The organism is Paraburkholderia atlantica (genome assembly GCF_000092885.1).
GTDB classification, from domain to species: domain Bacteria; phylum Pseudomonadota; class Gammaproteobacteria; order Burkholderiales; family Burkholderiaceae; genus Paraburkholderia; species Paraburkholderia atlantica.
Map to the genome: position 1 here is coordinate 747443 of NC_014117.1, position 55792 is coordinate 803234.

Below are 55792 nucleotides of genomic sequence, written 5' to 3' on the forward strand. Positions count from 1 at the left end.
CTTCAACGCGCTGCCTTCGCGCCAAACCTCAATAAGTCGGAACCGACGGATCGACCTGACGCGACCATGCGTCGATCCCACCTTGCAGATTGAACACGTTGGCATGTCCGCGCGATTCGAGGAACATCGCGACCTGCACGATGCGCTGCTCGCGAGCCTGACTAGTCGCAGCTAATCTTCTTGACGACTCCATCCGGGCCATAAACAAGCTGGCATTCTTTATAGGAAGCGGGTAGTTGCCTTGTAAGCACGATGCCAGTGCCCTCATATCGACACCCGAGCCAGACCGGGATACCGCTTGATCGAAAGCGCCACCGGGCTATTCGGTCGTGGCCCGTCAAGGCTGTGTCGCTAGTAGGGACGATGCTTGCGTTCTTTTTAGGATCATCATCGAAGAATGTTATCCCCTGCAAAAAGCGAGGTGACGTGTCCACTTGGGGAGTCCATTCTTGGGATATCGGTTGACTCAATGACTCATTGACTGAAATCGATGGCAAGCACGTCAATTCCGTTGCGCAAGCCTGATTCGTGAGAGCGGCGCCAAGTGACGCGATCACCGCTACCGCAAAAAGATTTGATTTCACCATTCGATCACCGAGAAAGCATTCGCATCGTTGCTCAAGCCACCGGAGTGCGGGTGCCAATAAATGGTTCGCCGGCGTACCTGATTCTGACTGTTCCACTGATCCATGACCTGAATACCACTAGCGTCCTGTCCGAGATAGATAGCAGCGTGCTTGCCCGTACTTCCGTGTTGCGGATACCGGCCGCCCACAAACGTTGCAATAGCGGTTCCCGGCGGGACCGGATCTGTTTGACCAGGCGCCACCTTCACGATTTTCATGCCCTCGCGCCACACCGCTGTATTGGGTGCGTTCAAAGTTTGCCGGATGAACTCAACGCACTCGGTATGACCTTTTGCATTGGGAAAGCGCTTTCTGCTGTAGGTCGTCGCGTTGGCTAATATGTGACGCATATCGATTGTCTCGTCGTGACTATAAAGCCTCGAAGGCTACGCGCGAAACTCCACCGTACATATGGGCATACTCCTAAAAGATATGGCTGCATAACGCGTCAGCAAAAACAAAGACCCCGCAAGCCAAAACCTTGGCTTGCGGAGTCTTTGCCCCCATTCAGGCGCAGCACAAAAGAAAAACGGCGCAAGGACCATCAGCCCTTGCGCCGCTTCAACGCGCTACCTTCGCGCCAAACCTCAATAAGTCGGAACCGACGGATCGACCTGACGCGACCACGCGTCGATGCCGCCTTGCAGATTGAACACGTTGGTATGTCCGCGCGATTCGAGGAACATCGCGACCTGCGCACTGCGCGCGCCGTGATGGCAAATGCAGACGATCTGCGCGTCGTCATCGAGCTCTTCGCTGCGCGCGGGAATCTCGCGCATCGGAATCGACACGATGCCGGCCATCGACGCGGTTTGCAGTTCCCACGGCTCGCGCACGTCGAGCAGCACGGGTGCGGGACGCGAGGTATCGGCGAGCCATTCGGCGAGTGCGGGAGCGGTCAGATTTTGCATCAGCGTGACATCCAGTTCGTGGGACGGCGGCTTGCTCGCCGCCCGTCCAGATCAACAATACAACTCGCAGCGCAGCGAAAATCGCCGCTCAGAACCTGAACCGCGCCGGCTGCACTGCATTGGCGAGCGGCTCGACATAGGTTTCGAACACGTCGGAGATCCGGTATTGCTTCTCGTCGATGCGCGTGATGATTTGCGCCTTCATCACCGGCGCGCTGCCGACGAACGCCGCGAGACGGCCGCCGACCTTCAGCTGTTCGAGGATTTCCTGCGGCAGCACCGGCAGACCGCCCGACACGCAGATCACGTCGTACGGTGCCGCGCCGGTCCAGCCGCGCGAAGCGTCGCCGGTCGCGACTTCGACGTTCAGCACGCCGTTGGCGATCAGGTTGCTCTTCGCGAGTTCGGCCAGTTCCGGTTCGATGTCGACGGTCAGCACGTGTTGCGCGCGATGCGCGAGCAGCGCCGCCATGTAACCCGAGCCCGCGCCGATTTCGAGCACGCTTTCGTGCTTCTTCACCGCCAGCTCCTGCAGCACGCGCGCCTCGACGCGCGGCGCCAGCATGTGCTGGCCGGCCGGCAGCGGCACTTCGAAGTCGGCGAAAGCGAGGTCGCGGTAAGCGGCGGGAACGAAATTCTCACGTTTGACGATCGACAGCAGATTCAGCACGTCCTGGTCGAGCACTTCCCAGGGGCGGATCTGCTGTTCGATCATGTTGAAACGCGCTTGCTCGATGTTCATGGTGGATTCGGCGGTTTTGGTTTGGCGAGCGGGCGACGATTGCCGCTGACTTTTGTCCTGACCCGGCCACGGCGGATTGCCGGCGGCCGCGGCCTCCGAAAGGCGTTCGCTTGCAAGCCGCGTCAGGGGAACTGCGGGATTGTACCAAATGGCGGACTCGCGCCGGACGCTCACGGGCAAGCGCCAGGCCGGTCCGCCCCCGTGTTAATCCCTAGCGATCCGTCCTTGCGATTCGCATCGCCATCGCCACAAAATGTAATCGATTACATTTGTGCTGCGAGGTCGTGTGTCCCGAACGCCGTCCCGATCGTCGCCGACCGCGTCGTCCGGCGCGACCAGTCAACCGCTACGTCAGCCGCAGAGGCGCTGGCCGCGCACGGCCGATGGGCCGTCGATCGCGGGCGTGGCCGAGCAGGCGGGCGTGTCGGTCGCGACGGTGTCGCGCGTGCTGAACGGCCACGACAACGTGCGGCCCGCCACGCGCGACAAGGTGCTCGCCGCGATCGACGCGAGCGGCTACCGCGTCAACGAACTCGCGCGCAATCTGCGCACCGCCGAGAGCCGCCTGCTGCTGACGATGGTGCCCGACTTCGGCAATCCGTTTTACGCGGAGATCGTGCGCGGCATCGACAGCGTTGCGCGTCAGCACGGCTACTTCATGCTGCTATGCGACACCGGCGCGGACCCGGGGCGCGAGCGCAGCTACTTCGACATGCTGCGGCGCCGCCGCGCGGACGGCGCGATCTGCCTCGATCCGGCGACGATCCAGCAGGCGCTCGGCGAGGCGTCGCAGGCGCTGCCGTGGGTCGCGTGCTGCGAGTTCGATCCGGAGATGGGCGTGCCGTACGTCGGCATCGACAACTACCGCGCGGCCGGCGACGCGGTGCGCCATCTGCTCGCGCGCGGTCACCGGCGCATCGGTCTGATCAATTCCGACGTCAACTATCTGTATGCGCGCCAGCGTCAGCAGGGCTACCTCGACGCGTTGAGCGACGCGGGCATAGCGCCCGACCCGCGCTGGCGCATGAATCTGAACAGCCTCGACTACGAGGCGGGCGCGTCGGCCGCGGCCGGGCTGATGCAGGAGCCGGACGCGCCGAGCGCGATCTTCGCGGTGTCGGACACGCTCGCGATCGGTGTGATCCACGGCTTGCGCAGCGTCGGCAAGCGCGTGCCCGACGACGTCGCGGTGGCCGGCTTCGACGACATCTCTGTGGCCGCGCAGATCGATCCGCCGCTGACGACGATCGCGCAGCCGATGCGCGAACTCGGCGAGACCGCCGCGCGTCTGCTGCTGCAACGCCTCGCGAATCCGCAGGCCAACGTGCCGGGCGTGCTGCTGCCGCATCGTCTCGTGATCCGTGGGAGTGCGTGAGCCATGAGCCTTGCGATCCGCTTCGACGACATCCGCAAGGACTTCGGCCCGGTGCGCGTGCTGCACGGCGTGAGCTTCGAGCTCGCGCCCGGCCGCATCTACGGTCTGCTCGGCGAGAACGGCGCGGGCAAGTCGACGCTGATGAAAATCCTCGCCGGTTATGAAACGGCAACCTCGGGCAACGTGCTGGTCGATGGCCACGCACAGCGCTTCGCCGGTTCGCGCGACGCCGAGGCGCAGGGCATCGTGCTGATCCACCAGGAGTTCAACCTCGCCGAGCATCTGACGATCGCGCAGAACATGTACCTCGGCCATGAGAAGCGCCGCGGCTGGTTCGTCGACGACGCCGCGATGCGCAGCGACGCCGCGCGCTATCTCGCCCAGGTCGGGCTCGAGCGCGCGCCGGACACTAAGGTGCGCGAGCTGATCGTCGCGGAAAAGCAGATGGTCGAGATCGCGAAGGCGCTGTCGCGCCGCGCACGTCTGTTGATCATGGACGAGCCGACCGCGACGCTGACGCCCGCCGAAACCGAACGGCTGTTCGCGCTGATGCTGAAGCTGAAGGCCGATGGGGTGACGATCGTCTACATCTCGCACAAGCTCGATGAAGTGGAGCGCATCACCGACGAAGTGATCGTGATGCGCGACGGCCGCTTCGTCGCGCGCGGTGAAACCGCGGGGCTCGCGCGCCAGCAGATGGCGAACCTGATGGTCGGGCGCGACGTGTCCGACATGTTCCCCGACAAGCAGACGGTGCCCGCCGACACGCCGGTCGCGTTGCGTGTGAACGGCCTGACGGTACCCGACTGGGTCGAGGATCTGAGCTTCGACGTGCGCGCGGGCGAAGTGCTCGGCTTCGCCGGTCTCGTCGGCGCGGGCCGCACCGAGGCGTTCGAAGCGATCATCGGCTTGCGCAAGCGCGCGGGCGGCACGATCGAAATCGCCGGCCGGGCAGTCGATCTGAAAAACCCACGCGACGCGATGCGCCACGGTCTCACGTATCTGAGCGAGGACCGCAAGGGCAAAGGCCTGCACGTCAACATGAGCCTGCAGGACAACGTCACGCTGATGACGCTCGAACGCTACGCGCATCCGCTGCTCGACCTGAAAGCGGGGCGCGCGGCGTTGCAGAAGGCCGTCGGCGAATTCGGCATCCGTACCGGCGACCTGTCGAGCCGCGCGCGCATGCTGTCTGGCGGCAACCAGCAGAAGCTCGCGCTCGCGAAGTTCCTGCAGCCGGACCCGAACGTGATCGTGCTCGATGAACCGACACGCGGTGTCGACGTCGGCGCGAAACGTGACATCTACTTCCTGATTCATCGTCTCGCCGCGCAGGGCCGCGCGGTGATCGTCATTTCATCCGAACTGATCGAGCTGATCGGCTTGTGCCATCGCGTCGCCGTGATGCGCGCGGGACACCTGCAAGCGACGCTGACGCTCGAGCATCTGACCGAAGAGGAGTTGATCGCTCATGCGACCGGCACCCACTGAAGCCGTGCAATCACGGCGCGCGCTGCGCGTCGCGCAGCGGCTCTACACGCTCGGGCCGCTCGCCGGGCTGATCGTGCTGTGCATCGTCGGCACGCTGCTCAATCGCGACTTCGCGACGCTCGACAACCTGATGAACGTGCTCACGCGCACGTCGTTCATCGGCATCATCGCGGTCGGCATGACCTTCGTGATCATCTCGGGCGGCATCGATCTGTCGGTCGGCTCGATGGCCGCGTTGATCGCCGGCATCATGATCTGGCTGATGAACGGGCTCGCGGCCGGTGCTACCGGTCATGCGCTGCCGCCGTTGCTGATCGTGACGATCGGCATCGTCGCGGCCTTCGTGCTCGGCGCGCTGTTCGGCTGCGCGCATGGGCTGCTGATCACCAAAGGGCGCATCGAGCCGTTCATCGTCACGCTCGGCACGCTGGGGATTTTTCGCGCGGTGCTCACATGGCTCGCCGATGGCGGCGCGCTGACGCTCAATGATTCTCTCTCCAATCTGTATGGTCCCGTCTATTACGCGAGCCTGTTCGGTGTGCCGGTGCCGATCTGGGTATTTCTCGTGGTCGCGGCGGGCGGCGCGCTGATCCTGAATCGCACCGCGTTCGGCCGGCACGTGCAGGCGATCGGTTCGAACGAACAGGTCGCGCGTTATGCGGCGATTCGCGTCGATACGGTCAAGATCGTTACGTATGTGTTGCTCGGGATCTGCGTGGGCGTGGCTACCGTGCTTTACGTGCCGCGCCTCGGCTCCGCCACGCCGACCACGGGCCTGTTGTGGGAACTCGAAGCGATTGCGTCGGTGGTGGTCGGCGGCACCGCGCTGAAGGGCGGCGAGGGACGCGTGATCGGCACCGTGATCGGCGCGATCCTGTTGTCGGTGATCGCGAATATCCTGAACCTGACCAGCATCATCAGCGTGTATCTGAACGCGGCGGTGCAGGGCGTCGTGATTATCTTCGTCGCGTTCGTGCAGCGTGGGCGGCGGTAGACGTGCGTTTCAAGCAGGCGTAGCAAGGCAGGCGCGGTAAACCAACGGCAGGTCCGAAAAATCGGGGCGAGCGAACGCCTCATGATTGGAGACACACACCATGAAGCAAGTCATTCGAGCGATCGGCGCCGGCGTGCTGGCGTTGGGGATGCTGGGCACGAGCGGCGCGGCGCGCGCCGACGACAAGGTCACGCTGGGCGTCGCGATTCCGACGGCCGATCACGGCTTTACCGGCGGCATCGTCTGGTGGGCGAACAAGGCGAAGGAGGATCTCGAGAAGGCGCATCCCGATCTGAAAGTGATCGTGAAAACGGCGGCCAACGCGCCCGAGCAGGCGAACCAGTTGCAGGATCTGGTGACGGTCAACAAGATCAACGCGCTCGTGATCTTCCCGTACGAATCGGCGACGCTGACACAGCCGGTCGAGCAGGTGAAGCGTAAAGGCGTGTACGTGACGGTGGTCGATCGCGGCCTGACGAACACCAGTGCGCAGGATGCCTACGTGGCCGGCGACAACACCGCGTTCGGCAAGATTCCGGCCGAGTATCTGGCGAAGGCGCTCGACGGCAAGGGCAACGTCGTCGCGCTGCGCGGCATTCCGACCACGCTCGACAACGAGCGCTGGACCGCCTTCACCGGCGTGATGAAAAACTATCCGGACATCAAGATTCTCGACGCGAAGTACGCGAACTGGAATCGCGACGACGCGTTCAAGGTGATGCAGGACTACCTGACGCGCTTCAAGCACATCGACGCCGTGTGGGCCGCCGACGACGACATGGCGGTCGGCGTGCTGAAGGCGATCGATCAGGCCAAGCGCAACGACATCAAGATCGTGTTCGGCGGCGCGGGCTCGAAGGGCATGGTGAAGAACGTGATGGACGGCGCGCCGATGATCAAGGCCGATGTGTCGTACTCGCCGAAATTCATCTACGACGCGATCAAGCTGACGGCCGAAGCGCGGCTCAAGGGCGACAAGCTGCCGCCGACGACGATCATTCCGTCGGTGCTGATCACGAAGGAAAACGCCCAGCAGTTCTATTTCCCCGACTCGCCGTTCTGAGCGGCGCTCCGAGCATCGTCTAACGCGCGCGGGCCCGGCCCGCGCGCAACGTTCGAGGAACCGTACGATGAAAACCATCAAAGGGCCAGCGATTTTTCTCGCGCAATTCATGGGCGACGACGTGCCGTTCGACAACCTCGCGCATCTCGCCGAATGGGCCGCGGGTCTGGGCTTCAAGGGCATCCAGGTGCCGTGCGACGCGCGCCTGATCGATCTTGAGAAAGCCGCCGCGAGCGACGCGTACTGCGACGAACTGCGCGAGACCGTGGACAACGCGGGCGTCGCGATCACCGAACTATCGACGCATCTGCAGGGCCAACTGGTCGCCGTGCATCCGGCTTACGACACGCTGTTCGACGGCTTCGCCGCGCCGCACGTGCGCGGCAAGCCGGCGGCGCGCACCGAGTGGGCGATCGCGCAGATGAAGCTCGCGGCGCAGGCGTCGCGTCGCTTGGGCCTGAGTACGCACGTGTCGTTTTCGGGCGCGCTCGCGTGGCCGTATATCTACCCGTGGCCGCAGCGGCCGGCCGGTCTCGTCGAAACTGCGTTCGACGAACTCGCGCGCCGGTGGACGCCGATTCTCGATGCGTTCGACGCGGCCGGGGTCGACGTCTGCTACGAACTTCATCCGGGCGAAGACCTGCACGACGGCGTGACGTTCGAGCGCTTTCTCGCGACGGTCAAACAGCATCCGCGCGCGAACATCCTGTACGACCCGAGCCATTTCGTGCTGCAGCAACTCGACTATCTCGCGTTCATCGATATCTACCACGAGCGCATCAAGGCGTTTCATGTGAAGGACGCGGAGTTCCGTCCCACCGGCAAGCAGGGCGTGTACGGCGGGTATAGCGGCTGGGTCGAACGCGCGGGGCGCTTTCGTTCGCTCGGCGATGGGCAGATCGACTTCGGCGCGATCTTCTCGAAGATGGCGCAGTTCGATTTTCCGGGCTGGGCCGTGCTCGAATGGGAATGCGCGTTGAAGCATCCGCATGACGGCGCGCGCGAAGGCGCGGAGTTCATTCGCCGGCACATCATCCGCGTGGCCGAGCGTGCATTCGATGACTTCGCGGGCAGCGGTGTCGATACCGCGCAGTTGAAGAGCGTGCTGGGCATCTGACATGGGAGCGCAAACGATGCAGCGAAGAAGACTCAGGCTGGGCATGGTCGGCGGCGGGCAGGGCGCATTCATCGGCGCCGTGCATCGGATCGCCGCGCGGCTCGACGATCGTTTCGAACTGGTGGCGGGCGCGCTGTCGTCCGATCCCGAGCGCGCGCGGGCGAGCGCCGTCGAAGCGGGTATCGCGCGCAGCTACGCGGACTGGCGCGAGATGGCGCGCGCCGAGGCCGCGCGCGACGACGGCATCGACGCGGTCGCGATCGTTACGCCGAATCATCTGCATGCGCCGGTCGCGACGGCGTTTCTCGAAGCGGGCATTCACGTGATCTGCGATAAGCCGCTGGCGGTTTCGCTCGCCGAAGGCGAAGCGCTCGCGAAGCTCGCGCAGTCCACAAAGCGCCTCTTTGCGGTGACCCATACCTATTCGGGCTACCCGCTGGTGCGGCATGCACGCGAGCTGGTCGAAGGTGGCGAGCTGGGCGAGATACGCGTCGTGCAGGTCGAGTATGCACAGGACTGGCTCGCCGAGCCGCTCGAAACGGGCGGCGCGAACAAGCAGGCGGGCTGGCGCACCGATCCGGCGTTGGCGGGGCCGGCCGGGTGCCTCGGCGATATCGGCACGCACGCCTATCAGCTGGCCGCCTTCGTGACGGGGACGATGCCGCGCGCGCTATCGGCCGAGCTGCACACGTTCGTGCCGGGGCGTCGTATCGACGATCACGTGCAGGCGATGCTGCGTTATGCGAACGGCGCGCGCGGCATGTTGTGGGCGAGCCAGGTGGCGAGCGGCGCGGAAAACGCGCTGCGCTTGCGCGTGTATGGCACGAAGGCGGGACTCGCGTTCGATCAGGAGGAGCCGAACGCGTTGTGGTTCACGCCACTGGGCGGCGCTGCCGAACGATTGACGCGCGCGCGAGTGAAAAGCCCGGTTGCCGCGCATGCGACGCGCGTGCCGGCCGGGCATCCGGAAGGCTATCTGGAAGCGTTCGCGCAGTTGTACAAGGATGCGGCGTTGCAGATCGATGCACTGAACGAAGGTCGCGCACCGCCGGCGGAAAGCCTGTTGTTGACGACGGTCGATGATGGCGTCGACGGTTTGCGGTTTATCGACGCGGTGCTGAAAAGCAGTGCGGCGGATGGACGGTGGGTGGAGATCGAAGGGGCGTAGAGCGTTGCAACGAAGCGCAAGGTCGGCGATGCCGCAGCGTCAACCGCCCTTGCTTTTCTTGATCTGCGCTTCGAATGCGATATCGAGCTTGCTGGCCTTGCGCGGTTTCTGCGGGCCGTAGGCGTCGACGAACTTGACGAAGTCGTCGAGCGTCAGCGGGTCGGATACTTTCTTGTCGACGCCGCTCGATTTGTCGACCAGATAGAACAGGCCGCCGGACAGACTGATCGCGGCGAAGCGCGGGTTGCCGGTGCGCGTTTTCAGGCGCTCGACGGCGTGGATGGCTCGGGTGGTGCGCATGATGGGGACTGCGGCCGCTGATCGAAGAGAGAGCGTTACTTTAACAATTTTGCTGACGGTGTGCGGTTGGCACCCACGCACGACAACACCCGATGAGCCTCGACCCGCTCAGCGACGGCAAGATCATCGATAGCTGGCAGCGCAACGCGTCGCCGTGGACGAATGCGGTGCGCGCGGGTGAGATCGACAGCCGCCGACTGGTCACCGATCAGGCCGTACTCGACGCGATCCTCGCTTGCGACCCGGCCACGGTCCTCGACCTGGGCTGTGGAGAAGGGTGGCAAGAGCCTTTGCATCCGCGAACCGGCAAACCGGCGTCGGTGATTTTCCGCGCGGGGGCGACCGGTTAGCCGGCCGCGTCTAACACAGATGTCCGAAACGGAGGCATTGCATGCAAGCATTGGTCGATCGTCCTGGCACGCTGTTCGTGATACTGCTGGTCGCTTTCATCGGCGCGATCACTTTTGGCGCATTGGCGCTTCGACGCGTTTTCGCACTGAAGAGCGAGGAGCGCGAAGATTTCACGATCGTGGAGACGTCGACGTTGACATTGCTCGCGCTGCTGATCGGCTTCAATCTGTCGATGGCGGTCAACCGCTACGACCAGCGCAAGAACCTGGAAGAAAACGAAGCGAACGCGATCGGCACCGAGTACGTCCGGGCCGATGTGCTCGCGCCGCCCGTCAGCGCGCAGATCAAGGCTGAATTGACGCATTACGCGCAATTGAGACTCGCCCATTTTCAAACACGAGACGCGCAGGAAATCGCTCGCATCGAGGCAGACACAGCGAAGTCTCAGGCCGCGCTGTGGCGCCTCGCGGCACAGGTCGCGAAGGATCACCCGACGCCGATCGGCGCCGTCGTGATGACCGGCATGAACGACATCCTCAACTCGCAGGACTATTCCCAGGCGGCGCTGTTGAACCGGATTCCGCTGGGCGCGTGGACGCTGATGATCCTGATCGGGTTATTTGCGTGCGTCGTGCAGGGTTATGGAGCGAGAGGCAGCGTTCGACGAGGCATCCTGATCATCGTGCTGCCCATCACGGTTGCGCTGTCGCTGACGCTGATCGCGGACATCGACAGTCCGCGAGGCGGGATCATTCATATCGAGCCGCAAAACCTCACCCGGCTGCTGAGGTCGCTGGGCCAATGACGCCGCCCGAGCTTATTCGCTCAACTCGCGATGCAACGCCCGATACTCCTGGGAAAGCTTATGCCCCGGATCGAGATGAATGACCGGCGTCGCCAGCTGATGCGACTCACGGATCTTCACCGACGATGACAAGCGCGACCCCAGCACCGGCAAGCCTTCACCGATCAGTTCGTCGACGAGCTTCTGCGGCAGGCTCGCGCGCGGCTGGAACTGGTTGATGACGATGCCTTCCACCTGCAGCGCGTCGTTGTGATCCTGCTGGATCTCCTTGACGTTTTCGAGCAGTGTGTAGAGCGCGCGACGCGAGAAGTCGTCGCAGTCGAACGGAATCAGACAACGCTCGACCGCGATCAGCGCCGAGCGCGTGTAGAAGTTCAGCGCGGGCGGCGTGTCGATGTAAATCGCGTCGTACATGTCGAGCTCGTTCAGCGCGTCGCGTAGCTTGTAGATCTTGTAGCGCGATTCGAGCTTGCCGTGCAGCGTGTCGAGGTCGGGATGCGCGGGCATCACGTCGAGATTCTCGAAGCGCGTCGGATGGATGAACGTGGTCGCTTCGACGGGCTTGAAACTGAAGCCGAGCGCGGTTTCGAAGAAGCCTGCGACAGTGGGGTGGACTTCGCTCGCCTGCGGGCCGAGCAGATACTGGGTCGAATTCGCCTGGGCATCGAGGTCGATCACCAGCGTGCGCAGCCCCTCGCTCGCGCTGATGGCCGCCAGGTTGCAGACGATGGTCGATTTGCCTACGCCACCTTTCTGATTGAATACAACGCGCCGCATGGTCTCCCCTTGAACGGAAGCAGTTACAAAGGGCCCAGCATACCTGAGTCGCGTGACGGCGCTGATTTTGCAGGGTTGTTCGGGACCGTTCGACGTGTTACCGCGCGGCCGCATCCACGAGGGCGGCCACACCAGTTCTACCGAAAGGCGGAGCGTCATCGACGCCCCACTGCCAGATCACTGACTCAGATAAACGAACTTGCCATTCTTGATGGTGCCCATCACGCTAGCGCGCTGATCGAGGCCGACGTGATCCTTCGGGCTCGTATTGACGACTCCGTTCGGCACGACCAGCTCATGCGCGTGCTCGAGTTCGTCGCGCAACGCGACGCGAAACGCCGGCGTGCCAGGCTGCGCGGTCTTCAACGCACGCGCGACGGCGTCCTGCAGGCGCGGGTACACGCCGGCCGCGTCGCCCGCGAACTGCGTGACGCTGCCGGGGCCATACTTCGCCTCGTACGCGTCGACGAACGCGAGCGCCGCCTTCTTCGACGGATGATCGGCCGGCAGCGTGCGCGCGACGACGACCGGCTGCGTCGGGAATAGCGTGCCTTCCACATCTTTGCCGCCGAGCTTGATGAACTCCGGCGTCGCGATGCCATGCGTCTGATAGATCGGCCCCTTGAAGCCGCGCTCGATCAGCGTGCGCTGCGGCAGCACCGTCGGCGTGCCCGCGCCGGCGATCAGGATCGCGTCGGGCTTCGCGGCCATCAGCTTCAGGATCTGGCCGGTCACGCTCGCGTCCGTGCGGTTGTAGCGCTCGGTCGCGACCAGCTGGACATGGCGCAGCGCTGCGAACTTGCTGAACTCGTTGAGCCAGCTTTCGCCATAGCCGTCCGCGAAACCGATGAAGCCGACCGTTTTCACGTTGTGATTCGACATGTAGCGCGTCATCACGTCGGCCATCGCGCTGTCGGTCTGCGCCATCTTGTAGGCCCACACCTTCTTGCCTTCCTGCGGCTCGACGACACTCGCCGAGCCGATCAGCGTGATCATCGGCGTCTGGCTGTCGGCGACCGGATCGAGCGCGGCCATCGCGGCCGGCGTGATGTTCGGGCCGACGACGACGTCGACGTGGTCCTCGTTGATCAGCTTGCGGATGTTGCGCACCGCGTTGCCGGGGTCGGATGCGTCGTCGAGGAAGATGTAGTCGGCTTTCTGGCCGGCGATCGTCTGGGGCCACATCAGCATCGCGTTCTTGCTGGTGATGCCGATCACGGCGGCCGGCCCGGTATTCGACAGATCGATGCCGACTTTCAGGTCGGCGTGCGCCGTGCCGGCGACGAGCAGCGCCGCGGCCGCGAGGCCGCGCAGGGTGTTGCGTACTTTATTGTTATGCAACTTCATCAGAAGTGTCTCCGTAGCGAGAGAGCGGTATGGAAGCGATAGGGAAGCGGTTCAAAGCTCATAGGTTTCGTGTTCGCCCTTCAGCGCCTGCTCGATCAGCTTGCGGTTAAGGCTCGGCGACAGCAGCTCGACGAGTGTGTACACGTAGCTGCGCAGATACGCGCCCTGTTTCAGCGCGACGCGCGTCACGTTGCTGCCGAACAGATGGCCGACCGGCATCGCGCGCAAATGGCGGTCGCGCTCGCCGTTGAACGCGATGTCGGCCATGATGCCGACGCCGAGGCCCAGCTCGACGTAGGTCTTGATCACGTCGGCGTCGATCGCCTCGAGCACGATGTCCGGATGCAGCCCGCGCAGGCGGAACGCCTCGTTGATCTTGGTGCGGCCGGCGAACGCGTTGTCGTAGGTAATCAGCGGGTACTGGGTCAGGTCGTCGAGCGACAGCAGCTTGCGGTCGAGCAGCGGATGGTCCGGCTGCATCACCGCGACGTGGTGCCACTGGAAGCAGGGCAGCGACACCAGATCCTTGTAGTTCGAGATCGCCTCGGTCGCGATCGCGAGGTCGGCCTGGTCGTGCAGCACCATTTCGGCGACCTGCGTCGGGCTGCCTTGCAGAATCGAAAGGTGGACCTTCGGGAAGCGCTTCTTGAACTCGGCGATCGCCGCCGGCAGCGAGTAACGCGCCTGCGTGTGGGTCGCGGCGATCGTCAGGTTGCCCTGATCCTGCGCCGCGTAGTCCTTGCCGACCCGCTTCAGGCTTTCCACTTCCTGCAGGATTTTCTCGATCGATTGCAATATGATGCGGCCCGGCTCGGTCAGCGAGCGCACGCGCTTGCCGTGGCGGGTGAAGATTTCGACGCCGAGTTCGTCCTCCAGCTCGATGATCGCCTTCGAGACCCCCGGCTGGCTCGTAAACAGCGCCTTGGCCGCTTCGGTGAGGTTGAAGTTCTGCCGCACAGCCTCGCGGACGAAGCGGAATTGGTGCAGGTTCATATATAACCTCGCCGCATATAAAAAGAATTTTTTAGTCGTTTGAAATATAAGGCGAGTTTATTACGATCTGTCCATCTTTTTCAATATGGATATCTGTATTTGTTATAAGCAAATGAGCGATGGGTCTAAACGCTTGCTTGCCACAGCTGACAAACACGGATATTCGAGCCGCGGCAGAACCGGAGCGCCGGCCGCCGGACCGTCGTGTGTCACGCAAGTTTCGAAAAAAATTGGGGTCCCCGAATGTACCAATACGATCAGTACGACCAGACCATCGTCGATGAACGGGTCGCGCAGTACGCCGATCAGGTTCGCCGCCGCTTGTCGGGCGAATTGAGCGAAGAGGAGTTCCGTCCGCTGCGCCTGCAGAACGGCCTGTACTACCAGCGCCACGCGTACATGCACCGCATCGCGATTCCGTACGGCAACCTGCGCAGCGATCAGATGCGCGTGCTTGCTCAGATCGCGCGTGAACACGACCGCGGCTACGGCCATTTCTCGACCCGCTCGAACATCCAGTACAACTGGATCAAGCTCGAAGAAACGCCGGAAATCCTGCGCAAGCTCGCCGCCGTGCAGATGCACGGCATTCAGACCTCGGGCAACTGCATCCGCAACATCACCGCCGATCAATTCGCCGGCGTCGCGCCCGACGAAGTCGTCGATCCGCGTCCGTGGGCCGAAATCCTGCGTCAATGGTCGACGTTCCACCCGGAATTCGCATGGCTGCCGCGTAAGTTCAAGATCGCCGTGTCCGGTTCGAAGGAAGACCGCGCGGCCGTGCAGATCCACGACATGGGCGTGTATCTGAAGAAGAACGCGCAAGGCGAACTGGTGGTCGACATTCTGGCGGGCGGCGGTTTGGGCCGCACGCCGATCGTCGGCGCGATCATCCGCCGCGATCTGCCGTGGCAGCATCTGCTGACCTACGCCGAAGCCGTGCTGCGTGTGTACAACCGCTACGGCCGCCGCGACAACATGTACAAGGCGCGGATCAAGATTCTGGTGAAGGCGCTGTCGCCGGAGAAGTTCTCCGCGCAGGTCGAGGAAGAGTGGCAGCACCTGAAGGACGGCCCGTCGACGCTGACGCAAGCCGAAGTCGATCGCGTGTCGCAGTACTTCGCGCCGCCCGCTTACGACAAGCTGCCTGACACCGATACGTCGTTCGAAAAGCATCTGCTGGAAAACCGCGCGTTCGCGCGCTGGGTCGAGCGCAACGTGCGTCCGCACAAGGTCGCGGGCTATGCGTCGGTCACGCTGTCGCTGAAGCCGAGCACGGTCGCGCCGGGCGATGCGACCGACGTGCAGATGGAAGCGGTCGCCGACTGGGCCGACGAGTACTCGTTCGGCCAGCTCCGCGTGTCGCACGAACAGAACCTGATTCTCGCCGACGTGAAGAAGCGCGACCTGTTCGCGCTGTGGGAAAAGGCCAAGGCGCAGGGTTTCGCGACGCCGAACATCGGCTTGTTGACCGACATCATCTCGTGCCCGGGCGGTGACTTCTGCTCGCTCGCGAATGCGAAGTCGATCCCGATCGCGCTCGCGATTCAGGAACGCTTCAACGATCTGGACTACGTGTACGACCTCGGCGACGTGTCGCTGAACATCTCGGGCTGCATCAACGCGTGCGGTCACCATCACGTCGGCAACATCGGCATTCTGGGCGTCGACAAGGACGGCTCCGAGTGGTACCAGGTGACGCTCGGCGGCGAGCAGGGTACGGGCGCGACCGGCGCTCATCTTGGCCGCGTGATCGGCCCGTCGTTCTCGGCCGAGGAAATGCCCGACGTGATAACCAAGGTGATCGATACGTTCGTGGACAACCGCCAGGAAGGCGAGCGTTTCATCGATACCTACACCCGCATCGGCATCACGCCGTTCAAGGAGCGCGTGTACGCCGCGCGTCAACCGGCACACGCGTAACCGCGAAAGGATACTGAACAGATGGCTTCTATCATCAAGAACCGCGACATCGTCAACGACGACTGGAGCGTCGTGCGTGCCGCGGAAGACGGCGCTTTGCCGACGGTGAGCGAACTGCCGGCCGGCAAGGTCATCGTGCCGCTGGTGCTGTGGCAGGCCGAGCGTGAAGCGCTGGTCGCCGCGCGCGGCGCCACCGAAATCGGCGTGTGGCTCGCGCCGGATAGCGAACCGGCGGACATCGCCGGCGACTTCGACAAGCTCGCGCTGATCGCCGTGGACTTCCCGGTGTTCCGCGACGGCCGCGGCTACAGCATCGGCCGTCTGCTGCGCGAGCGCTATGGTTACAAGGGCGAACTGCGCGCGATCGGCGACGTGCTGCGCGACCAGGTCAGGTTGATGTTCCGCTGCGGCTTCGACGCGTTCGCGGTGCGCGCGGACAAGGACATCAACGACGCGCTGAAGGCGTTCGACGATTTCACCGTGCAGTACCAGGGTGCCGTCGATGACCCGTCGCCGCTGTTCCGCCGCCGTGCCGCACAGGCTGGCGTCGACAAGGTGCCGGCATGAGCACCGCCCAATCGTTGAGCCCGGAGCTGGCGGCGAAGGTCGAGCGACTCGACGCGCTGCTCGATTCGATCGCCGCGCGTCACGCGAACGTAAAGCTCGCGAGCAGCCTCGCCGCCGAAGATATGCTGCTCACGCACGCAATCCTGTCGCGCGGCGTGAAGATCGGCATCTTCTCGCTGAACACGGGCCGTCTGCATGCGGAAACGCTCGGCATGCTCGATCGCGTGAAAGAGCGCTACGGTTACGACATCGAGCAGTTTCATCCGCAGGCGGCCGCGGTCGAGCAGTACGTCGGCGAACATGGCCTGAACGCGTTCTATGAAAGCGTCGAGCTGCGCAAGCGCTGCTGCGAGATCCGCAAGGTCGAGCCGCTCAATCGCGCGCTCGCCGACGTCAGCGCCTGGGTGACCGGGCAGCGCCGCGAGCAGTCGGTCACGCGTGCCGAGCTGCACGAGGAAGAGCACGACGGCGCGCGCAACATCGCCAAGTTCAACCCGCTCGCGGACTGGACCGAAGCCGAAGTCTGGGATTATCTTAAGGCGTTCGATGTGCCGGTCAATCCGCTGCATGCGCGCGGTTATCCGAGCATCGGCTGCGAGCCGTGTACGCGTGCGATCCGCCCCGGCGAAGACAGCCGGGCGGGGCGCTGGTGGTGGGAGTCGCGCGATACGAAGGAATGCGGCTTGCATATCACGGCGATTACCCCGATCGCGGTCGAGCGCAACGAAAACGCGCCGGCCTGAGCGCCGCGCACCGAGCTCGCACTCGACCGCCGCCGAAACCGATTTGAATACTTCCGCCCGCATGCATGCGCTTGCCGGCGAACCAACGAAGGACCCGCTATGAGCACCACGCTCGATTCCGCTGTCAACGCTCCGCTTGCCAACACGGTCAACCGGATGGATCACCTCGATTGGCTCGAAGCCGAGTCGATTCACATCCTGCGCGAACTGGTCGCCGAGTGCAGCAAGCCGGCGCTGCTGTTTTCGGGCGGCAAGGATTCCGTCGTGGTGCTCGCGCTTGCACTGAAGGCGTTCGGCCTCGGCGCGAACCGCAAGACGCAGCTGCCGTTCCCGCTCGTGCATATCGACACCGGTCATAACTACGACGAAGTGATCGACTTCCGCGATCGTCGCGCGCAGGAAATCGGCGCCGAACTGGTGGTTGGCCATGTCGAAGATTCGATCAAGCGCGGCACCGTGCGTCTGCGTCGCGAAACGGATTCGCGCAATGCCGCGCAAGCGGTCACGCTGCTCGAAACCATCGAGCAATACGGCTATACCGCGATGATCGGCGGTGCGCGCCGCGACGAAGAAAAGGCTCGCGCGAAAGAGCGCATCTTCTCGTTCCGCGACGAATTCGGCCAGTGGGACCCGAAGGCGCAGCGCCCGGAATTGTGGAGCCTGTACAACGCGCGTCTGCACAACGGCGAACACATGCGCGTGTTCCCGATTTCGAACTGGACCGAACTCGACGTGTGGCAGTACATCGCGCGTGAACAGCTCGAACTGCCGTCGATCTACTACGCGCATCAGCGCGAGATCGTGCGCCGCAACGGCCTGCTGGTGCCGGTCACGCCGCTCACGCCGATGCGCGAAGGCGAGACGAGCGAACAGGCACTGGTGCGTTTCCGCACGGTCGGCGACATCAGCTGCACATGCCCGGTCGAAAGCGACGCGGACGACATCGAGAAGATCATCGCCGAGACCGCCGTTACCGAAATCACGGAACGCGGCGCGACGCGGATGGACGATCAGGTCTCTGAAGCCGCGATGGAACAGCGCAAGAAGCAAGGTTATTTCTAAGCACACGACGAGGGCATTGAATTATGAGCAGTATTCATCAACCAGAAGACCTCGGCGTGCTGCGTTTCATCACCGCGGGCAGCGTCGACGACGGCAAGAGCACGCTGATCGGCCGCCTGCTGTACGACAGCAAGGCCGTGTTGAGCGACCAGCTGTCGGCGCTGTCGCGTGCGAAGAACAAGCGCACCGTCGGCGACGAAATCGATCTGTCGCTGCTGACCGACGGCCTGGAAGCCGAGCGCGAGCAGGGCATCACGATCGACGTCGCGTACCGCTACTTCGCGACCGCCAAGCGCAAGTTCATCATCGCCGATACGCCGGGCCATGAGCAGTACACGCGCAATATGGTGACGGGTGCGTCGACCGCGCATGCGGCGATCATCCTCGTCGACGCGACGCGCGTGACGTTCGAGAACGGCGTCGCGCAACTGCTGCCGCAAACCAAGCGTCATAGCGCGATCGTCAAGCTGCTCGGTCTGCAGCACGTGATCGTCGCGATCAACAAGATGGACCTCGTCGACTACAGCGAAGCGCGCTTCAACGAGATCCGCGACGCGTATGTCGAGCTCGCGCGTCACCTCGGTCTGCAGGATGTGCGCTTCGTGCCGGTGTCGGCGCTGAAGGGCGACAACATCGTCACCGCGAGCGAGCGCATGCCGTGGTACGCGGGCCAGCCGCTGCTCGACGTGCTCGAAGCGCTGCCGGTCGAAACTGCGAGCGGTGAGGCGCTGCGCTTCCCGGTGCAGTGGGTCGCGCGTCAGGACGGTAGCCAGGCCGACGATTTCCGCGGCTATATGGGCCGCGTCGAATCGGGCGAAGTGAAGCTCGGCGACACGATCGTCGTGCTGCCGGCCAATCGTGAAGCGACCGTGGCCGAGATCATCGCGCCGGTGGTCGGCGGCACCGCGCAGGTGGATCGCGCGTTCGCCGGTCAGACGGTGGCGATCCGTCTCGCGGAAGACGTCGACGTGTCGCGCGGCGACACCTTCGTGCTGCGCGCAGCGGCGCCGGAACCGGCGAAGAAGCTCGAAGCGGACCTGTGCTGGTTCGACGACACGCCGCTGTCGACGCAGCGCAAGTATCTGCTGAAGCAGACCACCAACACGGTGTTCGCGAAGATCGGCGCGATCAAGGAAGTGCTCGACGTGCATACGCTGTCGCAGGCGACCGATCGCAAGGAACTGGCGATGAACGACATCGGTCGTGTCGCGCTGACCTTGCAGAAGCCGCTCGTGTGCGACGCGTACGACGCGCATCAGGGCACGGGCGCGTTCGTGCTGATCGACGAGGCGACGAACCACACCGTCGCGGCCGGCATGATCCGGGCATTTTCTGCCTGAGCACGGCATCGGCTGGCAGGCAGGCGACGGAAGGCCACGCAGGCGGCGCAACGCGCCGCCGCGTACGCTCCAACGAACAGGTTGAGGTCAATGGGTAAGGTTTATCTGATCGGCGCGGGACCCGGTGCCGCGGACCTGATTACGGTACGCGGAGCGCGGCTGCTCGGCGCCGCCGACGTGGTGCTGCACGACGCGCTGGTCGAGCCGGCAATGCTCGACTACGCGCCCGCGCGCGCAAAGCGCATTGCGGTCGGCAAGCGCTGCGGCCAGCTATCGACGGCCCAGCAGTTCATCAACAAGCAGATCGTCGATGCGGCTTTGGAGCACGACGTGGTCGTGCGTTTGAAAGGCGGCGATCCGATGCTGTTCGGCCGTGCCGACGAAGAGATGCGCGCGCTCGAAGCCGCGGGCATCGACTATGAAGTCGTGCCGGGCATTACCGCCGCACTCGCGAGCGCGGCCACGCTGAAGCGTTCGCTGACGCTGCGCGGCGTGTCGCGCAGCGTCGCGCTCGCGACGTTCAGCCGCGCGCCCGGTTCCGACGAGATCCGCGAGCAGGTCAACGCCGATTCGCTGGTGTTCTACATGGGCCGCGACAGCGGCATCGAGATCGCGCAGCAGCTTATCGATGCCGGCAAGCCCGCGACCACGCCCGTGGCGATCGTCGAGGCGTGCAGCACGCCGCGCGAACGCATGCTGACGCTGACGCTGGAAGATCTGGCGGCGGGCGTTGCGCAGTGCTGGGTCGATGCGTCGCAGCCGAGCCTGTTGATGATTGGCGAGGCGTTCGCGGCGCGGCAGACCGAGGTGAAGCGCTCGGCGAACGGGCTGCTGGTCGCCGCGGCCTGAATGTCCCCGCCAGGGCCGGCCTGACAGCGGCGAATCTGAACAAGCAGAACGAAAAAATCAGAGTTGCCGCAAGCAGTACTGCGCGAGCGCATCCAGCACCGAATCATCCTCACCGACCGCCACCGCGCAGCGAATCTCGACACCGGGATGCGCGGCGCGGCATTGATCGACGAGCGCGGGCAAATCCTGGCGGACATGTCCGCCTTGGCCGAAGAACACCGGCACCACGGTGATCGCATCGCAGCCTTGCGTGACGAGTTGCGCGACGGCAGTCGGAAGGTCCGGTTCCATCAGTTCCAGAAAGGCGAGCGTTACCGCCTGAGCTTCGCCCGTCGCCGCGCGCGCGGCGCGCAGCTTGTCGGCGAGCCGCTCGAACGGCTCGCGCCAGCGCGCATCACGCGCGCCGTGGCCAAACAGTATCAGTCCGTGGATAGCCATCGCGTCAGCTCCTGACGATGCCCTCAACGCCCTTTGGCGTTGTGAGTTAGTGCCGGTCGACCCACTTCAACCCGACGAGCCCGAGCACCAGGTAGATGAGCCCCGGCGTCGCTGCGGTCAATGGCGCAGGCCACGTATTGAGCGTGCCGATGTGCGAGAACAGCGTGTTGAACAGTTGGAAGCTCATGCCGAGCATGATGCCGCCGAACACCTTCACGCCGACCACGCCCGCGCGCGTATGCAGATACGCGAACGGCAGCGACAGCACCAGCATCACGAACACCGCGAACGGATACAGTACCTTTTTCCACAGCGCGATTTCATAGCGCTGCGTGTCCTGATGGTTTTCGGTCAGATGCTGGATATAGCGGAACAGATTGAACATCGACATCCGGTCCGGTGACACCAGCAGCACCGACAGAATCTGCGGGGTCAGCTCCGAGCGCAGCGAATACTCGGGCAGCGTGACCTGGTTCGCGCGATACACCGGATTGAGCGCATCGGCCGGCGTGCCGGGAGCACGGGCCACGTCGAGCAGTTGCGTGTCGGTCACGCCGGTCAGCAGCCAGTGACCGGGCGGTTGATAACGGCCGCTCTGCGCGATGCGGATGTTCGACAGACGGAACTTCGAATCGAACTCGTAGATGCGCACGTTGCTGATCGTCGCGTCGGGTCTCAGTTCGCCGACGTTGACGAAGCGCGTGACCTGCTCGCCGTCGGCGCGCTCAGTCAGTGTGTCCTTGACCCACACGCCCGACTGGAAGTTGCTCGACACCGACGAGCCGAGCGCCTCGAGCCGCACACGCTCCGACAGCTGATCCGTGTACGGGCCGACCACTTCGCCGATCAGATAGGTGACGATCACGAGCGGAACGCCGATCTTCAGCAGCGAGCGCAGCGCCCGGTTGGTGGCGAGACCGGACACTCGGAAGATCGTGTATTCGGAGTTCGCCGCCATCTGCGCAAACACGTAGATCGCGCTGATCAGCGCCGCGACCGGAATGATTTCGTAGAAGCGCGACGGTGTTTGCAGCGCGACGCGCAGCACCGCGTACTGAAACTTGTAATTACCGTGGCCGACCGAGTTCAGTTCGTTGATCAGGTCGAAAAAGAAGAACAGACCTGAGAATGCAAACAGGATGAAGACGAACGTGAGATAGATCTGACGCGCGAAATACCTTTCATAAATGCGCATCGGTCAGGCTCCCTGCGAACGGCTGAACATGGCGCGCGTGAACAGCGGCCGATTGCGCACCCGCATCCAGAAGATGAACGCGACGATGCCGAGCACGATCACGTGCAGGATCACGAGCCCGATGCCGAACGACATCTTGCCCTGCTCGATCCATGCCTGCACGACGTTCAGCAGATTCGAATAGGTGAGGTAGATCAACACGGCCATCACGAGGTTGATCGTGCGGCTGCGCCGCGGGTTCTGGTGCGCGAGCGGAATTGCGAGCAGCATCAGGTTGATTGCGATCAACGGCAGACCGGCGCGCCACGCGAATTCGGCGAGGTTCTCGTTGGTCGGATTGCGCAGCAGCGTCATCGTCGGCAAGCCGGTGGTGGTCGGCGTATTGACGACCGGCTGGCTCTGGATCTTCACGCCGTAGCGCTCGAACTCCATGATGCGGAAATCAGGGTGGCCGGGCTCGCCGTCGTAGCGGCGGCCGTTTTCAAGCACGACGAAGCGGTCGCCGTTCTTGTGCGTCTCGACGTGGCCGTTCTTCGACACCACGACGTTGACCTTGCCACCCTCGGTGCTCGTCACGAACACGTTTTCCACGTGCCCCTGGTCGGGCGACATCTTCTCGATGAAGAACACGCGGTGCGTGCTCGGCGATTCGCGGAACTGCCCAGGAGCCAGCAGCGAGACTTCGTCGCGCTGCTGGAAGCGCGCGCGGATCAGCTTGCTCTGTTGATTCGACCATGGCCAGCCGACGAACACGAAGAACATGATCAGGATGATGATCGGCGTGGCGAAGATACCGATCGGCTTGATGAATTGCGTGAGACTGACGCCCGAAGATAGCCACACGACCATCTCGGAGTCTTTGTACCAGCGCGTGAGCACGAACAGGATCGACACGAATAGCGTCGCGACGAGCATGATGGCCAGATAGCCGATCACGGTGAGGCCGATCAGGACCAGTACGTCGCGCGGATCGATCTCACCCGAGGCCGCGAAGCCGACGATGCGGATCATCATCGTCGTCAGCACGAGCGTGAGGAGAACCATGAACACGGCGCCAGCCGTGTACGCGAGCTCGCGCTGGAGGGAGCGTTCGAAGATCATTATTGATGACGAGAGGGGGCGCTCACGGCGACGCGGGGGTTCGTTCCCGTCACGCCTCCGGTGCAGCCGCCGCGGGAAAAATAGCGGATAATTGCGGCTTTCATCCTAAGCCCAGATTTTATCCGAGGACAAGCGCGATGGACTTTAGCATAAAAGCCTGTGATTGGACCAAAGGCTCGACGAACGGTTTCCTGACCGGGAAATCCGATTGCATCGTGATCGGTGTGTTCGAGTCGCAAACGCTGTCGGGCGCCGCGCTGGAGATCGACGCGGCCACCAAGGGCCTGCTCACGCGCATCATCAAGGCGGGTGACATGGACGGCAAGGCGGGTACCACGCTGTTCCTGCACGAAGTGTCGGGCATCGGCGCGTCGCGCGTACTGCTCGTCGGCCTCGGCAAACAGGATGCTTTCAGTCAGAAAGCCTACGGCGAGGCGGTCCGCGCGGCATGGCGCGCGCTGCTCGGCACGAAGATCGTGCAGGTCACGTTCACGTTGGCGCAACTGCCGGTGCTCGAACGCACGGCCGACTGGTGCGTGCGCGCCGCGATCCTCGCGCTGCGCGAGCTGACCTACCGCTTCACGCAGATGAAGAGCAAGGCCGACAACACGCCGCGCGCGTTGAAGCGCATCGTGTTCAGCGTCAACACCGGCGACGAGAAGGCCACCAAGCTCGCTGCCAAGCAGGGCGCCGCGCTCGCGAACGGCATGGACCTGACGCGCGACCTCGGCAATCTGCCGAGCAACGTCTGCACGCCGACCTACATTGCGAACACCGCGAAGAAGCTCGCGAAAGACTGGAAGCTGAAGGTCGAGGTGCTCGGCGAGAAGCAGTGCGAAGCGCTGAAAATGGGCTCGTTCCTGTCGGTCACCGCAGGCGCGGTCGAGCCGGCGCAGTTCATCGTGCTGCAGTACCAGGGCGGCGCCGCGAAGGCCGCGCCGATCGTGCTGGTCGGCAAGGGCGTCACGTTCGACACGGGCGGCATCTCGCTGAAGCCGGGCGAGGGCATGGACGAGATGAAGTACGACATGTGCGGCGCGGGCTCGGTGCTCGGCACGCTGCGCGCGGTCGCCGAGATGGGTCTGAAGATCAACGTGGTCGGCATCATCCCGGCCGTCGAGAACATGCCGTCGGGCACGGCCACCAAGCCGGGCGACATCGTCACCAGCATGAAGGGCCTCACGATCGAGGTGCTGAACACCGACGCCGAGGGCCGCCTGATTCTGTGCGACGCTTTGACCTACGCCGAGCGCTTCAAGCCGGCCGCGGTGATCGACATCGCAACGCTGACGGGCGCCTGCATCATCGCGCTCGGCCATCACAACAGCGGCCTGTTCTCGAAGGACGACGCGCTCGCGGGCGAACTGCTCGACGCGTCGCGTGAAGCGGCCGACCCGGCCTGGCGCCTGCCGCTCGACGACGAGTACCAGGATCAGCTGAAGTCGAATTTCGCGGACGTCGCGAACATCGGCGGACGTCCGGCGGGCAGCGTGACGGCCGCGTGCTTCCTGTCGCGCTTCACCGATTCGTACCCGTGGGCGCATCTGGACATCGCGGGCACCGCGTGGAAGAGCGGCGCGGCGAAGGGCGCGACGGGCCGTCCGGTGCCGCTGCTCGCGCAGTTCCTGATCGACCGCGCCGGCCAATGACTCAGTGCGGTAAGCGCGCACACGGCGCGCGGCAAGCGGGGCGGGGCGGCCGATGACGAGAATCGACTTTCACTCGAACGTCGGCGATTCGCTGCTGTACGCGTGCCGCCTCGCGCGCAAGGCATACCTGGCGGGCCAGCCGCTCGTCGTGCTGGCCGAGCCCGCGCGCCTGCGCGCGTTCGACGAAATGCTGTGGACCTTCTCGCCGCTCGACTTCATACCGCACTGCATGGCGGGCACGCCGCTTGCCGCCGATACGCCCGTCGTGCTGGCCACGAATCTCGACGACGTGCCGCATCATCAGGTGCTGCTCAATCTGGGCGCAACGGTACCGGCGCAGTTCGCGCGCTTCGAAAGGTTGCTCGAAGTGGTCGGTAACGCACACGAGGAACTCGCTGCGGGCCGCGAGCGCTATCGCTTCTATCGCGATCGCGGCTATGCTTTGAACAACTACAAGCAGGGCGGCTAGTTCGTTCCGCTCTCGCGTCATGGCCGCGAGGAGCGCGGCATGCGGACCGCCAGCCCTGGCTTCGACTCAAAACACGGAGAGCGCACGTGTCCGATCCCCACGACAATTCGATTCCGGTCCTGAGCGAGGTCCTCGTGCCGGGCCACGCGCGCGAGACGCGCGAGGCGTCGGCCGATGCCGCCGCACCTGTGCCCCAGGGCGCCAAACCCGCAGCCGCAGCCGCCGCGCAACCGGCGTCGCGCGAGCCGGGATTGCGCACCGAGCCCGCGTTCGCGCCGCCGGCCGCGCATCCGGCCGAACCGACGCTTGCGCCCGAGCCCGTGCTCGCGCCGCAGCCAGTGCCCACACCCGAGCAACCGAGTTCGCCGGAGCCGGTTCTCGCGCCCGAGCCGGCGCAGACTGAACTTCACCGGCCGCACGTGGCCGATCACACTCACGCGAAAAAGCAGGCGCGGCCGCATCACGGCATTCATGCGCGACATGGGCACGGGGAACTGCATGAAGGCCCGCATGAAGGCCTGCATGAGGACGTGGCCGAGGTGTCGCCCGGCGTGTTCGATCGCACCGAGCCCTTCATACCGCTCGAAGCCGGCGCGACCGTACCGCCGGATCTCGATCATGAGGGCGCGCACGAAGCCGCTCCCGCTCAGCTCCCACTCGACGCCGACGCACTCGCCGCACGTTTGCACGGACGCTTCCAGAGTTTTCTGACAGGCGAAGGGCGCGGCATCATCGAGGCGCGCTGCCGCGATGCAGTGCAGCAGCACACGAGTCTGCTCGTGAGTCAGATCACGCGCGAGGTCGCGCAGACGCTCGAAGCCGAGATGACCGATTGGGTACGTGAAGCGGTGGAAGAAGAAATCGCGCGGCGCTCGCGTTGACGCCACGGCGACACGAGAGGTCCGTTATTTGAGTGTCAGTACCCAGGCCGCCAGCGTGGCTGCCTGATCCGGCGTCAGCTGCGTGTTCGCGGGCATCGGCACGGTTCCCCATGCGCCGGTGCTGCCATCGAGGATCTTGTGCTTCAGATAGGTCGCGGCGTCGTCGCGTCCCGCATACCGGATGGCAACGTCGTGCAATGCCGGCCCCATGAACGGGCGGGTGACCGAGTGGCAGCTCATGCAGTTCTTTTGCTGGGCGAGCGCGAGGCCGGCTGCTTCTGCACGGACTGCGGGACTCGTGGCGCTCAATGCGGCGGCGAGCGCAACAGAAGCTGCTACGGCTGCGTACGACATCGATTTCATTATGGTCTCCGCCAGTGCAGATGCCCGGCTCGTGGTGCACGCATTATAAGAGCAAAGGGGCGCACGGATTTTCGTGCGCCCCTTGCGTTTTTGCGTAGCGTGCCGGCGGGTTCGTCCGGCGGAGCGGAGCGCGCCGGCTGTAGTAATTAACCTGTGACCGCCCCCCGATTCGCCGGCAGCGCGAGCGCGAAATACTTCGCCATCACGCCGCGTGTGTAGCGCGGTTTCGGCGCCTGCCATGCGGCGCGCCGGCGTTGCAACTCGGCGTCGTCGATGTTCAGCTGCAGCAGCAGTTGGTGTGCGTCGATCGTGATCGAATCGCCTTCCTGCACGAACGCGATCGTGCCGCCGACGAACGCCTCCGGCGCGACGTGCCCGACCACCATGCCCCACGTGCCGCCCGAGAAGCGGCCGTCGGTGATGAGCCCGACCGATTCACCGAGCCCCTTGCCGATGATCGCCGAGGTCGGTGCGAGCATCTCCGGCATGCCGGGGCCGCCCTTCGGGCCCAGATAGCGCAGCACCACGACATCGCCGGCGACGATCTTGTCGGCGAGGATCGCTTCGAGCGCGCTCTGCTCGTCGTCGAATACGCGCGCGGGGCCCGTGATGACCGGGTTTTTCAGCCCGGTGATCTTGGCGACCGCGCCGTCTTCGGCGAGATTGCCCTTCAGGATCGCGAGGTGGCCTTCCGCGTACAGTGCCTTATCGATCGGGAAGATCACCTGCTGATCGCCGCGCGGTTTGCTGGGTACGTCCTTCAACTCCTCGGCGATCGTTCTACCGGTGATCGTCATGCAATCGCCGTGCAGCAGCCCGGCGTCGAGCAGGATCTTCAGCACCTGCGGAATGCCGCCCGCCTTGTGCAGATCGGTGGCGACGTACTGGCCCGACGGTTTCAGGTTGCAGATCACCGGCACTTTCTTGCGCATGCGCTCGAAGTCCTCGATCGTCCATTCGACCTCGGCCGCGTGCGCGATCGCCAGATAGTGCAACACCGCGTTGGTCGAGCCGCCGGTTGCCATGATCAAGGCAACCGCGTTTTCGATCGACTTCTTCGTGATGATGTCGCGCGGCTTCAGATCCATTTTGACCGCTTCGACGAGTACGCGCGCCGATTCGGCGGCCGAGTCGACTTTCTCCTGATCGGGATTGGCCATCGTCGACGAATACAGTAGCGACATGCCGAGCGCCTCGAACGACGAACTCATCGTATTGGCCGTGTACATGCCGCCGCACGAACCGGTCGACGGACATGCGTTCTTCTCGATGCCCTCGAAATCCTCCTGCGACATGCGGCCCGCCGTGAATTCGCCGACCGCCTCGAACGACGACACGATCGTCAGATCGGTGCCTTTCCAGTTTCCCGGGCGGATCGTGCCGCCATACACGTAGATGCCCGGCACATTCATGCGCGCGAGGCCGATCATGCCGCCCGGCATGTTCTTGTCGCAGCCGCCGATCACGACCACGCCGTCCATCCATTGCCCCTGCACGCAGGTCTCGATGCAGTCGGCGATCACCTCGCGCGATACCAGCGAGTACTTCATGCCCTCGGTGCCCATCGACATGCCATCCGAGATCGTCGGCGTGCCGAAGGTCTGCGGATTCGCGTCGGCGCGCCTGATCGCGGTGACGGCCGCGTCGGCGAGCCGCTGCAGGCCGGCGTTGCACGGCGTGATCGTCGAGTGGCCATTGGCGACGCCGATCATCGGTTTGTCGAAATCCTCCTTCTGATAGCCGAGCGCGTAGTACATCGAGCGATTCGGGGAACGCGCGATGCCTTGCGTGATGTTCTTAGAACGACGGTTGTAGGCCATGGGGAGCTCCAAGTCTTGCTGTTCTGATCAATGCGCGCGGCGGCGTCCGCGCGCGCATCCGTTCAGTGTAGTTCCGCCAGACCGTGCAAACAGGCGGTTTTGCATGACGCGCGTCGCATGTATTATTCCCGGCTATTTAGGTCGTAAAATATATTAATCATGCTGCCGACGATTCCCGATCTGCGCCAGTTGCGCTATTTCGTCACCGTCGCCGAGGAAAAGCACTTCGGGCGCGCAGCCGCGCGTCTGTCGATGACGCAGCCGCCGCTGTCGCAGGCGATTCGCGCGCTGGAAGAGACGCTCGGCGTCGAGCTGTTCGCGCGCACCAAGCGTTCGGTCGAGCTGACCGCGGTCGGCACCGATCTGCTGCCTGAGGTGCAGCGGCTGCTCGCGGCCGCGGAAGGGTTGAGGCCGCTCGCGCAGAGCCTCGCGCGCGGCGAGGCGGGCGTGCTGTCGCTCGCATTCGTGTCGACCGCGGATTACGGCCTGCTGCCGCTCCTGCTGCGCGATTTCGGCGCGCGGCATCCGCGCGTGCGGCTCGAGCTGACGGAGGCGACCAGCGACGTGCAGGTCGAGGAACTGATGGCTGGGCGTATCGACGCGGGCCTGGTCATCGCACCGCTGCCGTCGCGGCATGCGGCGCAGCTGTCATGGCTGCCGATCGCACGCGAGCCGCTGGTGATCGCGATGTCGACGGAGATGGCGCAACGCTTGCAAGGCGGCATGAACAAAAACGGCAAGGGCAGGCCAAATGAAGACCCCGCCGCCGAATGGCTCGATACGCCCGTCAGCCTGCGCGATCTCGGCGACGCGCCGCTCGTGGTCTTCCCAAGACGTCTCGCGCCAGGCTTTTATGACATCATTATGGATTGCTACGGCGTCGCCGGCCTCGCGCCGCGGATCGGCCAGGAGGCGATCCAGATGCAGACCATCGTGAGTCTCGTGTCGGCCGGCATGGGCGTCGCACTGGTGCCGCAATCGTTGCGTAACCTGCGGCGCACGGGCGTCGTGTATCGGCCCCTGTCCGAGTCGGTGCCCGCAATCGAAACGGGCCTCGTCTGGCGCACCGACGAGGTCAGCCCGGTGCTGGCGGGCTTCATCGATATCGTGCGCGCGCATGCGGCGAGCGTGGCGTCGCGTGTCTAGATCCCGCTTTTTATTCCCGTAAAACTGCTTTCGAACCTGAACTGCCCATAACTACACGATGCTCATTCACCCGAATTTCGACCCTGTCGCCATCCATCTGGGGCCGCTCGCCGTACGCTGGTATGGCTTGATGTACCTCGTCGCGTTCGTCGCGGCGATCGTCGTCGCCCGGCTGCGGCTGCGGCTGCCGTACGTCGCCGCGCAAGGCTGGACCGCGAAGGACATCGACGACATGCTGTTCTTCGGCGTGCTGGGTACGATCCTCGGCGGCCGGCTCGGCTATGTGCTGTTCTACAAGGCCAGCTTCTATTTCGCGCATCCGCTCGACATCTTCAAGGTGTGGGAAGGCGGCATGTCGTTTCACGGCGGCTTTCTCGGCGTCACGATCGCGATGATGCTGTTCGCGTATCAGCGCAAGCGGTCGTGGCTGCAGGTCACCGACTTCGTCGCACCGATGGTGCCCACGGGCCTCGCGGCAGGCCGGCTTGGCAACTTCATCAACGGCGAACTGTGGGGCCGGGTCACCGATCCGGCCGCGCCGTGGGCGATGCTGTTCCCCGGCGCCGCGCCCGACGACGCCACCTGGCTCGCCGCGCATCCGCAACTGGCCGCGCAATGGCATCTGAACGAAGTGTTTGCGCAATATCACATGCTTCCGCGGCATCCGTCGGAGCTGTACGAGATCGCGCTCGAAGGCGTGGCGCTGTTTTTCGTGCTGATCTTCTTCTCGCGCAAGCCGAAGCCACTCGGCGCGATTTCCGCGATGTTCCTGATCGGCTATGGCCTCGCGCGCTTCACAGTCGAATTCGCGCGCGAGCCGGACGATTTCCTCGGCCTGCTCGCGATGGGGCTGTCGATGGGTCAATGGCTGTCGCTGCCGATGATTCTCGCGGGCATCGGCCTGATGGTGTGGGCGTATCGCCGTGGGCGTCGCGAGCCGGCGCAGGCGGTCGGCGCGAACTGACCTGTGCCCCGGCTGGCGTAGCGAACGCTGCATGAAAAAACGCCACGGCATCGATGGATGCCGTGGCGTTTCTCTTTGATGCGCTGGCGTACGCGCGTGCGCGTCACTTCATCTGCACCGACCCCGACACGTTGACCGTCACCGTCGACGTACCGCCTTCGAGCGGCATCGGCGCGTTCTTCGCGTCGGCGCCCATCGCGCGTGCGCTCATCATCATCATCGGACGCGGCATCACGCCACTGTGATTCACGTTGACCTCGCGGATCGAATAGCCGCTAAAGCCGAACGCCTGCGAAGAAGCCGCGGCCTGCTCGCGAAACGATTTGATCGCCTCGCCGCTGAGCCGCTGTTCGGCGGCGCGCTGCGCTTCCGGCGACAGCGAGAAACGCACGTTGCCCACCTGCATGATCGATGCCATCTGTCCGGCGAGCTTCGAGGCCGCGGCGAAGTCGCGCGATTCGAGCACGACTTCCGTGCGGCCGCGCCACGCCGAGATGCGTCCGTCGCGGTCCGTCGACGGGAAGATCGAGAACGCGCCCGAGCGCGCGGTCACGCCGGCGACGCCGCGCGCTTTCTGCAATGCCGCGTCGGCGCGTTGGTTCAGCGTCGATGTCAAGGCCGACGGCTCGCTCGCTTCCTGCTCGTAAAACAGCGTGATTTCGACTTCGTCCTGCGGGACTTCGGCGCTCGCCTGCGCATTCAGAGACAGCACTCCCGAAGGCTGCGGCATCATGGTCTGCGCGCGAGTGGGCGCCGAGTTCAGCGCGAGCGCCACAGGCGCGCCAAAGGCGAGCGCGAGTGCAAGGGCCCGTGCGGGTTTTGTCGTCATGGCTGGAATCCTTGTTTGAGCAGGTTGTGCACGTTCGACGCGAGCGCCGCGTGATGACGCAATGTGGCGCGCGGTTTGACGGTTGCGCGGGCGAATGGATCGGGTGCCGTCTAGCGGTTGGTCCGAGCTCGCGCTTTCGTCGTCCGATTAGGCGGGTTTTACCGACGCTTGGTTCCCCAATTAGCGCTTCGCCGCCGCATCGGAAACGACGACCTGGACGCGATCACGACAGTGCCCGCGTCGCGCATTTGCCGTTAAACCAGCTGTTTAGTGATGAAGCGCCATTCGGCGTCGGTCACCGGCGTGATCGATAGACGGTTGCCTTTGGCGAGCACGCGCATGTTCTGCAATTCGGCATGCTCGCGTAGTGCGGCAAGCGAAATCAGCGGGATTTTCTTCTTGAACACGACGTCGACGAGCATCCAGCGCGGCGTTTCCGGCGACGATTTCGCGTCGTAGTACGGACTCTTTTTATCGAACTGCGTCGGGTCCGGATACGCGGTCGACGAGACTTCCGCGATACCCGCGATGCCAGGCTCCGGACAGCTCGAATGGTAGAAGAGCACGCCGTCGCCGACCTGCATCACGTCGCGCATGAAGTTGCGCGCCTGATAGTTGCGCACGCCGGTCCACGGCAACGTGCGATGCGGTGCGTTGGCGAGGTCGTCGATGCTTGCTTCGTCCGGTTCGGACTTCATCAGCCAGTAGCGCATGAATCGGAGTGAGCGTATGAGATTGAACGAGGCGCGACAATAGCGGGCGCGTGCGGAAAAGCCCCTGAAACAGGCACTCAAACGAAAAAACGACGACCAAAGAAAAACGGCATCGAACCGAAGTCCGATGCCGTTCCAGATAAGGTCCCCGCCTTAGCCGCTAGGCCGGCATCCTGAACCGAGGGTTCAGAATTGGTCGCAGTTAGCAACACTTCGGGTACATCAGACAGAGTGACGCGCACACCCGTGCTACAAATTTCCGCAACCGTGCACATGGCATTGGTTCAAGGAATATATGACCTTGGCGAACCAGGCAGGGAAGCTAAACCGATGAAGCTACAACACAAACCGTTGAACAACTGACCGGTTCAAAACCGGCCCGCTATTGAGTCAACTACTGCTTACTGCATGCTGTACTGCTCAATCACAGTACCTAGTTGTTCGTTCATTTGCTGCATTGTACGCCGGATTTCTTCAGCAGGAAATGCTTCTCCGTGTCGCACACTGCTTTGCAGCTTAAGCAGTTCCGATGCCAGCGACAGCGCGGCCATCACCGCGATGCGATCGGTGCCGCGCACGTTGCTGCCGCTGCGAATTTTCTTCATCTCGGCGTCGACGCGCGCGACCGCCTCGAGCAGCGCGCCTTCCGTTTCCGGCGAACAGGCGAGACGGTAGGGTACTTCGAGAATCGATACTTCGATCTGCTTGGTGGTCATGCGCTTTCTCCGTGTCGGCTCACGTCGCTTTCCGCTTCCTCGTGTTCGGGCTGGGCGGACTCGAGCAGATCGAGCTGGTTATCCGGTTCGCTGCTCGCGCGTGCGCGCGGCAATTTTTCGAGAATCGCATTCAGGCGCACCTGAGCGTCGTCGATCTTGGCGGACAGCGCGTCGCGTTCAGCTTGCAGTGCGTCGCGCTCGGCACGCAATTGTGCGAGTTCGGTGTGCGTGGCTTGTACTTCGGCACGCGTTTGCGCGAGCTGCTCTTCGAGCGCGATCCGCGCTTCGTTGTGGCGCTGGCTGATCGCAATCAGCTTGCCGATGTTCTGGGAGAGTGATTCGAGTTCGGTGAGCATGTGCTGCGTCCTCTAAAGACATCGCATTTTAGCGCGGAATATTACAGGTTCCGACAATTGTCTCGTTTCGAGACGTAACAGCATCGCTTCGTGCAGGTTCGTTGCGAGTCGTGTCGTCGACCATAAGATAAGAGGCCGGCAATCCGTCGGACAATAACCTGCATTCAACAGAACGGCTTGCGCTCCGGGGGACCTTTCTTGACGCCCCGCGAGGTCGCTCCTACACTTCCCGCACTCTGGTGCCCGCGCGCGCTTTTCGGCGCGCGCAGTTAAACGGGAAGCAGGGCGCGCGCGGTGCCAAAACCGGATGCGCGAACCTGCGCTGCCCCCGCAACGGTAAACGACCGCATGTGATGTGCTCATGCAGGTCGGTCCTAATTGCAAGGTTGGAAGTTCAACCTGCGAGTGTGCCACTGCGCGTCACGCGTGGGAAGGCGGGATCGATGTGTCGTAGCCCGGATACCGGCCAGAAAAGAGGGACGTCCCCGCGAAAACGTTAAACAAGGGGACGCCTCGTGACGCGTCGGCCCGCGGGGAAGCAGGCCGCGCACGCTATCCACAGGAATGTCATCCCATGCTGTCCCCCATCGCCCGCGCGACGCTGCTCGCGTTCGCGAGTCTGCCGCTCGTCGTGCATGCGCAAAGCGCCGAGTCTGTGTCTTCATCGTCCGCTACGGATGCCAGCAGCGCGAACGCCGCAAACGTTGCCGATGCGGCCAATCCCCCTTCCGCCGATGCGTCGGGCAACGTGCTGTCGCCGATCGTCGTGACCGCACAACGCGGAGCGCAAGCGTTGCGCGACGCGATCCCGCAGACCACGCAGTTCGATCAGCAGGACATCGCCGACACGACCGCGACCGATCTGCCCGGCCTGTTGCGACTCGCGCCGGGCGCGCAGATCTCGCGCACGGGTGGCCCCGGTTCGACTACGAGCCTCTTTCTGCGCGGTGCTTCGTCGACGCAATCGCTGCTGCTGATCGACGGCGTGCGCGTCGATTCGGTCAGTCTCGGCTCCGCTCAGCTCGCACAGATTCCGCTCGACCAGGTCGATCACGTCGAAGTAGTGAACGGCAACGTTTCGGCGTTGTACGGCTCGGGTGCGATCGGCGGCGTCGTGCAGGTGTTCACGAAAGACGGCGGCGCTCATCCGCCGCGTTTCAATTTCTCGGTCGGTTACGGCAGCTATCACACGCAGACGCAAACGGCCGGCGTGAACGGCGCGCTCGATCAGGAGGGCCGCACGACCTTCAACATCTCGCTCGCGCGCACGAAGGACGACGGCTTTTCGTCGCTCAATCCGCTCGAGGCGCCGGCCGCGAATCCGAACGCGAACGGCAATCTGAACGAGAGCATCAGCGCGTCGCTGCGCCACAAGTTCACCGACAAGTGGGATGCGGGCGTCAGCTACTTCCAGTCGAACAACAACAACAGCTACGACAATGCGTACGGCGTGCCGACCGATCTGAACAACCTCTATAGCAAGGTGCGTCAGATGTCGGTGTTCGCGAACGGCAAGCTGACCGACTGGTGGACCACCCACTTCACGCTCGCCGAGGGCGACGACCGCAGCGTATCGAACACCAATGGCATCTACGACGACCGCTTCGATACCGACAATCGCCAGTACACGTGGCAGAACGATTTCGCGCTCGCCGCGAACCAGAAGCTGCAATTCGGCTACGAGCATCTCGACCAGACTCTCGACTCCGACACCTTCGCCGCGCCCGACCGTCATGTCGATTCGGTCTTCGGGGGTTACAGCGCGCGCTTCGGGCGCAATCAGATTCAGGCCAACGTACGCCGCGACCAGTACTCCGATTTCGGCGGAGCGAACAGTTACTATCTCGGCTACGGTTTCGACATCACGTCGCACTGGAAGGTAACCGCAAGCTATTCGGATGCGTTCCGCGCGCCGAGCTTCGACGATCTGTACTATCCGATCAGCGGCAACCCGTCGATCCAGCCCGAGCGCAGTCACTCGGTCGAAGCCGCTTTGCAGTACGCGACCGATGCGCTCGGCGTGATGCGTCTGAACGCATTCCAGACGCGCTATACGAATCTGATCAACTACGTGCAGACGATCCCCGGCATCTATCTCGCGGAGAACGTCGGCCATGCGAAGGTGCAGGGACTCGAAGGATCGTGGAGCGGTCATGTCGGCAAGACCGACGTACGCGCGACGTTCACGGTGCAGAACCCGGTCGATCTCGACAGCGGTACCGACCTCGTACGGCGCGCCCGACGCTTCGGGTCGTTCGCGGTGAACCGCAGCATCGGTGGATGGCGGGTTGGCGGCGAGTGGATCGTCAGCGGTCCGCGTACCGACAGCACCGGCAACCTCGGCGGCTATGGCATCGTGAATCTGTCCGCGCGCTACAACATCACGAAGGCGTGGTACGTCAGCGCGCAAATCGACAATCTGTTGAACAAGGACTATGAAACGGCCTACTCGTATAACTCGCCGCGACGCGGTGCCTATGTCACGCTCGGCTGGCAGCAGCAGTGACGCGCGCGCCGGGTTGGCCGCATGCGTGAGCGCACGCGGATGAGTCGCGCGTCCGGTTCTCTATCCGCCGCGCTGGCAACGCCGCGCCCGATGAACGCGAAACGCGCGGCCGCGATCTGGCTCGGGCTCACGCTCGCGGCCGTCGCGCTGCTCGGCGCGTCGCTGGTGCTCGGCAGCGTGCCGCTCCCGCCGTCGCGTGTGCTTGCGGCGCTCGTGCCAACGCACACGTTCGGCGCCACGGGCACCGACGATCTCGCCGGCGAAATCGTGCGCACGTTGCGTTTGCCGCGCGCGCTCGCGGGCTTCGCGTGCGGCGCATTGCTCGCGCTCGCCGGCGCGCTGCTGCAGGTGCTGCTGCGCAATCCGCTGGCCGAGCCGTACGTGCTCGGCGTGTCGGGCGGCGCGGCCACCTTCGCGCTGGTCGCGATGATCGCGGGCGGCGCATGGTGGATCGTCGATGCGAGCGCGTTCGCGGGTGCGTTCGTGTCGATCCTGCTGGTGCTCGGCCTCGCGCGTCGCGAACTGTGGCGCGGCGAGCCGCAGGACACGTCGCCGCGTTTGCTGTTGACGGGCGCGGTGATCGCGGCCGGGTGGGGCGCGATGATCACGCTGCTGCTGAATCTCGCGCCCGATAGCCGTCTGCGCGGCATGCTGTTCTGGCTGACCGGCGACCTCAACGGCGGCGCTCTGCCGTGGACCGCGCTGATCGCGCTCGCGCTCGTGTTGCTCGCGATCGTGCCGGCCGCGCCGCGTCTGAACGTGCTGCTGCGCGGCGACGCGGCCGCGCAAGCGTTGGGCGTCGCGGTGATGCCGCTGCGTTTGCGCGTGTACCTGGTCGCGTCGCTGGCGGCGGCCGCGGCGGTGACGACCGCGGGCACGATCGGCTTCGTCGGTCTCGTCGTGCCGCACATACTGCGGCTCGCGTTCGGCAACGACCAGCGCATGCTGCTGCCGGCGGCGGCACTCGGCGGCGGTGTCGCGGTGATGGGCGCGGATCTGATCGCGCGTACCGTGATTGCGCCCGCGCAATTGCCGGTCGGCGTGATTACTTCGCTGGTCGGCGTGCCGGTGTTCCTGTGGATGCTGCTCAAACGCCGCCGATGATGCAAGCCGAACCCAACCCGACCTCTACCATGCTGAGCACGCAGCGCCTGACGTTGCGCGCCGGCGCGCGCACCTTGCTCGACGCGTTCACGCACACCTTCAATGCGGGCGAAGTCTGGTGTATCGCCGGGCCGAACGGCGCGGGCAAGACCACCTTGCTGTCGACGCTGGCAGGCCTGTTGCATCCGGCGGCGGGCGATGTCGAACTCGATGGCGTGCGCGTGGCCGACTGGCAGCCGCTGCCGCTTGCCCGGCGCCGCGCGCTGATGCCGCAAAGCGCGGCCGATGCGTTCAATGCAAGTGTGCTCGACATCGTGCTGCTGAACCGCTTCCCGCATCTGGGCGGCTGGGGCTGGGAGCGCGATGAAGATCGCGCGGCCGCGCAGGCGGCGCTCGAATCGCTCGGTCTTGCGGACTTTGCGGCGCGCGACGTGCTGTCGCTATCGGGCGGCGAGCGTCAGCGCGTCGCGCTTGCGGCAGTGCTGTGCCAGGACGCGCCGCTGTTGCTGCTCGACGAACCGTTGGCGCATCTCGACCTGCATCATCAGATCGACTGCCTCGAAGCGCTCGTCGCATGGACGCGCGAACCGGGACGCAACCTACCGCGCAGCGTGCTGTTCTCATGCCACGACCTGAACCTCGCGCGCCGCTTCGCGACGCACGCGCTGCTGCTCGACGGCGCGGGCGGCGCGTATGCGGGCCCGGTGCGCGACGTGCTGACGCCCGCGTTGACGAGCCGCGCGTTCGGCTATCCGCTGATTCTGATTCGCGACGGCGAGCACGAGGCGCTGATTCCCGCGCCGCGCGCGCGTCATGAATCGCCTGCCGGTCATGACGCACAGTCAGGCTGATATTTACCCCCATACCTTGTCTCGATCACACCTATGACTCGCATCCCACTCCCGGCCGGTTTGCCCGAAGTCGCGCCGCTCGATCAGACGCTGCGCGCCGAGTTGCAACGGATCATCGATACGCGCACCAAACCGCCCGGCAGCCTCGGCCGGCTCGAGACGCTCGCGCGCCAGATGGGTCTGATCCAGCGCAGTACACATCCCACCGTGCGGCGTCCCGCGATGATCGTTTTCGCGGGCGATCACGGTATCGCCGCCGAAGGCGTGAGCCCGTATCCGCAAGCGGTGACCGCGCAGATGGTCGCGAACTTCATTGCGGGCGGCGCGGCGATCAATGCGCTCAGCCGCGTCGCCGGTCTCGAACTCGAAGTGGTCAACGCGGGTATCGCGACGCCGCTGCCGTCCACGGACGGACTCGTCGACATGCCGGTCGGGCGCGGCACGCGCAACTTCGCTCACGAGCCAGCGATGACGCACGCCGAAGCGCTCGCCGCGATGCAGGCGGGCGCCGCGCGCGTGCGTCATCATGCGGCGCTCGGCACCAACGTGATCGGCTTCGGCGAGATGGGCATCGCGAACACATCGGCGGCCGCGTGTCTGATGAGCCGCCTGTGCGGCGTGCCGATCGACGACTGCGTCGGCCGCGGCACCGGCCTCGACAATGCCGGACTCGCGAAGAAGCGCAACGTGCTCGCGGCGGCGCTCGCGCGTCATGCCGACGCATGCGCGCCGCTCGACGTGCTCGCGACCTTCGGCGGCTTCGAAATCGCGATGATGGCGGGCGCGTTTCTGGCCGCCGCCGAGGCGCGCATGACGATCCTCGTCGATGGCTTCATCGCGACGTCGGCGCTGCTGGTCGCCGATACTCTGTCGCCCGACGTGCGCGAGTACTGCGTGTTCGCGCATGCGTCGAACGAGGCCGGGCATCGGCGCATGCTCGATCATTTCGGCGCGCAGCCGCTGCTGTCGCTCGACATGCGGCTCGGCGAGGGCACCGGCGCCGCGCTCGCGGTGCCGCTGCTGCGCGCGGCCGTGGCCTTCGTCAACGAGATGGCCAGCTTCGATTCCGCAGGCGTCGCGGATCGCGAACCGTGACGCGCTCGAACCCACGCTTCGCGGCAACGCGAAGCTCCGCCCGCATCGCTGCAAACATGCACTCGCCACGTCCATGAACCCGCTCGCGGAACTGCGCTATTTCTTCACGGCGCTCGGTTATTTCACGCGCGTGCCCGTGCCGCGCTGGGTCGGCTATGAGCCGCATTATCTGAACGCGGCGGCGCGCTATTTTCCGCTCGTCGGCGTGCTGGTCGGCGGCTTCAGCGCGCTCGTCTATCTGGCCGCACTGCGCGCGTTTCCGGCGGGCGTCGCGGTGCTGCTGTCGATGGCCGCGTCGCTGCTGCTGACGGGCGCGTTCCACGAGGACGGTCTGGCCGATTGCGTCGATGCGTTCGGTGGCGCCTATACGCGCGACGATGCGTTGCGCATCATGCAGGACTCGCGCATCGGTGCTTTCGGTGCCATCGCGCTCGTGATCGCGTTGGCGATCAAGTGGCAAACGCTCGCCGCTTTGCCGCCGCTTTCCGCCGCAGGTCTGATTGTTGCGGCGCATGGCGCGAGCCGCGCGTGCGCGATCAGTTATCTGGCCACGCTCGACTATGTGCGCGCCGCAGGCAAAGCCAAGCCGGTCGCGCAGCGTCTGCGCGGGCCGGCGCTGCTGTGCGCCGCGCTGTTCGGGCTGCCGTGGCTGCTGTGGCCGAACGGCCCCGGCGCGCCCGACTGGCGTTTCGCCGCGCTCACGTGTGTGGTGCTGTTGGCGCTGCGCTTCGCGATGGGCCGTTATTTCGTCAGACGCATCGGTGGCTATACCGGTGACTGTCTCGGCTTCGCGCAGCAGATCTTCGAATTGAGCATCTATCTGGTGGGGCTTGCATGGATATCGTCCTGATTCGACATCCCGCTGTCGCGCTCGAGGCGGGGGTTTGTTACGGCCATAGTGATGTCGCGTTGGCGGAAAGCGCCGAGGTCACGTCCAATGCGTTGGCGGTCAAGCTCGCGAGCTTGCAGGTGCCGGCGCCGCGCGTGCTGATCACGAGTCCGCTCACGCGCTGCGCCGCGCTCGCGAACGAGATCGCCAACGACTTCGGCTGCGTGGTCAGCCACGACGAGCGTCTGAAGGAGATGGATTTCGGCGACTGGGAAGCGCAGCGCTGGGATACGATCGATCGCGCCCAGCTCGACGACTGGGCCGCCAATTTCGAGCATGCGCGCGCGCATGGCGGCGAAAGCGTCGCGCAATTCGTCGCGCGTGTGCGAGCGTGGTTCGATGCGTTCGCGCTGACGCGCGAGCTGTCGCCCGCGTACGTGGTTACGCACGCGGGCGTGATGCGCGCGATCGCGTCGTGGGTGCTGGAGGTGCCGCTCGCGCGTTGCCTGCAGTGGTCGCTCGATATGACGGGGATCGTCTGGTTGCGGCGTAACGACGAGACGCTACAGTGGTCGCTGGTGCGATGGAATGCGTGACCCGCCTGGTCATCCGCGGAACTGAGCGTGTTTCTTGGGCGACCCGCGGCGCGTCATGGCGCGGGTTTGTTTGTGCGCGAGCGCGCCAGTTCGAGGTCCTCGCACAGTTGCCGCGCGCCTTGTGCGATGCGCGGCGCGGGGCGATTGATCAGATCGCCGTCGATCGCAAACAGGTTGTTGTTCGCGACGGCCGCGAGACGCGGCCACGCGCGCCATGTGTCGAGTTGGGGCAGCGTCGTGTCGGGCTGCGTCGCGCCGGACGCAGCTGTGACGATCGCCTGCGGATTCGCCGCGAGCACCGCTTCGGTCGATACAGTCGGCACGAGCGGCTGCAGGTCCGCGAACACGTTGCGGCCGCCGCATAGCGTGATCACGTCGCTGATCATGTGCTCGTCGTTGAGCGTCATCAGCGGCCGGTCCCATACCTGATAAAACACGCTGACTACCGGGCGATTCGCATACCGCGCGCGCAAACGGGCGATGTCTTCGCGATAGGCGGCCGCCGCCGCGTCCGCGCTCGTCGAGGTGCCGAGCAGCCGGCCGAGCTTCGTCAGCGACACGGCGATATCGTCGAGACGGCGCGGCTCGCTGAAAAAGAGCGGCACGTGCAGTTCGCGCAAGCGCTCGAGCTGGTGCTGCGCATTGCCATGCCGCCACACGACGATCAAATCCGGTTTCAGCGCGACGATGCGTTCCAGGTCGAGGGCCTTGTTGTCGCCGACGCGCGGCAGTTGCTTCGCTTCGGGCGGATAGTCGCTGTACGACACCGCGCCGACCATCTTCGGGCCCCCGCCCGCGGCGTACAGTAATTCGGTCACATGCGGGGCGAGGCTGATCACGCGCTGTGCGGGCGCGGCGAGCGTGACGGTCGCGCCGCTGTCGTCGGTGACGGTGATGGAGGCGTGCGCGCTCAGTGCAGTTACAGCGAGCGCTGCGGCGCTGAACCAATCGATCAAGCGGCGCGCGGGCCGAGCAAAGCGAGCGGAGCAAGTGAAGCAGGTCATCGGGCGAGGGCGAAACACGAAGCGTTGAACGAGTCAGGTGTAAAGGACGATCCGCTAGCCCGAGCGCGCGCCATCGATCGATTCAACCGCCTGTTGCAGCAGTTGTTCGAAGCGGGTCCATTCGGCTTCATCGCCCGGCAGCCCGAAGCGCACGCTGGCTGAGGGCACCCGGGGCGATGGCGGAAAAAGACGCGTCCACACGCCGCGCCGTGCGAGCGCTTCATGCAATGCGGCGGCGCGCGCATCGTCGGTCCATGCGAAAAGCGGCGTGCGGTGTGTCGCGAATCCATGCGCATCCAACAGCCCGGCAAGCCGCGCGCTCTCGGTGATCAGCCGCTCACGCATCTGCGTTTGCCACGCGGCATCGGCGAACGCGGCGCTCACCGCATGACGCGCGGGACCGCTGACTGTCCACGCCCCCAATCGGTCGCGCAACGCGGCGAGCAAGGCGGGCGCGCCCAGTACGAAGCCGGCGCGCACCCCCGCGAGCCCGAAGAACTTGCCGGGCGAGCGCAACACGACGAGCCCGTCGCGCTGCGTATGCGCCGCCAGCGACGCGACGCGCGCGGCCGGCAGCGTATCGGCGAACGCCTCGTCGACGAGCAGCGTGCCGCCGCGTTCGCGCAGCTGCGCGTGCCAGCGCAGCAGCCTCGCGGCATCGAGGTGCGTAGCGGTCGGATTGTTGGGATTGACGATCGCGATATGAGTGAGCGCTGCGGGCAGCGTGTCTCGCTGCACGTCGAGCGGCGCGAGCTCGTGTCCGGCGCGCGCGAACGCGGGCGCGTACTCGCCGTAGGTCAGCGGCGCGATGCCGACCGTCGCGCGCGGCAGCAACGCGGGCAGCGCGCGAATCGCCGCCTGGCTGCCGGCCACCGGCAGCACGTGCGCGGCATCGGGCGCGCCGTAGTAGCGCGCGGCCCGCTCGGCGAAGCCGTCGCCTTCGTCGGGCAAACGGCGCCACGCATCGGCAGGCAGCGGCGGCACCGGATAGCCGTGCGGATTGATGCCGGTCGACAGATCTAGCCACTGCGCGTATGGAATGCCGTAGCGCGCCGCCGCTTCGTGCAGGTTGCCGCCATGCGCGATCGGATCGCCTGCGGCGTGCTCGCGCGCTTGTATCCGCTCGGTCATGCGCTCATCCCATCGCTACGCGTGTCGCTCCGCTCAGCCACGGAATGGCACGCTCAACAACGCCAGCACGATCAGCACGGCCAGCCACAGAATCACCGTGCGTTCGACCAGCATCAACGCGGCGCCTACGTGACGCGCCTCGGCGGGATGCCCGAAGCCCAGCGTCGGCCGATGCTCGAGCGTGCCGTGATACACGGCCGGCCCGCCGATCAGCACGTTCAGGCTGCCGGCGCCGGACGCCATCACCGGGCCCGCGTTCGGGCTGTCCCAGCGCGGCGCCTGTTCGCGCCAGCAGCGCCATGCGGCCAGCGTGTCGCCGAGCAGCGCGTAGCTGGTGGCGGTCAGCCGCGCGGGAATCCAGTTCAGCACGTCGTCGATGCGCGCCGCGGCCCAGCCGAAGCGAAGATAGCGCGGCGTGCGGTACCCCCACATCGCGTCGAGCGTATTGGCGAGGCGAAAGCCGAGCGCACCAGGCCCGCCCGCGAGCGCGAACCAGAACAGCGCGCCGAAGATCGCGTCGTTGCCGTTTTCGAGCGCCGATTCGACCGCGGCGCGCGCGAGCGCGGCTTCGTCGGACTGGCTGGTGTCGCGCGACACGATCCGCGCGGTCAACTCACGTGCGGTGGCGAGATCGCGTTGGCCGAGTGCCCGCGCGATCGGCGCGATGTGATCGCGCAGGCTGCGTGCGCCGAGCGCGAACCACAGCAGCGCGACATGCAGCGCGCAGGCCGCGAACAACGGCAGTACGGCGACCAGCCACCACGCGATCAGCACTGGCGGCAGCACCGCGAGCGCCCATGCGAGCAGACCCTTGAGCCGCAGACGCCGGTCGTGGTTGAAGCGCGCCTCGATGCGCGCGGCCCAGTTGCCGAAGCCGACCAGCGGATGCCGGCGGCTCGGCTCGCCGAACCAGCGATCGACGGCGACGCCCGCGACCGCGAGCGTCGCGATCAGCGGCATCGTCAGCGGGGGCATCACGCGCGGCTCGCGCTTTTCAGCGCGAGCGGCAGTCCCGCGACCATCAGCGTGGCCGCGCTGCTCAATGCGGCGATCCGTTGATTGAGGCGGCCGAGTTCGTCGACGTAAAGACGAGTGGCTTCGCCGAGCGGCACGACGCCGAGGCCGATCTCGTTGCTGACGATGATGATCTTGCCGCGTGCGCCGGCGAGCGCAGTTTCGAACGCGGCGGCCTGCTCGTAGTAGTGCGACAGCGGCGGTGCGACGCTGTCGGCGGGACACAGCAGGTTGGCGAGCCACAGCGTCAGACAGTCGATCAACAGACACCGGCCCGGCGCGTCGTGCTGCGCGAGGGCGCCCGCGAGATCGTCGTCCGCTTCGACCAGCCCCCAATGCGCGGGCCGCCGCTCGCGATGATGCGCGATGCGCGCGTTGAATTCGGCGTCGTCGGTGACACGGGCGGTGGCGATGTAGGTGACGGGGAGGGCGCTGTCGCTGGCGAGCCGCTCGGCATGCGCGCTCTTGCCCGAGCGGGCGCCGCCAAGGACGAAGGTGAGGTCGCGGGGAGTCATCCTATGATTGTACCGGCGCGATGGGATAATGCCGCTCGATTCCATTGCAACGCCACTGTCCACCTTCCACCTGCATCGCCGTGACCCGAATGCCCATTTCTCCCGACACCCTGCCCGTGCCGCGCGGCACGCTGATGATCCAGGGCACCACGTCCGACGCGGGCAAGAGCACGCTGGTCGCGGGACTGTGCCGGCTCGCGCGGCGCGCGGGCGCGCGGGTCGCGCCGTTCAAGCCGCAGAACATGGCGCTGAACAGCGCGGTCACCGTCGACGGCGGCGAGATCGGCCGCGCGCAGGCATTGCAGGCGCTCGCCGCGGGCATCGACGCGCACACCGATCTGAACCCGGTGCTGCTGAAGCCGACCAGCGATCGCGGCGCGCAGGTGATCATCCACGGCAAGGCGCGCATCAATCTCGACGCGCGCGCCTATCACGACTACAAGCCGGTCGCGTTCGAGGCGGTGCTGGAGTCGTATGCGCGGCTGCGCGCGTCGTACGACACGATTTTCGTCGAAGGCGCGGGTAGTCCCGCCGAGATCAATCTGCGCGAGCGCGACATCGCGAACATGGGTTTCGCGGAGGCGGTCGATTGCCCGGTCGTGCTGGTCGCCGACATCGACCGAGGCGGCGTGTTCGCGCACCTGACCGGCACGCTCGCGTGTCTGTCCGACAGCGAGCAGGCGCGCGTGCGGGGTTTCATCATCAACCGCTTTCGCGGCGACATCGGCCTGCTGAAGCCCGGGCTCGACTGGCTGGAAGCGAAGACCGGCAAACCGGTGCTCGGGGTCGTGCCATACCTGCACGGCCTGACGCTCGACGCCGAGGACATGCTGCCGCCCGAACTGCGCGCTGCGGCGAGCGGTGCTGCACGCCGGCTGCTGCGCGTGGTCGTGCCGGTGCTGCCGCACATCAGCAACCACACCGACTTCGACGCGTTGCGCGCGCATCCGCAGGTCGATTTTCACTATGTGCGCGCGGGTACGCCGCCACCGTCCGCCGATCTGATCATTCTGCCGGGCTCGAAGAACGTGCCGGACGACCTCGCGTTTCTGCGCGCGCAGGGCTGGGGCGACGTGCTCGCGCGGCATCTGCGCTATGGCGGCCGCGTGATCGGCATTTGCGGCGGCATGCAGATGCTGGGCCGCGAGATCGCCGATCCGCATGGCGTCGAGGGCACACCCGGCACCTTCGCGGGCTTCGGCTGGCTCGACTTTGCGACGGTGCTGACGCGCAACAAGACGCTGAAGAACGTGAGCGGGCGCCTCGCGCTGCCCGGCGCGCCGGACGTCGCCGGCTACGAAATTCATATGGGGGAGACGCGCGGGCCGGCCTTGGACACGCCGGCGCTGCGGCTCGATCGTGCTGGTCCGCACGAGGGCGGCGCGGGCCTTGGCCGTTCCGATGGCGCGTTGTCCGCCGACGGCCAGATTCTCGCGACCTACGTGCATGGCCTGTTCGACACGCCGGCCGCGTGCGGGGCGCTGCTCGCGTGGGCGGGGTTGAGCGACGCCGAAGCGGTCGACTATCCGGCGTTGCGCGAGGCGTCGCTGGAGCGGCTGGCCGACACGCTCGCCGAGCATGTCGATATGCGCAGGCTGTTTGCGGCGCTGAGGTGACGCTTTGGACCGGACTTTTTCATCGGCTTGAGCGTCATTGCTGCGCGGGCGGTACGCTTAGTACAACACCATCTGCGTGCAACGAAACAGTGCGATGGTCTTACCATCCGGACCGGTGACCGTTGCGTCCCAGACCTGCGTGCTGCGCCCGAGGTGCACACTCTTCGCGACCGCGCGAATCGTGCCCTGCGTGGCGGTGCCGAGGAAGTTGCTCTTCAGCTCGACCGTTGTGAAATTGCGCGAGTTTTCGGGCAGATGCGCGATGCACGCGTAGCCACAGGCGGTGTCGGCGAGGCCGATCACGGTGGCCGCGTGCAGGAAGCCGTTCGGCGCGAGCAGCTCTTCGCGCACGGTCAGTTCGGCGATCAGCGTGCCTTGGTCCACGGTCAGCACGCGCAGGCCCAGCAGGTCCGGCAGCGTGCCTTTCTGGCGCTCCTGCAGGCGTTCGACGGTGTATTCCGGGCGCAGTTTGCTCATGAGATTCAGGTCCTTGTCGATAAAGACGGCGGGTTGCGGCGGCCGATTCGTGATGCGGGGGTTTCGGCCGCGCGGGATTTGTCGATATTATCAACGGCTGAACCGGTGGGCGTACCTGGGAACCGAACATCGAACGGCAGCGATCGTGGAGCCCGCCGGCGCCGGTCACAGCGGATCGGCGGGTACGGAGCAATAGCGCGGCAAACCGGCTGGCAGCGGTCCAGCCTTCTTTCCGGGAGATTTCATGTCGGTGATCGTGGTGGCGAATCCGAAGGGCGGCGTGGGCAAGAGCACGCTATCGACCAATCTGGCCGGCTACTTCGCCGCGGAGGGCGAATGGGTCGCGCTGGCCGACCTCGACAAGCAGCACTCCGCGCATGCGTGGCTCGAATTGCGGCCCTCCACGCTGCCGACCATCGAAACCTGGGAGGTCAATCCCGACACGCCCGCCAAGCCGCCGAAAGGCCTCGAGCACGCGGTGGTCGACACGCCGGCCGGCCTGCACGGCAATCGCATGAACATCGCGCTCGATCTCGCCGACAAGGTGATCGTGCCGCTCCAGCCGTCGCTGTTCGATATTCTCGCGACCCAGGAATTTCTCGAGCGGCTCGCGAAGGAAAAGGCGGTCAGGAAGGGCGCGATCGAGATCGGCGTGGTCGGCATGCGCGTCGATGCACGCACGCGCTCGGCCGAGCAGCTGCATCGTTTCGTCGAGGGACTGAAGCTGCCGGTGCTCGGCTTTCTGCGCGACACGCAAAACTACGTGCAGCTCGCGGCGCACGGCCTGACGCTGTGGGACGTCGCGAAAAGCCGCGTGGAGAAGGATCTGGAGCAATGGCAGCCGATCGTCGAGTGGACGAACGGCACGGGGAAGAAGGGCTGAGGCGGGGGCAGCCCGCCATCAGTGAAGCATCATGAGCTGCGCTCAGCTCCAGGTCTGCGTAGGCACGTGGTCGCGGCTGCCCTTGATCTTGTTGTTTTCATCGACGAACACGAGGTCCGGCTTCCAGCCCGCCTTCAGCTCCGCCTCGTCGACCACCGCGAACGCCGCGATGATGACCAGATCGCCGAGCTGCGCGCGCCGCGCGGCCGAGCCGTTCAGCGAAATCATGCCGCTCCCGCGCTCACCCTTGATCGCGTAGGTCGAGAAGCGCTCGCCGTTGTTGATGTTCCAGATGTCGATCCGTTCGTTTTCGACGATGTTCGCCGCTTCGAGCAGGTCTTCGTCGATCGCGCACGAGCCCTCGTAGTGGAGCTCGCAGTGCGTGACCGCGACGCGGTGAATCTTCGACTTCAGCATATTGCGTTGCATGATCAATCCAATCCTGAGTGACTGCGCAGTGTAACTGGGTTCGCGCGGGCGGGTGCGGCGTCAGATTTCGAGGTTGTCGATGAGCCGGGTCGCGCCGAGTTTCGCGGCGGCCAGCACGACGAGCGGTGCGTTGGCGTCCTGCGCGCCGGGCGCGATCAGGTTCGAGCGCTTGCGGATCGCGATGTAATCGGGATTCCAGCCACGCGCCGCGAGCGTCGCTTTGGCCGACTCTTCGAGCTTCGCGAAGTCGCGCTCGCCCGCGAGCACCGCGTCGCGCACGCGATTGAGTTCGGCGGCCAGCATCGGCGCCTCGGCGCGCTCGGCGGCCGAAAGGTAGCGGTTGCGCGAGCTGAGCGCGAGGCCGTCGGTGTCGCGCACGGTTTCGGCGGCGACGATGTCGGTCGGCAGCGCGAACTGGTGGCACATCTGGCGCACGATCATCAGCTGCTGGTAATCCTTCTTGCCGAACACCGCGACGCGCGGCTGCACGCACGACATCAGCTTCATCACCACGGTACAGACGCCGTGGAAGAAGCCGGGGCGGAATTCACCCTCGAGGATGTCGCCGAGATCGTGCGGCGGATGGACGCGATACTCCTGTGGCTCCGGATACATGTCCTTTTCGGTCGGCGCGAACAGCACATACACGCCTTCCTTCTGCAGCTTTTCGATGTCGGCTTCGAGCGTGCGCGGATATTTGTCGAAATCCTCGTTCGGGCCGAACTGCAGGCGATTGACGAAAATGCTCGCCACGACCGGGTCGCCATGCTGGCGCGCGAGGCGCATCAGCGACAGATGGCCCTCGTGCAGGTTGCCCATCGTCGGCACAAAGGCCGTGCGATTCTGGCCGCGCAACTGGTCGCGCAATTCATGGATCGAGCTGATGACTTTCATGATCGGACAGGGATAGGCTCGCGCGGCGCGCGATCCGGTTGGCGCGACACCGGGCGGAATCGCGCGGTCATCGCCTCGCCGGCAAATGACGGGTTCGGAGCGCGGATTGTAGTGGATTTGGGCAGCGGGCGCACCGAATCGCGGCGGGTCCTGGGAGCGGCGCGCCGCGCGCTTGTCGCGCAGTTCCCGCTGAGGCCCGCCAGGCTTCGCTGCGACGGTTCATAACGATGTTCCCGCGGTTCGGCCGCGGTCCGGCCGTTAAGCGGCCGTCACTCCGCGCTCAGGCCGGCAGATACGCCAGCCGCACGTAAATCGGCGCGAACGGCTCCGCCTGGGTGATTTCGACGAGCGATTCGCGGCACAGCTCGAGCACGGCGATGAAGTTCACGACCACGACCGGTACGCCGCGGCTCGTGTCGAACAGATCGGAAAACTCGATGAAGCGCGCGTTCTGCAACTGCCGCAGGATCAGGCTCATGTGCTCGCGCACCGACAGCTCCTCGCGCGAAATCTTGTGATGCTGGACCAGCTTCGCGCGCTTGATCACGTCGGCCCACGCGGCGCGCAGGTCGTCGCTGTTCACGTCCGGGAAACGCGGCGTGACGCTCTGCTCGATGTAGACCTCGGCGCGTAGAAAATCGCGTCCGAGCTGCGGCAATTGGTCTATGCGTTGCGCGGCGAGCTTGATCTGCTCGTATTCGAGCAGGCGGCGCACCAGTTCGGCGCGCGGGTCTTCGGCTTCTTCGCCGGTGTCGGCCTTCTTGACCGGCAGCAGCATGCGCGACTTGATCTCGATCAGCATCGCGGCCATCAGCAGATACTCGGACGCGAGTTCGAGATTGGTCTTGCGCAGTTGCTCGACGTAGCCGAGATATTGCGCGGTCACATCCGCCATCGGGATGTCGAGCACGTTGAAGTTCTGCTTGCGGATCAGGTACAGCAGCAGGTCGAGCGGCCCCTCGAAGGTCTCGAGGAACACCTCGAGCGCGTCCGGCGGGATGTACAGGTCGTTCGGCAGTTTGAACAGCGGCTCGCCGTACAAACGCGCGAAAGCGACGCCGTCGACCGTGTCGGGGGTCGAATCGGTGGCGGGCGTGGAAAGCGCGGTGTCGGACGGTGCGGGCGCCGGGCCGTGAAATGGGCCATGTATGGGCCCGTGAAGCGGACCATGCACCTCGTCAGCGTGACTCATCGTCGGCGTGACTGGGGGGCTTAGAAGTTCTGGTAGTACGAGTAAGGCGTCTGCTGCACGCGCGAAGCTTTCTGCTCGGCGCGCTCTTCCAGATCGATCGGCTGTTTGTCCCACAGCAGTGCGCGGCCTTTGCGTTGCTCGGCCTCGAGATTGGGCTTCTGTTGCTTGAGCTGGTTCAGGAACTGGGTGATGTCCGATTGATACATGGCTCGACTTCCGTGGTGGGTAAGGTGACGGCTCTCGGGCTGGCCGCTGCGCGGTGCCGCGAGGAGGGCGCCGTCGTCCGCGATTTTACCGCATGCGTAGCGCGCGGTCGAAAATCACCGCAGGCCGTCTATTTTGAGATGAAGCGCGGGGCGCCGCCTGGGGCACGATAGGGGCCGATTGGGGTCGCATTGTGGTCAAATAGCATGGCTCGATCGCGCAGCGCGGCCGGGGCGCGAGAATTCACTCATTGAGGCCGGAGGTCCTGTTTGGCGGGAGGTACGATCGACAAGCCGCGTGCGTGGCGCGGCGAGACCGGCCAGACGCGAGGGCGCGCGCGTGAGCGCGAGGCGCTCGTGCGGTGCTGGCTGCGCGTGTCGTTCGCCTTCGGCCTCCTGATGTTGCTGCTCGCCGGGGGCGAGGCCTACGCGGCGAGCAAGGCGCCGAGCTACAAGGTCGAGGTGGTCGCCGAGCCGCGCGCGCTGCGCCGGCTGCTCGAACAGCACCTCGATGTGTCGCGTTTCGCGAAGCGCCCCGACGTCACCGAAGACCAGTTTTCGTTCCTGATCACCGCGACGCCGCAGCAGGTGCGCGATCTCGCCGCGACGCAGGGCTATTTCTCGCCGCTCGTCAGCACCGACGTGCGCACCGTCGACAACACGCGGCAGGTCACCGTGCGCGTCGAGCCGGGCCCGCAGACCAAGGTCACGTCGGTCGATCTGTCGTTTCGCGGCGCGGTGCTGACCGAAGACCCGTCGCGCGAAAACGCGACGCGCTTCGCGTTCTCGCTGCGCGAGGGCCAGCCGTTCTCGCAGGGCGACTGGGACGACGCGAAGAACGCGTCGCTGCGCGAGCTGCAATCGCGCCGCTACCTCGCCGCGAAGATCTACCACTCCGAGGCGCTGATCGATCCGCGCACGCACACGGCGAAGCTGTCGGTGATCTACGACAGCGGGCCGACCTTCACGATGGGCCAACTCGACGTGCAGGGCACGAAGCGCTATCCGGAACGCATCGTCCACAACGTCAATCCGATCTCGCCGGGCGACATCTACGACACGCGCACTGTCGCCGAACTGCAGCGTCAATTGCAGAACACGCCGTACTTCGCGAGCGTCGCGATTGACCTCGATAACGACCCGAGCAAGCCGCTCGACACGCCGGTGCACGTGAAGGTGTCGGAGTTTCCGTATCACAGCTTCCGCGGCGGCGTCGGCTATTCGACCGACAACGGTGCGCTCGTGCAGGGCGGCTACACGTACCTGAACACGTTCGGCGCGGCATGGCCGTTCACCGTCGAGGGCCGCGCCGACCAGACGCAGCAATACGGACAGGTCCAGCTATCGATGCCGCCGGGCCAGCGCGGGTGGACCAATAGCGTGCTCGCGTCGTACACGACCACCGACGTCTCCGACACGCGCATCTACAGCATCCGCGGCGGCGTGCAGCGCTCGCGCACGTCGCAGTTCCTCGACTACAGCTATTCGCTGCTGTTCTACAACGATCAGCTTAACCAGAACGCCGCGCCGCCGACCCGCGCGCACGCGCTGGTGCCGGGGTGGTCGTGGACGCGGCGCGACACCGATGACCCGCTGTTCCCGCGCCGCGGCAACCTGATCCACGTCGAGGCGGGCTTCGCGGTCAAGGGAGTGCTCGCCGACCAGTCGTTCATCCGCGGCTACGCGCGCGGCCAGCAGTATTTCCCGATCGGCGACAACGACATCGTGCTGATCCGCGCCGAGCTCGGCGGCGTTTTCACCAGCGGCAGTTCGAGCGGCATTCCGGCGTCGCTGCTGTTCCGCGCGGGCGGTTCGAACTCGGTGCGCGGCTACGGCTTCCAGAGCATCGGTAACAACGTCGCCGGCTCGGTCCTGCCGACCAAATACCTGGTGACGAGCGCGGCCGAATACCAGCACTGGTTCTCGCGCAACTGGGGCGCGGCCGTGTTCTTCGACATCGGCACCGCGACCGACACCTGGGGCGAGAAGATTTTCTATCCGGGCGCCGGCGTCGGCGCGCGCTGGCGCAGCCCGGTCGGCCCGGTCAATCTCGATGTTGCTTACGGCATCCGCGATAACAGGGTGCGGCCGTATATCACGCTCGGCATCGCGTTCTGATGTTTTGACGACAACCCGCTACCTTATTTGCCACCGTATTCACGCATGACCACCGACGTCACCGATCCGCCCTCCGCGCAGCCGCCCGGCGCCACGCCGCCAGGACCGCCGGATGGGCAGCAGCCGCCCGACACGCCGCCGCCGAAGCGGCGCTTTGGCCGGCTGCTGTTGAAGACGATCGCGGGCACGGTGATCATGCTGGTGCTACTCGCCGTGCTCGCGGTCGGCTTGCTGTACGGCGCGCTGACGACCGAGCGCGGCACCGCGTATGTGTGGCACGCGGCTGTCAAGCTGCTCGGCGGCCGGCTCGCCGGCACGCTCGACGGCGGCACGCTCGCGCACGGCGTGCAACTGCGCGACGTGCGCTGGCGCAGCCTCGACGGCAACGGCACCGACATCCAGATCGACCGCGTCGCGGGCAGTTGGGCGCTCGCGCGCGAGCCGTGGCGGTTGACGATCGATTACCTGCACGTCGGCACGATCGAGGCGCGTGTCGGCCCGTCGTCGCCGAGCAGCAACGAGCCGATGAAACTGCCGCAGGATCTGCAATTGCCGATGCAACTGGAGGTCCGCGATGTGCGAGTCGAGCGGCTGCTGCTGCATCAGGGATCGTCGACGACCGAGCTGTCGAGCTTCGCATTTCATGGACGCAGCGACGGGCGTCATCACGAGGCGGCGATCGATCGGCTCGAGACGCCGTTCGGCGCGCTGACCGCAGCGGCGAAACTCGATGGCGTGCAGCCGTTTCCGCTCACCGGCGAAGTCGGTTATTCAGGCAAGGTCAACGATGAAGCGGTGCAGGTGGCCGGTCACCTGAGCGGCACGCTCGAGCAGCTGGTCGCCGAGCTCGATGCGAGCGGCATGAAGCTCGCCGGTCACGCGCGGGTCGAAGCGGCGCCGTTCGCCGCGGTGCCGTTGCAGCGCGCGACGCTGAGCTTCGATCACGTGAATCCGCAGGCCTTCGCGCCCGGTGCGCCGTTGGCCGATCTGGCGGTGCGCGCCGAGTTGCAGCCGGTGGAGCACGGCGCGGCGGACACAGCGAGCGCGGCCAGCACGCCCAGCACAGCCAGCGCGGCCGAACCGTCGGCCGCCAGCCGTCCGCACCAGGTCTTCGGCGGCCACCAGGCGCCGGCCAAACCGGCGGCGGGTTTCGCCGTCGCCGGTCACATCTCGATCGTCAACGCGAAACCCGGCGCAATCGACCAGAAACTGCTGCCGCTGATCGACGCGAACGCCGACGTGCGGCTCGACGCCCACACGCAGAGCATCTCGAACCTGAACGTGCGGCTCGTGCGCAACGCGACGCTCACCGGCGGCGGCACGCTGACCGGCCGGCACGGCCAGCTCGATCTGAACGTCGCGCGGCTCGACCTGAACGCGCTGCAGGCCACCGTGCGGCCGACGCAACTGTCCGGCCCGATCGGCATTCGCCTGAACGACGACATCCAGAGCCTGACGCTCGATCTCGCCGACCCCGCCGCCGCGCTGCGCGCGCAGGGCAAGATCACGTTCGACCCGGCGCGCATCAGCTTCAACGATGTGCGCGTCACGTCGGGCCGCGGGCGCATCGATCTATCGGGCGCGCTGAAGCACGATGCGAACTCGACCTACAACCTGAAGGCGCAACTGACCGATTTCGATCCGCTGTCGCTGACCTCGCAGATGCCCGCGCGCACGCCGGTCACGAGTTCCGGCGCGCCCGCCGCGAGCGGCGGGCGGAGCGAGCGGCAAGGGCAGGCCGCGGCGCTCGCGGGCAGCACCGCCGGCGCCACGAGCGCGGCGCCCGGCGATCAGGCCGCGGCCATCGCGAAGAACACCGCAAAGGCCGCGGTGCAGACCGAAGTGCTCGAGCGCAGGACGCCAGCGCCCGCGCATCGCGCGACCCATGCGCCCCGCGCAGCCGCGCACGCGGCACCGCGCCCGGCCACGCCCGCCCGCAGGATCGAGGCGCGCGTGAACGCCACAATCAGCGCGGCCGGCGTGCTCGCGCCGGTCTTCACGACGCGCGCCGAATTCACGCTCGGCCCGAGTGTTTACAACGACCTGCCGCTGACGGGCGGCGGCATGATCCAGCTGGCCGGCTCGCGAATCCTGCCGAGCCGCGCCAATCTTTCCGTGGCGGGCAATCAGGTCAATCTGCAAGGCAGCTTCGGCGCGGCCGGCGACCGGCTGCGCTTCGCCATCGACGCGCCGCAGCTCGACCGGCTCGGCTTCGGCCTCGCGGGCGCGGTCGCCGCCGACGGCGACGTGACCGGTTCGTTCGCGCATCCGAACGTGACGCTGAACTACAAGGCCGACAGCGTCGTGTTCGCGAGCAACCGTGTCGGCCACGCACAGGGCCACGCCGAGTTGCGCGACGGCGCGAACGGCGCGCTCGCGTTCATGACCGACGCGCGCAATGTCAGCGCGGGCGGCGTCGACCTCGCCACGCTGACCGCCCGCCTGTCCGGAACGCGTGCGAATCACACGCTCGAGGCCGCCGCGACCGGCAAGCTGCAAGACCGTCCGCTCGACCTGACGCTCGCCGCCAACGGCAAGCTGACCGACACGCGCGACGGCTCGCGCTGGGACGGCACCGTCACGCGTCTGCAGAATCGCGGCACGCCGGCGCTTAACCTCGAAGCGCCGCTCACGGTCAGCGCCGGGCCGGGTCACCTGACACTCGGCGCGACGCGCCTGACGATCGAAGGCTCGGTGCTGGCCCTGAAGTCGTTCGCGTTCGATCACGGCCGCATCCAGTCGGCCGGTAGCCTGACCGATGTGTCGCTCGCGCACTTGCAGGAGCTGCGTCGCCAGATCACTGGCGAGCCGCCCGCCGTGCGCACCGACCTCGTGTTCGACGGCGACTGGGACTTCTCGCTCGGCGCGACGGCGAGCGGCCACATCGAGCTGCGCCGGCGCAGCGGGGACGTGACGGTCGAAATCGGCCGCGGGCTCGCGTCGATGGGCATTGGCGCAATCCGCGCGCGCGCCGAATTTACCGGCGGCAACCGGCTCAACGCGACCGTGCATGCGCAGGCGAGCCGCATCGGCGTGATCGATGCCGACGCGCACACGCCGCTCGTGCTGCGTGACGGCATGTTGACCGTCGATCCGCAGAGCGCACTGTCGGGCAACGTCAACGCGAACGTGCCGTCGCTGCGCACGACGGGCGGCCTGCTCGGCCCGAGCTACCTGCTCGACGGCCGTCTCGCGCTGCAGCTTGCGCTCGGCGGCACGGTCGCGAAGCCGAACGTGACCGGCTCGCTGACCGGCGATGGTTTGTCCGCGACGGTCGTGAGCCAGGGCGTGCAACTGAAGGACGGCGTCGTGCGCATCGCGCTGTCGCAGAACACGGTGGACTTCCAGCAGGTCGAGTTTCACGGCGCGAGCGGCACGCTGCGCGCGACCGGGCGCGTGCGCCTCGACAGCGCGGAGCCCGACATGACCGCGAGCATCGTCGCGGACAAGCTCGATGTGTTCGCGTCGCCGGACCGTCATCTGTCGCTGTCGGGCAGCGCGAACATCTCGAACGGCGGCGTGGAGCGCGGTCCCGTGATCGACGGCAAGTTCGTGGTCGACAGCGCGCTGTTCGATCTGCCCGAGCAGGCCGCGCCGAGCCTCGGCGACGACGTCGTGATCATCCGCCCGGACGGCACGCGCTCGGGCGGCCGGCCGCGTCCGACCGAAGGCGGCCAGCCGCCGGCGAGCCCGTTCGCGCCACGCGCGAACATCGAGATCGGCCTCGGCAACGACTTCCGCTTCCGCGGCAAGGGCGCCGACCTCGGCCTCGCCGGCACGATCACCGCGACGAGCGCGCCGAATACGCCGCTGCGCGCGGTCGGCAATGTGCGCGTCACGCCGGGTTCGACCTACACCGCATTCGGCCGCAAGCTCGCGATCGAGAACGGTTTCTTCACGTTCAACGGGCCGGTCACCAATCCGGGCATCAACATTCTCGCGATGCGCCGCAACCAGCAGGTCGAGGCCGGCGTGCAGGTGACCGGCACGCTGCAGGCGCCGGTCGCGCGGCTCGTGTCGGAGCCGAGCGTGCCGGACAACGAGAAACTGTCGTGGCTGCTGTTCGGCCACGGCACCGACCAGGGTAACAACCTCGGCCAGCAGAGCACGATGACGACCGCGCTCGCGCTGCTCGGCAGCGCGACGGGCGC

General features: G+C 65.5%; 55 protein-coding genes, 1 other RNA gene, 1 pseudogene and 1 riboswitch (1 of these 58 only partly in view). Of the genes and pseudogenes, 29 read left to right on the plus strand and 28 right to left on the minus strand.

The window, feature by feature from the left end; translation table 11 throughout:
* Window positions 1-28: 28 nt before the first annotated feature.
* From BC1002_RS03335 to BC1002_RS03350, 5 genes and pseudogenes are all read right to left on the minus strand, one after another.
* Window positions 29-145 (minus strand): annotated as a pseudogene (locus BC1002_RS03335) (rhodanese-like domain-containing protein); the annotation flags it as partial.
* Between the two features lie 16 nt (window positions 146-161).
* Window positions 162-587: an STY0301 family protein gene (locus tag BC1002_RS39700; protein ID WP_375791796.1), complete on the minus strand. Its 426-nt coding sequence runs from the start codon at window positions 585-587 to the stop codon at window positions 162-164.
* Complete coding sequence (locus tag BC1002_RS03340; protein ID WP_013088666.1) at window positions 581-976, minus strand: BPSL0067 family protein; 396 nt, start codon at window positions 974-976, stop codon at window positions 581-583. Before BC1002_RS03340 ends, BC1002_RS39700 begins: the two co-directional genes overlap by 7 nt.
* Before the next feature lie 237 nt (window positions 977-1213).
* Window positions 1214-1537 carry a rhodanese-like domain-containing protein gene (locus tag BC1002_RS03345; protein WP_013088667.1) on the minus strand — a complete coding sequence of 108 codons (324 nt, stop codon included), beginning with the start codon at window positions 1535-1537 and terminating at the stop codon, window positions 1214-1216.
* An 88-nt stretch (window positions 1538-1625) separates the two neighbouring features.
* The gene (locus tag BC1002_RS03350) at window positions 1626-2279 is read right to left on the minus strand and encodes a protein-L-isoaspartate O-methyltransferase family protein (RefSeq protein ID WP_013088668.1); all 654 of its coding nucleotides are present in this window, start codon (window positions 2277-2279) and stop codon (window positions 1626-1628) included.
* 286 nt (window positions 2280-2565) lie between these two features.
* Between BC1002_RS03350 and BC1002_RS03355 the strand changes: the two genes are divergently transcribed.
* The 6 genes from BC1002_RS03355 (at window position 2566) to BC1002_RS03380 (ending at window position 9487) form a co-directional block, all read left to right on the plus strand.
* Window positions 2566-3654 (plus strand): LacI family DNA-binding transcriptional regulator, encoded by a 1089-nt coding sequence (locus BC1002_RS03355; RefSeq protein ID WP_013088669.1) that lies wholly within the window; start codon window positions 2566-2568, stop codon window positions 3652-3654.
* A 3-nt stretch (window positions 3655-3657) separates the two neighbouring features.
* Complete coding sequence (locus BC1002_RS03360; RefSeq protein ID WP_013088670.1) at window positions 3658-5145, plus strand: sugar ABC transporter ATP-binding protein; 1488 nt, start codon at window positions 3658-3660, stop codon at window positions 5143-5145.
* Window positions 5126-6139: an ABC transporter permease gene (locus BC1002_RS03365; RefSeq protein ID WP_013088671.1), complete on the plus strand. Its 1014-nt coding sequence runs from the start codon at window positions 5126-5128 to the stop codon at window positions 6137-6139. Before BC1002_RS03360 ends, BC1002_RS03365 begins: the two co-directional genes overlap by 20 nt.
* 100 nt (window positions 6140-6239) lie before the next feature.
* Complete coding sequence (locus BC1002_RS03370; protein WP_013088672.1) at window positions 6240-7202, plus strand: substrate-binding domain-containing protein; 963 nt, start codon at window positions 6240-6242, stop codon at window positions 7200-7202.
* Window positions 7203-7269: 67 nt separating this feature from the next.
* Entirely contained in the window at window positions 7270-8319 is a 1050-nt protein-coding gene (locus tag BC1002_RS03375) for a sugar phosphate isomerase/epimerase family protein (RefSeq protein ID WP_013088673.1), read from the plus strand.
* Window positions 8320-8335: 16 nt separating this feature from the next.
* Window positions 8336-9487 (plus strand): Gfo/Idh/MocA family protein, encoded by a 1152-nt coding sequence (locus BC1002_RS03380; RefSeq protein ID WP_013088674.1) that lies wholly within the window; start codon window positions 8336-8338, stop codon window positions 9485-9487.
* 39 nt (window positions 9488-9526) lie between these two features.
* Here BC1002_RS03380 and BC1002_RS03385 read toward each other — a convergent pair whose 3' ends face one another.
* The gene (locus BC1002_RS03385) at window positions 9527-9787 is read right to left on the minus strand and encodes a hypothetical protein (RefSeq protein WP_008921314.1); all 261 of its coding nucleotides are present in this window, start codon (window positions 9785-9787) and stop codon (window positions 9527-9529) included.
* A 92-nt stretch (window positions 9788-9879) separates the two neighbouring features.
* Here BC1002_RS03385 and BC1002_RS03390 point away from each other — a divergent pair, with 92 nt between their 5' ends.
* On the plus strand, window positions 9880-10137 hold the full coding sequence (locus BC1002_RS03390; protein WP_013088675.1) for a hypothetical protein: 258 nt from the start codon (window positions 9880-9882) through the stop codon (window positions 10135-10137).
* A gap of 41 nt (window positions 10138-10178) precedes the next feature.
* Window positions 10179-10943: a bestrophin-like domain gene (locus BC1002_RS03395; RefSeq protein ID WP_013088676.1), complete on the plus strand. Its 765-nt coding sequence runs from the start codon at window positions 10179-10181 to the stop codon at window positions 10941-10943.
* Window positions 10944-10955: 12 nt separating this feature from the next.
* Here BC1002_RS03395 and BC1002_RS03400 read toward each other — a convergent pair whose 3' ends face one another.
* The 3 genes from BC1002_RS03400 to BC1002_RS03410 all read right to left on the minus strand — a co-directional run bounded on the left by BC1002_RS03400 (window position 10956) and on the right by BC1002_RS03410 (window position 14060).
* On the minus strand, window positions 10956-11720 hold the full coding sequence (locus BC1002_RS03400) for a ParA family protein (RefSeq protein ID WP_013088677.1): 765 nt from the start codon (window positions 11718-11720) through the stop codon (window positions 10956-10958).
* A gap of 177 nt (window positions 11721-11897) precedes the next feature.
* The gene (locus BC1002_RS03405) at window positions 11898-13067 is read right to left on the minus strand and encodes an ABC transporter substrate-binding protein (RefSeq protein ID WP_013088678.1); all 1170 of its coding nucleotides are present in this window, start codon (window positions 13065-13067) and stop codon (window positions 11898-11900) included.
* 51 nt (window positions 13068-13118) lie between these two features.
* Window positions 13119-14060 carry a CysB family HTH-type transcriptional regulator gene (locus tag BC1002_RS03410; protein ID WP_013088679.1) on the minus strand — a complete coding sequence of 314 codons (942 nt, stop codon included), beginning with the start codon at window positions 14058-14060 and terminating at the stop codon, window positions 13119-13121.
* 243 nt (window positions 14061-14303) lie between these two features.
* Between BC1002_RS03410 and BC1002_RS03415 the strand changes: the two genes are divergently transcribed.
* The 6 genes from BC1002_RS03415 to cobA all read left to right on the plus strand — a co-directional run bounded on the left by BC1002_RS03415 (window position 14304) and on the right by cobA (window position 20544).
* The gene (locus BC1002_RS03415) at window positions 14304-15983 is read left to right on the plus strand and encodes a nitrite/sulfite reductase (protein ID WP_013088680.1); all 1680 of its coding nucleotides are present in this window, start codon (window positions 14304-14306) and stop codon (window positions 15981-15983) included.
* 21 nt (window positions 15984-16004) lie between these two features.
* Window positions 16005-16550, plus strand: coding sequence for a DUF934 domain-containing protein (locus BC1002_RS03420; protein ID WP_013088681.1), 546 nt, complete (start codon window positions 16005-16007; stop codon window positions 16548-16550).
* The gene (locus BC1002_RS03425) at window positions 16547-17293 is read left to right on the plus strand and encodes a phosphoadenylyl-sulfate reductase (RefSeq protein ID WP_013088682.1); all 747 of its coding nucleotides are present in this window, start codon (window positions 16547-16549) and stop codon (window positions 17291-17293) included. Before BC1002_RS03420 ends, BC1002_RS03425 begins: the two co-directional genes overlap by 4 nt.
* A gap of 99 nt (window positions 17294-17392) precedes the next feature.
* Complete coding sequence (cysD, locus tag BC1002_RS03430) at window positions 17393-18355, plus strand: sulfate adenylyltransferase subunit CysD (protein WP_013088683.1); 963 nt, start codon at window positions 17393-17395, stop codon at window positions 18353-18355.
* 23 nt (window positions 18356-18378) lie between these two features.
* Window positions 18379-19695, plus strand: a complete 1317-nt coding sequence (locus BC1002_RS03435) for a sulfate adenylyltransferase subunit 1 (protein ID WP_013088684.1) — start codon at window positions 18379-18381, stop codon at window positions 19693-19695.
* 90 nt (window positions 19696-19785) lie between these two features.
* Window positions 19786-20544, plus strand: coding sequence for a uroporphyrinogen-III C-methyltransferase (cobA, locus tag BC1002_RS03440; protein ID WP_013088685.1), 759 nt, complete (start codon window positions 19786-19788; stop codon window positions 20542-20544).
* Window positions 20545-20601: 57 nt separating this feature from the next.
* Here cobA and BC1002_RS03445 read toward each other — a convergent pair whose 3' ends face one another.
* From BC1002_RS03445 to lptF, 3 genes are read right to left on the minus strand one after another with little or no spacing between them, the layout of a single operon-like run.
* Entirely contained in the window at window positions 20602-20982 is a 381-nt protein-coding gene (locus tag BC1002_RS03445; RefSeq protein ID WP_013088686.1) for a sirohydrochlorin chelatase, read from the minus strand.
* Between the two features lie 46 nt (window positions 20983-21028).
* Window positions 21029-22177, minus strand: coding sequence for an LPS export ABC transporter permease LptG (gene lptG / locus BC1002_RS03450; RefSeq protein WP_013088687.1), 1149 nt, complete (start codon window positions 22175-22177; stop codon window positions 21029-21031).
* A 3-nt stretch (window positions 22178-22180) separates the two neighbouring features.
* Window positions 22181-23278, minus strand: a complete 1098-nt coding sequence (gene lptF, locus BC1002_RS03455; protein ID WP_013088688.1) for an LPS export ABC transporter permease LptF — start codon at window positions 23276-23278, stop codon at window positions 22181-22183.
* A gap of 137 nt (window positions 23279-23415) precedes the next feature.
* Here lptF and BC1002_RS03460 point away from each other — a divergent pair, with 137 nt between their 5' ends.
* The 3 genes from BC1002_RS03460 (at window position 23416) to BC1002_RS03470 (ending at window position 26277) form a co-directional block, all read left to right on the plus strand.
* Window positions 23416-24927, plus strand: coding sequence for a leucyl aminopeptidase (locus BC1002_RS03460; protein ID WP_013088689.1), 1512 nt, complete (start codon window positions 23416-23418; stop codon window positions 24925-24927).
* 52 nt (window positions 24928-24979) lie between these two features.
* Window positions 24980-25396: a DNA polymerase III subunit chi gene (locus BC1002_RS03465; RefSeq protein WP_013088690.1), complete on the plus strand. Its 417-nt coding sequence runs from the start codon at window positions 24980-24982 to the stop codon at window positions 25394-25396.
* Window positions 25397-25482: 86 nt separating this feature from the next.
* Window positions 25483-26277 (plus strand): DUF2486 family protein, encoded by a 795-nt coding sequence (locus tag BC1002_RS03470; RefSeq protein WP_013088691.1) that lies wholly within the window; start codon window positions 25483-25485, stop codon window positions 26275-26277.
* Between the two features lie 24 nt (window positions 26278-26301).
* On the opposite strand, the gene BC1002_RS03475 is transcribed toward BC1002_RS03470, so the two are convergent.
* On the minus strand, window positions 26302-26640 hold the full coding sequence (locus BC1002_RS03475) for a c-type cytochrome (RefSeq protein ID WP_013088692.1): 339 nt from the start codon (window positions 26638-26640) through the stop codon (window positions 26302-26304).
* 146 nt (window positions 26641-26786) lie between these two features.
* Entirely contained in the window at window positions 26787-28460 is a 1674-nt protein-coding gene (ilvD, locus tag BC1002_RS03480; RefSeq protein WP_013088693.1) for a dihydroxy-acid dehydratase, read from the minus strand.
* Between the two features lie 159 nt (window positions 28461-28619).
* On the opposite strand from ilvD, the gene BC1002_RS03485 reads away from it, so the two are divergent.
* Entirely contained in the window at window positions 28620-29606 is a 987-nt protein-coding gene (locus BC1002_RS03485; protein WP_013088694.1) for a LysR family transcriptional regulator, read from the plus strand.
* Window positions 29607-29664: 58 nt separating this feature from the next.
* Entirely contained in the window at window positions 29665-30570 is a 906-nt protein-coding gene (gene lgt, locus BC1002_RS03490; RefSeq protein ID WP_013088695.1) for a prolipoprotein diacylglyceryl transferase, read from the plus strand.
* A 103-nt stretch (window positions 30571-30673) separates the two neighbouring features.
* Here the strand turns inward: lgt and BC1002_RS03495 are convergent, their stop codons facing one another.
* The 5 genes from BC1002_RS03495 to BC1002_RS03510 form a co-directional block, all read right to left on the minus strand.
* Complete coding sequence (locus BC1002_RS03495) at window positions 30674-31399, minus strand: SIMPL domain-containing protein (RefSeq protein ID WP_013088696.1); 726 nt, start codon at window positions 31397-31399, stop codon at window positions 30674-30676.
* Window positions 31400-31653: 254 nt separating this feature from the next.
* A complete protein-coding gene (locus BC1002_RS03500; RefSeq protein WP_013088697.1) occupies window positions 31654-32112 on the minus strand; it encodes an EVE domain-containing protein in 459 nt (152 codons plus the stop codon).
* Between the two features lie 141 nt (window positions 32113-32253).
* Window positions 32254-32435: non-coding RNA, 6S RNA (gene ssrS, locus BC1002_RS35870), on the minus strand.
* Window positions 32436-32513: 78 nt separating this feature from the next.
* Entirely contained in the window at window positions 32514-32828 is a 315-nt protein-coding gene (locus BC1002_RS03505) for a cell division protein ZapA (RefSeq protein ID WP_013088698.1), read from the minus strand.
* Complete coding sequence (locus tag BC1002_RS03510; protein WP_013088699.1) at window positions 32825-33184, minus strand: ATPase; 360 nt, start codon at window positions 33182-33184, stop codon at window positions 32825-32827. Before BC1002_RS03510 ends, BC1002_RS03505 begins: the two co-directional genes overlap by 4 nt.
* A 220-nt stretch (window positions 33185-33404) precedes the next feature.
* A riboswitch (cobalamin riboswitch) is annotated at window positions 33405-33669 on the plus strand.
* A gap of 89 nt (window positions 33670-33758) precedes the next feature.
* Between BC1002_RS03510 and BC1002_RS03515 the strand changes: the two genes are divergently transcribed.
* The 6 genes from BC1002_RS03515 (at window position 33759) to cobC (ending at window position 40165) form a co-directional block, all read left to right on the plus strand.
* Complete coding sequence (locus BC1002_RS03515; RefSeq protein WP_013088700.1) at window positions 33759-35690, plus strand: TonB-dependent receptor domain-containing protein; 1932 nt, start codon at window positions 33759-33761, stop codon at window positions 35688-35690.
* A gap of 39 nt (window positions 35691-35729) precedes the next feature.
* Entirely contained in the window at window positions 35730-36794 is a 1065-nt protein-coding gene (locus BC1002_RS03520; RefSeq protein WP_013088701.1) for a FecCD family ABC transporter permease, read from the plus strand.
* 29 nt (window positions 36795-36823) lie between these two features.
* Window positions 36824-37645: an ABC transporter ATP-binding protein gene (locus tag BC1002_RS03525; RefSeq protein WP_238537915.1), complete on the plus strand. Its 822-nt coding sequence runs from the start codon at window positions 36824-36826 to the stop codon at window positions 37643-37645.
* Window positions 37646-37678: 33 nt separating this feature from the next.
* Entirely contained in the window at window positions 37679-38740 is a 1062-nt protein-coding gene (gene cobT, locus BC1002_RS03530) for a nicotinate-nucleotide--dimethylbenzimidazole phosphoribosyltransferase (RefSeq protein WP_013088703.1), read from the plus strand.
* A 73-nt stretch (window positions 38741-38813) separates the two neighbouring features.
* On the plus strand, window positions 38814-39590 hold the full coding sequence (locus BC1002_RS03535) for an adenosylcobinamide-GDP ribazoletransferase (RefSeq protein ID WP_013088704.1): 777 nt from the start codon (window positions 38814-38816) through the stop codon (window positions 39588-39590).
* The gene (gene cobC, locus BC1002_RS03540; RefSeq protein ID WP_013088705.1) at window positions 39575-40165 is read left to right on the plus strand and encodes an alpha-ribazole phosphatase; all 591 of its coding nucleotides are present in this window, start codon (window positions 39575-39577) and stop codon (window positions 40163-40165) included. The genes BC1002_RS03535 and cobC overlap by 16 nt, the downstream gene beginning before the upstream one ends.
* Window positions 40166-40218: 53 nt before the next feature.
* Here the strand turns inward: cobC and BC1002_RS03545 are convergent, their stop codons facing one another.
* From BC1002_RS03545 to cobU, 4 genes are read right to left on the minus strand one after another with little or no spacing between them, the layout of a single operon-like run.
* Window positions 40219-41169, minus strand: a complete 951-nt coding sequence (locus BC1002_RS03545; RefSeq protein ID WP_013088706.1) for a cobalamin-binding protein — start codon at window positions 41167-41169, stop codon at window positions 40219-40221.
* 54 nt (window positions 41170-41223) lie between these two features.
* Window positions 41224-42300, minus strand: coding sequence for a threonine-phosphate decarboxylase CobD (gene cobD, locus BC1002_RS03550; protein ID WP_013088707.1), 1077 nt, complete (start codon window positions 42298-42300; stop codon window positions 41224-41226).
* Window positions 42301-42333: 33 nt separating this feature from the next.
* Window positions 42334-43275, minus strand: coding sequence for an adenosylcobinamide-phosphate synthase CbiB (gene cbiB, locus BC1002_RS03555; RefSeq protein WP_013088708.1), 942 nt, complete (start codon window positions 43273-43275; stop codon window positions 42334-42336).
* The gene (cobU, locus tag BC1002_RS03560) at window positions 43275-43829 is read right to left on the minus strand and encodes a bifunctional adenosylcobinamide kinase/adenosylcobinamide-phosphate guanylyltransferase (protein ID WP_013088709.1); all 555 of its coding nucleotides are present in this window, start codon (window positions 43827-43829) and stop codon (window positions 43275-43277) included. The genes cbiB and cobU overlap by 1 nt, the downstream gene beginning before the upstream one ends.
* An 89-nt stretch (window positions 43830-43918) precedes the next feature.
* Here cobU and BC1002_RS03565 point away from each other — a divergent pair, with 89 nt between their 5' ends.
* Window positions 43919-45445 (plus strand): cobyric acid synthase, encoded by a 1527-nt coding sequence (locus BC1002_RS03565; protein ID WP_013088710.1) that lies wholly within the window; start codon window positions 43919-43921, stop codon window positions 45443-45445.
* Window positions 45446-45502: 57 nt separating this feature from the next.
* On the opposite strand, the gene BC1002_RS03570 is transcribed toward BC1002_RS03565, so the two are convergent.
* Window positions 45503-45922, minus strand: a complete 420-nt coding sequence (locus tag BC1002_RS03570; protein ID WP_013088711.1) for a PaaI family thioesterase — start codon at window positions 45920-45922, stop codon at window positions 45503-45505.
* A gap of 244 nt (window positions 45923-46166) precedes the next feature.
* Between BC1002_RS03570 and BC1002_RS03575 the strand changes: the two genes are divergently transcribed.
* On the plus strand, window positions 46167-46805 hold the full coding sequence (locus BC1002_RS03575) for a ParA family protein (RefSeq protein ID WP_013088712.1): 639 nt from the start codon (window positions 46167-46169) through the stop codon (window positions 46803-46805).
* 42 nt (window positions 46806-46847) lie between these two features.
* On the opposite strand, the gene panD is transcribed toward BC1002_RS03575, so the two are convergent.
* From panD to BC1002_RS03595, 4 genes are all read right to left on the minus strand, one after another.
* Window positions 46848-47234 carry an aspartate 1-decarboxylase gene (gene panD, locus BC1002_RS03580; protein WP_013088713.1) on the minus strand — a complete coding sequence of 129 codons (387 nt, stop codon included), beginning with the start codon at window positions 47232-47234 and terminating at the stop codon, window positions 46848-46850.
* 60 nt (window positions 47235-47294) lie between these two features.
* Window positions 47295-48128 (minus strand): pantoate--beta-alanine ligase, encoded by an 834-nt coding sequence (panC, locus tag BC1002_RS03585; protein WP_013088714.1) that lies wholly within the window; start codon window positions 48126-48128, stop codon window positions 47295-47297.
* Between the two features lie 280 nt (window positions 48129-48408).
* Window positions 48409-49320, minus strand: a complete 912-nt coding sequence (locus BC1002_RS03590) for a segregation and condensation protein A (RefSeq protein WP_013088715.1) — start codon at window positions 49318-49320, stop codon at window positions 48409-48411.
* 20 nt (window positions 49321-49340) lie between these two features.
* On the minus strand, window positions 49341-49526 hold the full coding sequence (locus BC1002_RS03595) for a DUF3460 family protein (protein ID WP_013088716.1): 186 nt from the start codon (window positions 49524-49526) through the stop codon (window positions 49341-49343).
* A gap of 267 nt (window positions 49527-49793) precedes the next feature.
* Between BC1002_RS03595 and BC1002_RS03600 the strand changes: the two genes are divergently transcribed.
* Together BC1002_RS03600 and BC1002_RS03605 are read left to right on the plus strand one after the other, a co-directional pair.
* Window positions 49794-51641, plus strand: coding sequence for an autotransporter assembly complex protein TamA (locus BC1002_RS03600; RefSeq protein ID WP_013088717.1), 1848 nt, complete (start codon window positions 49794-49796; stop codon window positions 51639-51641).
* Between the two features lie 45 nt (window positions 51642-51686).
* A protein-coding gene (locus tag BC1002_RS03605; protein ID WP_013088718.1) for a translocation/assembly module TamB domain-containing protein crosses the window boundary here: on the plus strand, window positions 51687-55792 show its 5' portion. 262 nt of this gene lie beyond the right edge of the window; 4106 of the gene's 4368 nt are visible here — the first part of the coding sequence; its start codon is at window positions 51687-51689; its stop codon lies off the right edge, out of view.

Bases quoted from the DNA above. Each gene is read 5' to 3' on its own strand.
- BC1002_RS03495 (WP_013088696.1), bottom strand. From the start codon at position 31,399: ATGACGACAAAACCCGCACGGGCCCTTGCACTCGCGCTCGCCTTTGGC.
- BC1002_RS03410 (WP_013088679.1), bottom strand. From the start codon at position 14,060: ATGAACCTGCACCAATTCCGCTTCGTCCGCGAGGCTGTGCGGCAGAAC.
- panD (WP_013088713.1), bottom strand. From the start codon at position 47,234: ATGCAACGCAATATGCTGAAGTCGAAGATTCACCGCGTCGCGGTCACG.
- BC1002_RS03360 (WP_013088670.1), top strand. From the start codon at position 3,658: ATGAGCCTTGCGATCCGCTTCGACGACATCCGCAAGGACTTCGGCCCG.
- lptF (WP_013088688.1), bottom strand. From the start codon at position 23,278: ATGATCTTCGAACGCTCCCTCCAGCGCGAGCTCGCGTACACGGCTGGC.
- cysD (WP_013088683.1), top strand. From the start codon at position 17,393: ATGAGCACCACGCTCGATTCCGCTGTCAACGCTCCGCTTGCCAACACG.
- BC1002_RS03485 (WP_013088694.1), top strand. From the start codon at position 28,620: ATGCTGCCGACGATTCCCGATCTGCGCCAGTTGCGCTATTTCGTCACC.
- BC1002_RS03420 (WP_013088681.1), top strand. From the start codon at position 16,005: ATGGCTTCTATCATCAAGAACCGCGACATCGTCAACGACGACTGGAGC.
- BC1002_RS39700 (WP_375791796.1), bottom strand. From the start codon at position 587: ATGGTGAAATCAAATCTTTTTGCGGTAGCGGTGATCGCGTCACTTGGC.
- BC1002_RS03475 (WP_013088692.1), bottom strand. From the start codon at position 26,640: ATGAAATCGATGTCGTACGCAGCCGTAGCAGCTTCTGTTGCGCTCGCC.
- BC1002_RS03365 (WP_013088671.1), top strand. From the start codon at position 5,126: ATGCGACCGGCACCCACTGAAGCCGTGCAATCACGGCGCGCGCTGCGC.
- BC1002_RS03510 (WP_013088699.1), bottom strand. From the start codon at position 33,184: ATGCTCACCGAACTCGAATCACTCTCCCAGAACATCGGCAAGCTGATT.
- BC1002_RS03340 (WP_013088666.1), bottom strand. From the start codon at position 976: ATGCGTCACATATTAGCCAACGCGACGACCTACAGCAGAAAGCGCTTT.
- BC1002_RS03575 (WP_013088712.1), top strand. From the start codon at position 46,167: ATGTCGGTGATCGTGGTGGCGAATCCGAAGGGCGGCGTGGGCAAGAGC.
- cobT (WP_013088703.1), top strand. From the start codon at position 37,679: ATGACTCGCATCCCACTCCCGGCCGGTTTGCCCGAAGTCGCGCCGCTC.
- BC1002_RS03375 (WP_013088673.1), top strand. From the start codon at position 7,270: ATGAAAACCATCAAAGGGCCAGCGATTTTTCTCGCGCAATTCATGGGC.
- BC1002_RS03390 (WP_013088675.1), top strand. From the start codon at position 9,880: ATGAGCCTCGACCCGCTCAGCGACGGCAAGATCATCGATAGCTGGCAG.
- BC1002_RS03385 (WP_008921314.1), bottom strand. From the start codon at position 9,787: ATGCGCACCACCCGAGCCATCCACGCCGTCGAGCGCCTGAAAACGCGC.
- panC (WP_013088714.1), bottom strand. From the start codon at position 48,128: ATGAAAGTCATCAGCTCGATCCATGAATTGCGCGACCAGTTGCGCGGC.
- BC1002_RS03535 (WP_013088704.1), top strand. From the start codon at position 38,814: ATGAACCCGCTCGCGGAACTGCGCTATTTCTTCACGGCGCTCGGTTAT.
- BC1002_RS03400 (WP_013088677.1), bottom strand. From the start codon at position 11,720: ATGCGGCGCGTTGTATTCAATCAGAAAGGTGGCGTAGGCAAATCGACC.
- BC1002_RS03520 (WP_013088701.1), top strand. From the start codon at position 35,730: ATGAGTCGCGCGTCCGGTTCTCTATCCGCCGCGCTGGCAACGCCGCGC.
- BC1002_RS03445 (WP_013088686.1), bottom strand. From the start codon at position 20,982: ATGGCTATCCACGGACTGATACTGTTTGGCCACGGCGCGCGTGATGCG.
- cbiB (WP_013088708.1), bottom strand. From the start codon at position 43,275: ATGCCCCCGCTGACGATGCCGCTGATCGCGACGCTCGCGGTCGCGGGC.
- cobC (WP_013088705.1), top strand. From the start codon at position 39,575: ATGGATATCGTCCTGATTCGACATCCCGCTGTCGCGCTCGAGGCGGGG.
- cobA (WP_013088685.1), top strand. From the start codon at position 19,786: ATGGGTAAGGTTTATCTGATCGGCGCGGGACCCGGTGCCGCGGACCTG.
- BC1002_RS03590 (WP_013088715.1), bottom strand. From the start codon at position 49,320: ATGAGTCACGCTGACGAGGTGCATGGTCCGCTTCACGGGCCCATACAT.
- BC1002_RS03425 (WP_013088682.1), top strand. From the start codon at position 16,547: ATGAGCACCGCCCAATCGTTGAGCCCGGAGCTGGCGGCGAAGGTCGAG.
- lptG (WP_013088687.1), bottom strand. From the start codon at position 22,177: ATGCGCATTTATGAAAGGTATTTCGCGCGTCAGATCTATCTCACGTTC.
- BC1002_RS03435 (WP_013088684.1), top strand. From the start codon at position 18,379: ATGAGCAGTATTCATCAACCAGAAGACCTCGGCGTGCTGCGTTTCATC.
- BC1002_RS03460 (WP_013088689.1), top strand. From the start codon at position 23,416: ATGGACTTTAGCATAAAAGCCTGTGATTGGACCAAAGGCTCGACGAAC.
- BC1002_RS03350 (WP_013088668.1), bottom strand. From the start codon at position 2,279: ATGAACATCGAGCAAGCGCGTTTCAACATGATCGAACAGCAGATCCGC.
- BC1002_RS03380 (WP_013088674.1), top strand. From the start codon at position 8,336: ATGCAGCGAAGAAGACTCAGGCTGGGCATGGTCGGCGGCGGGCAGGGC.
- BC1002_RS03545 (WP_013088706.1), bottom strand. From the start codon at position 41,169: ATGACCTGCTTCACTTGCTCCGCTCGCTTTGCTCGGCCCGCGCGCCGC.
- BC1002_RS03465 (WP_013088690.1), top strand. From the start codon at position 24,980: ATGACGAGAATCGACTTTCACTCGAACGTCGGCGATTCGCTGCTGTAC.
- BC1002_RS03405 (WP_013088678.1), bottom strand. From the start codon at position 13,067: ATGAAGTTGCATAACAATAAAGTACGCAACACCCTGCGCGGCCTCGCG.
- BC1002_RS03525 (WP_238537915.1), top strand. From the start codon at position 36,824: ATGCTGAGCACGCAGCGCCTGACGTTGCGCGCCGGCGCGCGCACCTTG.
- BC1002_RS03345 (WP_013088667.1), bottom strand. From the start codon at position 1,537: ATGCAAAATCTGACCGCTCCCGCACTCGCCGAATGGCTCGCCGATACC.
- BC1002_RS03595 (WP_013088716.1), bottom strand. From the start codon at position 49,526: ATGTATCAATCGGACATCACCCAGTTCCTGAACCAGCTCAAGCAACAG.
- cobU (WP_013088709.1), bottom strand. From the start codon at position 43,829: ATGACTCCCCGCGACCTCACCTTCGTCCTTGGCGGCGCCCGCTCGGGC.
- ilvD (WP_013088693.1), bottom strand. From the start codon at position 28,460: ATGGCCTACAACCGTCGTTCTAAGAACATCACGCAAGGCATCGCGCGT.
- BC1002_RS03370 (WP_013088672.1), top strand. From the start codon at position 6,240: ATGAAGCAAGTCATTCGAGCGATCGGCGCCGGCGTGCTGGCGTTGGGG.
- BC1002_RS03500 (WP_013088697.1), bottom strand. From the start codon at position 32,112: ATGCGCTACTGGCTGATGAAGTCCGAACCGGACGAAGCAAGCATCGAC.
- BC1002_RS03570 (WP_013088711.1), bottom strand. From the start codon at position 45,922: ATGAGCAAACTGCGCCCGGAATACACCGTCGAACGCCTGCAGGAGCGC.
- BC1002_RS03395 (WP_013088676.1), top strand. From the start codon at position 10,179: ATGCAAGCATTGGTCGATCGTCCTGGCACGCTGTTCGTGATACTGCTG.
- cobD (WP_013088707.1), bottom strand. From the start codon at position 42,300: ATGACCGAGCGGATACAAGCGCGCGAGCACGCCGCAGGCGATCCGATC.
- BC1002_RS03565 (WP_013088710.1), top strand. From the start codon at position 43,919: ATGCCCATTTCTCCCGACACCCTGCCCGTGCCGCGCGGCACGCTGATG.
- BC1002_RS03515 (WP_013088700.1), top strand. From the start codon at position 33,759: ATGCTGTCCCCCATCGCCCGCGCGACGCTGCTCGCGTTCGCGAGTCTG.
- lgt (WP_013088695.1), top strand. From the start codon at position 29,665: ATGCTCATTCACCCGAATTTCGACCCTGTCGCCATCCATCTGGGGCCG.
- BC1002_RS03415 (WP_013088680.1), top strand. From the start codon at position 14,304: ATGTACCAATACGATCAGTACGACCAGACCATCGTCGATGAACGGGTC.
- BC1002_RS03505 (WP_013088698.1), bottom strand. From the start codon at position 32,828: ATGACCACCAAGCAGATCGAAGTATCGATTCTCGAAGTACCCTACCGT.